This window comes from Methylocella sp., from assembly GCF_041905455.1.
In the GTDB taxonomy this organism is placed as follows: Bacteria; Pseudomonadota; Alphaproteobacteria; order Rhizobiales; family Beijerinckiaceae; genus Methylocapsa.
Map to the genome: position 1 here is coordinate 110,012 of NZ_JAYRLA010000009.1, position 57,671 is coordinate 167,682.

Genomic DNA, 57,671 nt, shown 5'->3' on the forward strand with positions numbered 1-57,671 from the left:
TGTTCAACGTCGAAGGCCGCGTTCTTTCGCCTCCGCCGCGCCGCGCCGCGGCCGGAGCGCGGCTTTGCGCGCTCGCGCTCGGCCTCCTGACCCTCGCCGCCTGCTCGTCCCAGACCTACTGGACCGGAGGCGGCAACGACGCGCCCGACGCCGTCGACAAGATTCGCGGCGTCGACCTGCAGCCGCGCTTCCCCAAGCAGACCGGGACCGTCAACACCGGCACCGGCGGCGACCGGCCGCAGCTCTATTACGGCAGCGCTTCGCCGGACGCCGGCGCGCCGGGCGGCGGCTCCGGCGGCGGCGGCGGCGGCGTGGGAGGCGCCGAGGGCGTCGACCTCAACTTCGACAACGCCCCGATCGCCTCGGTCGCCAAGGTCATTCTCGGCGACGTGCTCGGCGTCGGCTACGCCGTCGATCCCCGCGTGCAGGGCACGATCACCCTGTCCTCCGGCCGGCCGGTGCCGAAGTCGCAGCTCATCTTCGTGCTCGAAAGCGCGCTGCGCACCAGCAACTCCGTTCTGGTCAAGGATTCCGGGGGCTATCGCATCATCCCGATCGACGACGCCGTCGGCAACGGCGGCGTCGACCGCGCGCCCCATCTCGAGCCCGGCTACGGCGTGACCGTGGTTCCGCTGCGCCACGTCTCCGCGGGCAACGTCTCCAAGCTGCTCGAGGGCTTCGCCACGCGGCCCGGCGCGATCCGCGCCGATCCGGGCGGCAATCTGATGGTCGTCGTCGGCACCAGCGTCGAGCGCCAGACCGCGGCGGACACGATCCTGAGCTTCGACCAGGACTGGATGCGCGGCCAGTCGGTCGGCATCATTCCGGTGCGTAACACGACGCCCGAGCCGGTCGTCGCCGAGCTCGAGAAGATCCTCGATTCGGGCGAGGCCGGAATGAGCCAGAACATGGTGAAGTTCCAGGCGATCACCCGCTCCAACGCCATCCTCGTCGTGGCCAAGAAGCCCGAGCTGCTGCGCGCCGCGTCGGCCTGGATCTCCCGGCTCGACGGCTCCTCGGCGGCGAGCACGGGCGTCAAGGTCTATCGCGTGCGCTACGGCGACGCCCGCCAGATCGCCAAGCTACTCAGTGACCTGTTCACGGGCGGCGGCGGCGGGACCGACACGGCGGCGAACCAGCTGGCGCCGGGCGCTGGCGGAATGTCGGCGACCGACCGGCTGACCGGCGGCGGATCGGGATCGTCGATGGGGGCGAACTCCGGCTCCTCGTCCGGCTTCGGCTCGTCCTCCTCCTCGGGCCTTGGCTCTTCGTCCTCCGGCCTTGGCGCAAATTCCGGCTCGTCCTCATCCTCAGGTTTCGGCGGCCAGAGCCAGAGCCCGTTCGGAACGCTCGGAAACGCGGCGGGCGGCGGCGACGCGAACAAGGAGGGCGGGCTCGGCGGCACGAACGCCGCGCAGGCCGGCGGCGGCTCCGGCGGATCGCGCGGCCCCGTGCTGCTTCCGGGCGTGCGGATCATGGCCGACACGGTCAACAACTCCGTGGTGATCTACGCCAATCCGAGCAGCTATCGGGTGATCGAGAAGGCGCTCGAGCAGCTCGACCGGCCGAAGCTGCAGGTGGCGGTCGACCTCACCATCGCCGAGGTCACGCTCAACGACACGCTGAGCTACGGCGTGCAGTTCTTCCTCGGCTCGAGCAACCTCGGGCTCGGCGCGAACAACGGCTTCATCACCAACACGGCCTCGGGCGTGCCGCTGGCGCAGACCTCGGGGACCGGCGGCACGACGCCGGGATTCAACCTCACCATCGGCAACGCGCTGAGCCCGCGCGCCATCATCAACGCGCTGCACCAGTACACCGACGTCAAGGTGCTCTCGAACCCGTCGCTCGTCGTCGTCGACAACCAGGTCGCGACGCTGCAGGTCGGCGACGAAATCCCGATCCAGACCGGCTCGGCGACCGTGCTCTCGGCCAACAACGCCGTCGTGAACACGATCGACTACAAGAACACCGGCATCATCCTGCGCGTGCAGCCGCGCGTGAACTTCAACGGCAACGTGTCGCTCGACGTCGAGCAGGAGATCAGCAACCAGGCCGGCACCTCGACGCTCGGGCCGACCTTCTCGCAGCGCAAGGTCAAGAGCTCGATCCTCGTCGCGAGCGGCCAGACGGTGCTGCTCGCCGGCCTCATCAGCGACGGCGTCAACGGCACGCGCGCCGGCATTCCCGGCGCCGACCAGATTCCCGTGCTCGGCAACATCTTCACCAACAGCGCGAACCGTCTCGTCGGCCGCACCGAGCTCATCATCTTCATCCGGCCGCAGATCATCCGCGACGGCGTCGACGCCTCCTTCGTCGCCGAGGAGCTGCGCTCGAAGATGCGCGGCGACAAGGTCGGCGGCGTCTATCCGACCGGCGCGGTGCTGCCGACGCCGCCGCGGGCGTTGCAATGAGGCCGGCCGCCGCGACGCCTCTTCCGCCGACCGGCGCGGCGCGGGCGATCGCGCTCGCCGCCTGCGGCTGCGCCGTCGTCGCGGCGAGCCTCGCCGTCGCGCCCGGCGCTTCGGGCTGGTTCGCCGCCGCGCTCGGCCTTCTCGCGCTCGCCGTCGCCGACGTCGACGCACGCTCTTTCATCATTCCTGACGCGCTCAATCTCGCGCTCGCCGCGCTCGGCCTCGCCGCCGCCGCGACGACGCCCGAGGCGGGCTCCGCGATCGTTTCCGCCCTCGCGCGCGGCGGCGCGCTCTTCCTCGTCTTCTACGGCGTGCGGGCGGCCTATTTCCGCTGGCGCGGGCGCGAGGGGCTCGGCCTTGGCGACGTCAAGCTCGCGGGCGTCGCCGGCCTCTGGCTCGACTGGAGCTTCGCCCCGTTCGCCGTCGAGCTCGCCGCGCTCGCCGCGCTCCTTTCCTGCGCCATCCTGCATTTTTCCGGACGCCGCTCGTTCGAGGGCGGCGCGCGCCTGCCATTCGGCGCCTTCTTCGCGCCGGCGATCTGGGCGGTCTTTCTGGCGCAGGCGGCGATCGGAGGCCCATGAGCGTCGCAAGGATGCTTTTCTGCGCCCTCGTCGCGCTCGCCGTCTCGCTCGCCGGCGCGCCGGGCGTCTTCGCGCAGTCGCTTCAGGCGGGGATGAACGCGGCCGCGGCGCGCAACTACGTCAGGGCCGCGGAAATCTTCCTGCCGCTCGCCGCCGCGGGCGACGCGCGCGCGCAGGCCTATCTCGGCTTCATGTATCAGCGCGGACAGGGCGTGCCGCAGAATTACGTGGTGTCGGCGGCCTGGTACCGTTGCTCGGCCAATCAGGGCTTCGCCAACGCGCAGTATCAGCTCGGCCTCATGTACGACAAAGGGCAGGGCGTGCCGCAGGATTACATCATGGCCTATGTCTGGCTGAACCTCGCCGTGGCCGGAGCGGGGCCGGAGCGCGAGCAATGGGTCAGGGTGCGCGACGCCGTGCTGTCGAAGCTCACGCTCCTCGAGCGCCAGACGGCGCAGCTTCTCGCCTTCTCGCAGCCGCCGAGACAGCCCTGCCTGCCGATCCAGACGGGCCTTTGACTCGGGCTCGGCGTTTCGCGTAAGACGGATTCGCGCCAGAGGCGCGGAACGCCTCGCGGGTGTAGCTCAATGGTAGAGCAGCAGCCTTCCAAGCTGAATACGAGGGTTCGATTCCCTTCACCCGCTCCAGCGCTCTTCCCGTTGTAGCCGGGCCGGCCGCGTCGCGCCCCGCAGCCTTTCGCAACCCGGGTCGCGCCGGCTGGAGCAACCGCCATGAGCGAAAGCGAGATCGTCACCGAAATTCGCGGCGCCTGCGCGCTCGCCACGCTCAACCGGCCGAAGGCGCTCAACGCGCTGTCGCACGGCATGATCAAGGCGCTCGACGCGGCCCTGTCGCAGTGGGAGGCTGATCCCTCGATCGCCTGCGTCGCCCTGCGCGGCGCGACGGCGCGCGCCTTCTGCGCCGGCGCCGACATCCGCGCCCTCTACGAGCTTGGCCGCGCCGGCGCGGCCGCGTCGGGCCGGATCGCGCAGCTCGCCTATTTCCGCGACGAATATCGCCTCGACCGCAAGATCGCCCGCTTCTCCAAGCCCGTCGTCGCGCTCGTCGAAGGCGTCGTCATGGGCGGCGGCGCGGGGCTTGCGGTCAACGCGCGCCATTGCGTCGCCGGCGACGCCGTCGTCTTCGCCATGCCCGAGACGGGCATCGGCTTCTTTCCCGACGTCGGGGCGACGCGCTTCCTTTCGCGGCTGCCGGGCGCTCTCGGCCCCTATCTCGCCTTGACCGGGGCGCGCATCGCGACCGGCGACATGACGGCGTTGGGGCTCGCCGGCGCGCATGTGGCGAGCGCGCGCCATGAGGCGCTGATCGAGCGGCTCGGCGCGGGAGAGGCGCCGGCGGCGGCGATCGCGGCGGAGGCCGATCCGGCGCCGCCCTCTGCGCTCCTTGAAGAGCGGGCGGTGGTCGACCGCTGCTTTTCGGCGGGCTCGGTGGTCGAGATCGCCGACCGGCTCGCCGCCGATCCTTCGGATTTCGCGCGCGCCGCGCTTTCGACGCTCGAGTCGCGGTCGCCGACGAGCCTCGCCGTCGCCTTTCGCCAGATGCGCGCAGGGGCGGGCCTGTCGATCGAGGCGGCGCTCGCGCTCGAGTTCCGCATCGTTGCGCGCATCCTCGCCGGCCATGACTATTACGAGGGCGTGCGCGCGGTCATCGTCGACAAGGACCAGTCGCCCCATTGGCGCCCGGCGGAGCTCGACGGGCCGGGCGAAGCGGACGTCGAGGCCTATTTCGCTCCGCTCGACGAGGAGCTGACCTTTCCGGCGCCGGCGCCCGCGTGTTGAGCCGCTTCGCCGACGATCCTCGTCCCCGGGAGGCGCCCGCCGCCGCAGGCGACCCCATCCGCCTCGGCGCAATGGCCGACGACGGGCGCTCGCCGTGGGGATTCGCGCTCGTCGTCTTCATGCGCGCGCTCGCCGTTCTGTGGGTGTTTCAGGGCCTTGGCCGCTGGGTCGCCATCCTCGCCCCCGCGCAACCGCTCATCGACGGGATGGACGGCCCGCATGCGGCGGCGGCGGCGTCCTTCGCCGTGCTGGACCTCATCGCCGCCGTCGGCCTGTGGCTCGCCACGCCCTGGGGCGGCGTGATCTGGCTGTTCAGCGCCATCGCCCAGATCGCCGCGTCCTTTTATCTCCCCGACGTCTCCGCGCGATTCTGGCTGGTCGGCGACGTTGCGCTGATCGCGGCCTATTTTCTGCTCACCTGGCGCGCCGGCCGCCCGCGCGAGGCCGCCTCCGCCGGTAATTGAGCGGGATTCCTTTACAACCCCGGGCGCGCTGCGCACTCTTGCAGCCGTCGAGCCGGTGTTGAAGGCTCTCTGTCGCGTCAATGTCATCAAGACGCGGGAGACATGCGGCGAAAGCCACGCGGGAGACGGGCGCGCGGCGCGCGTTCGTCTTGGTTGGAAAGGATGCGCAGATGACCTCGGAAGCGGAAGGATCCTCGACGCAGGAACGGCGCGCGCGCGAGCCGGGCCGGCCGACGCGCGGCAGGTCGTCCCGCGCGCGCGAGGCGGACGTCGCGCCCGAGCCGACCGAGGCTTTCCGCCTGATCGAGCCGGAGGAGGGCGAAGCCGAGGTCGAGATCGTCGCGGAGCCCGATTTCGCGACCGCCGCCGCCCTCGCCGACGAGGCCGGCCCTGCGCCGCTGCCGGAGCGCGTCGTCGACGAGACGACGCACGACGCCCACATCCATCTGACGCCGCATCGGTTCGTCAATCGCGAACTTTCCTGGCTCGAGTTCAACTGGCGCGTGCTTCAGGAGGCCTCGAATCGCCACCATCCGCTGCTCGAGCAGCTGCGGTTCGTCGCGATCTCGGCGACCAACCTCGACGAATTCTTCATGGTCCGCGTCGCCGGCCTGCGCGGACAGGTGCGCGAGGGCGTCATGGCGCCGTCCGAGGACGGGCTCGTGCCGACGCAGCAGCTCGCGCGCATTCGCGAGCGCGTCAGCCTGCTGGCCGTGGAGCAGCAGCGCCGCTGGCGCGAGCTGCGCGGCGAACTCGCCGAGGCCGGCGTCGTCCTGACCGACCCGGGCGAGCTCGACGGGCCCGACAAGGCGTTTCTCGCGCAATACTTCCTCAACCATCTCTTCCCGGTGCTGACGCCGCTCGCCATCGACCCGGCTCATCCGTTCCCCTTCATCCCGAACTTCGGCCTCAGCGTCGCGCTCGAGCTCGTCGGGACGGACAAGAAGATCTCCAAGGCGCTGATCCGCCTGCCGGCGAAGATCCAGCGCTTCGTGCGCCTGCCGCCGCACGAATGCCGCCCCGGCCAGCGCTTCCTCGCGCTCGAGCATCTCATCGCCATGTTCACGGGAAAGCTCTTTCCGGGCTACGGCGTGCGCGGCGCCGGCCTGTTCCGCGTCGTGCGCGACAGCGACCTCGAGGTGGAGGAGGAGGCCGAGGACCTCGTCCTCCTGTTCGAGACGGCGCTCAAGCGCCGGCGCCTCGGCTCGGTGATCCGGCTCGAGTTCGACAGCCAGACGCCGGAGGAGCTGCGCGCTTTCGTCGAGGAGGAGCTCGACGTCGAGCCGGAGGAGGTGTCCGTCGTCGACGGCATGCTCGCCCTGTCCGACCTCTCCGAGATCGTCGGGCTCGACCGGCCGGAGCTGAAGTTCAAGCCCTACAATCCGCGTTTCCCGGAGCGTCTGCGCGACAACGGCGGCGACTGCTTCGCGGCGATCAAGCAGAAGGACCTCGTCGTCCACCACCCTTACGAATCCTTCGACGTGGTGGTGCAGTTCCTCAACCAGGCGGCCGCGGACCCGAACGTGGTGGCGATCAAGCAGACGCTCTACCGCACCTCCTCGGACAGTCCGATCGTGCGCGCGCTGATCGACGCCGCGGAAGCCGGCAAGTCGGTCACCGCCCTCGTCGAGCTCAAGGCGCGCTTCGACGAGGCGGCCAACATCCGCTGGGCGCGCGACCTCGAGCGCGCCGGCGTGCAGGTGGTGTTCGGCTTCATCGAGCTCAAGACCCACGCCAAGCTGTCGATGGTGGTGCGGCGCGAGGCCGGATCGCTCGCCACCTACTGCCACGTCGGGACCGGCAACTACCATCCGATCACCGCGAAAATCTACACCGACATCTCCTTCTTCACCGCCGACCCGGCGATCGGCCGCGACGTCTCGCGCATCTTCAACTACATCACCGGCTACGCCGAGCCCGAGGGGCTGGAGCTGATGTCGGTCTCCCCCATCTCGCTGAAGGCGCAGCTTCTGGAGCACATCGAGGAGGAGATCGCCTTCGCGAAAGAAGGAAAGCCGGCGGCGATCTGGGCCAAGTGCAATTCGCTCGTCCATCCCGAGATCATCGACGCATTCTACAAGGCGAGCCAGGCCGGCGTCTCGATCGACCTCGTCGTGCGCGGCATCTGCTGCCTGCGCCCCGGCGTGCCGGGCCTTTCCGACAACATCAGGGTGAAGTCGATCATCGGCCGCTTCCTCGAGCACGCGCGCATCTACGCCTTCGGCGCCGGCCACGGGCTGCCGCATGCCAAGGCCAGGGTCTACATATCCTCGGCCGACCTCATGCAGCGCAATCTCGACCGCCGGGTGGAGGCGCTCGCGCCGATCCTCAACCCGACGGTGCACGAGCAGGTGCTCGACCAGATCATGGTCGCCAACCTGATCGACAACCAGCAGAGCTACAGGGTCTTGCCTGACGGCTCCTCCTCGCGCATCCAGGCGCCGGCGGGCGTCGAGCCGTTCAACGCCCATTCCTACTTCATGACCAACCCGAGTCTGTCCGGCCGTGGAAAATCACTCAAGACCTCCAGCCCCAAGACTCTCTACAAGCGGCTGGAGGGACGCTGAACGAAGCGCGGGCGCGGCGCCGATCGCCATCGTCGACATCGGCTCGAACTCGGTTCGCCTCGTCGCCTACGAGGGCCTCGGCCGCGCCCCGCGCCAGATCTTCAACGAGAAATCGCTCTGCGCGCTCGGCCACGGCGTCGCGCTGACCGGGCTCCTGCCGGACGACGGCATGGCGAAAGCGCTCGCCGCGCTGCGCCGTTTCCGCGTCCTGTGCTCGATCCTCGGCGTCGGCCAGCTTCATGTTCTCGCCACCGCCGCGGCGCGCGACGCGAGGAACGGCGCGGCCTTCCTCGAAGCCGCCACGCAGGCGATCGGCCACGAGATCTCGCTGATCTCGGGCCAGCGCGAGGCGGAGCTCTCCGCCCATGGCGTCGTCTCCAGCTTCCACCGCCCGGACGGGGTCGTCGGCGACCTGGGGGGCGGCTCGCTGGAGCTCATCGACGTGAAGGGCGCTCAGCTCGCCACGGGCGTCAGCCTGCCGCTCGGCGGCCTTACATTGATCGACGCCTCGAAGCAGTCGCCGCGGGCGGCGGCCAAGATCGCGCGCGAGGCGCTGAGCGACTGCCGCGTCATGGATCGGCTCGCCGGGCGCACGTTCTACGCGGTGGGCGGCACGTGGCGCGCCATCGCCAAGCTGCATATGCGCCAGCGCAACTATCCGCTCGCCGTCATGCACGGCTACGCCATTCCGGCGCAGGACGCCGCCGACTTCGCCTCGGTGCTGACGCGGGTCGCCACCGAGACGCTGCTCGGGATCGAGGCGGTCAACGCGCAGCGCCGGCCGCTGCTGCCCTATGGCGCGGCGGTCATCGCCGAGATCATCCGGCGGGCGAAGCCGAAGGAGATCATGATCTCGAGCGCCGGCGTGCGGGAAGGGCTGCTCTATGAGATGCTCGACGCGCATGAGCGGCGCGTCGATCCGCTGCTCAGCGCCGCGGCGGACGCGAACCTTCTGTTCTCCCGCGCGCCGCGCCACGCCGAGGACCTCTGCGACTGGACCGACCAGTTCATGCGGACCTCGCATCTCGACGAGCTGCCGGAGGAGCGGCGGCTGCGTCACGCCGCCTGCCTGCTCGCCGACGTGAACTGGCGCGCCCATCCCGACTACCGGGCGGAGGAGAGCGTCAACCTCGTCGAGAACTCCTCGCTCACCGGCGTCGACCACGCCGGCCGCGCCTTCCTGGCGCTCACCATGGCCTATCGCTATCTCGGCCTCGACGACGACGAGGTGAGCCCGCAGATTCGCGCGCTCGCCTCGGCGCGAATGCTCGATCGCGCCCGCATCGTCGCCGCCGCGATGCGCCTCGCCTATGTCGCCTCGGGCGCGATGCCGGACGTCCTGCCGCGCGCGCCGCTTATATGTTCGAAGGAGAAGGTGGTGCTGACGCTGGGACGTGAACTCGCCGAGCTCGCCAGCGACCGGCTCTACAACCGCGTCAAGCAGCTCGCCCGGCTGATCGGGCGCGAGGCGGAGATCGCCGTCGCGCCGCTCTGACCGCGTCAGCTCGGCGCCCGCTCTCCGGGCTCCTCGGCGTCGCGCCATTCGAGCAGGGTCACGCGGCCGTTCTCGACGGTCAGGGCGAGGCGGCCGTGCTTGAGCTCCAGCGCCTTGAGGCCGAACAGCTCGCGCCGCCAGCCGCTGAGCGCTTGCGTCGGCGCCGAATCGTCGGCGGCGATCGCCTCGAGGTCCTCGACCGTGGCGATCATCTTGGCGGCGACGCCGTGGCCCTCGCTCACCTGCCGCAGCAGCACCTTGAGAAGCTCGACGGTCGCGCCGTTGCCGCCGTTCCTGCGGTCGCGGTCGAGCTTCGGCAGGCTCTTCTGATCTCGCGCGAGGCCGCGCTCGACCGCGGCGAGGATGTCGGCGCCGGCCCGCGAGCGCTCCATGCCGCGCGGGAACGCGCGCAGGTTGCCGAGCGCCTCGACGCCGCGCGGCGCGGCGAGCGCGACCTCGACGAGCACGTCGTCCTTGAGGACGCGCGAGCGCGGCACGTCGCGCGCCTGCGCCTCCGCCTCGCGCCAGGCGGCGACCTCCATCAGAACGGCGAGGTCGCGCGGCTTGCGCACCCGCCCGCGCAGCCGCTCCCAGGCGTTGTCGGGATGCTGCTCATAGGTCGCGGGCGAGGTGAGCAGCGCCATTTCGTCGTCGAGCCAGCCGAGCCGGCCGCTCTGGGCGAGCTTGCCGCGCAGGAACTGGTAGATGTCGCGCAGATGCGTCACGTCGGCGATGGCGTAGTCGATCTGCGCCGGCAGCAGCGGGCGGCGCGCCCAGTCGGTGAAGCGCGAGGATTTGTCGAGCGAGACGCGGCACACGGTCTGGGTCAGGTCGCCGTAGGAAACCTGGTCGCCGAAGCCGCACACCATGGCGGCGACCTGGGTGTCGAACAGGGGCGCGGGAATTAACTTCGCGAGATGCCAGATGATCTCGAGGTCCTGCCGCGCGGCGTGGAAGACCTTGACGACGTCAGGGTCGGCCATCAGCGCGAAGAAAGGCGCGAGGTCGAGCCCCTCGGCCATCACGTCGACCGCCGCCGCCTCCTCGGGAGAGGCGAGCTGGACGACGCAGAGCTTCGGCCAGAAGGTCGTCTCGCGCAGGAACTCGGTGTCGACGGTGACGTAGGGATGGGCGGAAAGGCGCAGGCACAGCTCGGCGAGCGCCTGCGTCGTCGTGATCACGTTCATGAAGTCCTCAATAGAGCAAACCGGCGCCGCGAGCTACCGACGCCGCGGCGCAAGGCGCCGAAACCTTGACTTGGACTGTCCGCCGTGCCCTTACCGGCCATCTTTCGACGGCCCGTCTCCCGAAAGCCGCATTCCCGAAGGCCAGAGTTCTGAAAGACCTGTCATGACGCACCGCTACCGCACCCACAGCTGCGGCGACCTCCGCCTTTCCGACGCCGGCTCGAGCGTGCGGCTTTCCGGCTGGTGCCACCGCATCCGCGACCATGGCGGCGTGCTGTTCATCGACCTGCGCGACCACTACGGCCTGACCCAATGCGTCGTCGATCCCGATTCTCCGGCCTTCTCCATGGCCGAGACGCTGCGCTCCGAATGGGTCGTGCGCGTCGACGGGGCCGTGCGCGCGCGCCCGGCCGGCACCGAGAACCCGGAGATGCCGACCGGCCTCGTCGAGCTCTACGTCGCCGAGATCGAGGTTCTGGGCCCCGCCGCCGAGCTGCCCTTGCCGGTGTTCGGCGACCAGAGCTACCCGGAAGAGACGCGCCTGCGCTACCGCTTCCTCGACCTGCGCCGCGAGAAGCTGCACAGGAACATCATGCTGCGCGGCCGCGTCGTCGATTCGCTGCGCGCGCGGATGAAGGCGGAAGGCTTCTTCGAGTTCCAGACGCCGATCCTGACCGCCTCGAGCCCGGAGGGCGCGCGCGACTTCCTCGTGCCCTCGCGGCTGCATCCCGGAAAATTCTATGCGCTGCCGCAGGCGCCGCAGCAGTTCAAGCAGCTGCTGATGACGGCGGGCTTCGACCGCTATTTCCAGATCGCGCCGTGCTTTCGCGACGAGGACCTGCGCGCCGACCGCAGCCTTGAATTCTACCAGCTCGACATCGAGATGAGCTTCGTCACGCAGGACGACGTCTTCGCCGTCGTCGAGCCGGTGCTGCGCGGCGTCTTCGAGGAGTTCGGCGAAGGCGCGCCGGTCACGCAGGAATTCCCGCGCATCCCCTACGCCGAGGCGATGCTGAAATACGGCTCGGACAAGCCCGACCTGCGCAATCCGCTCGTCATCGCCGACGTGAGCGAGGTCTTCGCGCGCGAGGACGTGAACTTCAACGCCTTCAAGAAGGCGGTGGCGCAGGGAGCCGTGGTGCGCGCCATTCCCGCGCCGGGCGCGTCGGCCCAGCCACGCAGCTTCTTCGACAAGCTCAACGACTGGGCGCGGTCGGAAGGCGCGGCGGGGCTCGGCTATGTCATCTTCGAGGGCGAAGGCGCCGAGCCCGTCGGCAAGGGGCCGATCGCCAAGTTCATTCCCGCCGAGGCGCAGAAGCTCATCGCCAGGGCCGCCGGCGTCGGCCCGGGCGACGCGGTGTTCTTCGCCTGCGACCGCGCCGACAGGGCGGCGAAGCTCGCAGGGCAGGCGCGCGTGCGCATCGGCAATGAGCTCGGGCTCTCGAAGACGAACGTCTTCGAGTTCTGCTGGATCGTCGACTTTCCGATGTATGAGTGGAACGAGGAGGAGAAGAAGATCGACTTCTCCCACAACCCGTTCTCGATGCCCAATTACGACTTTGACGCCTTCCTCGCGCTCGATCCCGCCGATGCCGAAAAGATTTTGTCGATCAACGCCTTCCAGTACGACGTCGTGTGCAATGGCTTCGAGCTGTCGTCGGGCGCGATCAGGAACCACCGTCCCGACGTGATGCGCAAGGCCTTCGCGCTCGCGGGCTATGACGAGAGCGTGCTGGAGCAGAAATTCTCCGGCCTCTACCGCGCCTTCCAGTACGGCGCGCCGCCGCACGGAGGCATCGCGCCGGGCGTCGACCGCATCGTTATGCTGCTCGCGGGGGAGGAGAACCTGCGCGAGATCGTCGCTTTCCCGATGAACCAGCGCGGCGAGGACCTTCTGCTCGGCGCGCCTTCGAGCGTCACGCCGAAGCAGCTGCGCGAGCTGTCGATCAGGGTCAATCTTCCGGAAAAATAGCGGGCGGCGCGGCCAGGCGGCCGGGCGTAAAATTCTCGGCGATCCGCCGCGACTTTGGCGCGCCGCTGGGCAAACATTGGGCGTTTTGCTTCCGGCCGCCCTTCCTACCGGGGTGGTCCGCGGATTGCTATAAAACCGCAAGCTTTGTCGGCGGCTTGAGCCTGCGCGGACGCGGGGGCGGCTTCGTCCGGCGGAACGCGGGTTCGCAGCATTGTCCATTTCCGCCGCCATCCACCATCTCACGCATTACAAGTACGATCGCCCCGTCTCGCTCGGCCCGCAGATCGTGCGCCTGCGCCCGGCGCCGCACTGCCGCACCAGGATCCTCAATTACAGCCTCAAGGTCTCGCCGCCCGACCATTTCGTGAACTGGCAGCAGGACCCGCACAACAACTGGCAGGCGCGCTTCGTCTTTCCCGAGAAGGTCCGCGAGTTCAAGGTCGAGGTCGACCTCACCGTCGACCTGTCGGTGGTCAATCCGTTCGACTTCTTCATCGAGCCCTACGCCGAGCATTTTCCGTTCGCCTATGAGCCCGAGCTCAAGGAGGATCTGTCGCCTTACCTCACGCCCGAGCCGCTCGGGCCGCGTCTTGCGGCCTACATGGACGGCCTGCCGCGCGAGCGGGTGCATATCGTCAACTTCCTCGTCGACCTCAACATCAATCTCTCCAGGGCGATCAACTATGTGATCCGCCTCGAACCCGGCGTGCAGACGCCGGAGGAGACGCTCGGCCTCGCCTCGGGCTCGTGCCGCGATTCGGCCTGGCTGCTCGTGCAGATCCTGCGCAACCTCGGCCTCGCCGCCCGCTTCGTGTCGGGCTACCTCATCCAGCTCAAGGCCGACGTCGAGCCCGTCGACGGGCCGAAAGGCGCGCAGGCCGACTTCACCGACCTGCACGCCTGGGCCGAGGTCTATCTGCCGGGCGCCGGCTGGATCGGCATGGACGCGACCTCCGGCATGTTCTGCGCGGAAGGGCATATCCCTGTCTCGGCGACCCCGCATTACGCCACCGCCGCGCCGATCTCCGGGGGCGTCGAGATGGGCGCCGAGGTCGAGTTCATCTACGACATGAATGTGACGCGCGTCGCCGAGAAGCCGCGCATCACCATGCCCTTCTCGGAGGAGGCCTGGGAGCGGCTCGACGCGCTCGGCGAGCAGGTCGATCAGGATCTGAAGCGCCAGGACGTGCGGCTCACCATGGGCGGCGAGCCGACCTTCGTCTCGATCGACGATTTCGAAGCCCCGGAGTGGAACACGGCCGCGGTCGGGCCGACCAAGCGCTCCTTCGCCGACGCGCTGATCCGGCGCATCCGCTCGCGCGTCGCCCCTGGCGGGCTGCTGCATTACGGGCAGGGCAAATGGTATCCCGGCGAGACGCTGCCGCGCTGGGGCTTCTCGCTCTACTGGCGCAAGGACGGCCAGCCGATCTGGCGCGACCCGCAGCTCATCGACGCCGTCGGCCGCACCACGGCGCCGGAGCAGGAGGAGGCGCCCGAAAAGGCGCATGTCGCCTTCACCGATCGGCAGCGCGAGACGGCGGAGAAGATCGCCAGGGGCGTCGCCGGCTTCCTCGGCGTCGGCGAGGAATGCGTGCTGCCGGCCTATGAGGACCCGGCCGTCTGGCTCGTCAAGGAAGGAAGCCTGCCGGACAACGTCGATCCGCTCGACCCGAAGATCGAGGACCCGGAGGAGCGCAACCGCATGATCCGCGCCTTCGCGCGCGGCCTCGCCAGGCCGACCGGCTATGTGCTGCCGGTGCAGCGCTGGAACTCGCCGGCGCTCTCGTCCGGCCGCGGCTGGCTCAGCGAGAAATGGCGCCTGCGCCGCGGCGAGCTTTTCCTCGTGCCGGGCGATTCGCCGGTCGGCTACCGTCTGCCGCTGGGCTCGCTGCCCTATGTCGCGCCGGCGAATTATCCTCATGTCACGCCGCAGGACCCGCTCGAGGAGCGCGCGCCGCTGCCCGACGCCGAGGTGATCCGCGACCGGCTGAAGCTTTACGAGCGGCGCGAGGCGCCGCCGACGCCGCGCCAGACGATCGTCGAGCAGACGCCGATCGAAGGCTCGGTGCGCACGGCCCTGAGCGTCGAGCCGCGCGACGGCGTGATCTGCGTGTTCATGCCGCCGGTCCACGCGCTCGAGGACTATCTCGACCTCGTCGCGGCGGTCGAATCGGCGGCCGAGGGGCTGAAGACGCCGGTCCATATCGAGGGCTATCCGCCGCCCTACGACCCACGCCTCGAAGTCGTCAAGGTGACGCCCGACCCCGGCGTCATCGAGGTCAACATCCAGCCCGCCGCCAGCTGGCGCGAGGCGGTCGAAACCACCAAGGGCCTCTATGAGGACGCGCGCCAGTGCCGCCTCGGCGCCGACAAGTTCATGACCGACGGGCGCCATGCCGGCACCGGCGGCGGCAACCACGTCGTCGTCGGCGGCGCGAGCCCGCAGAATTCGCCCTTCCTGCGCCGCCCGGACCTTTTGAAGAGCCTCGTCCTCTACTGGCAGCGCCACCCGAGCCTGTCCTACCTGTTCTCGGGCCTGTTCATCGGCCCGACGAGCCAGGCGCCGCGCGTCGACGAGGCGCGCCACGACGGGCTCTACGAGCTCGAGATCGCGCTCGCCAACACGCCGGGCCCCGACGGCGCGATCCCGCTGTGGCTGATCGACCGGCTCTACCGCAACCTGCTGATCGACGTCACCGGCAACACGCACCGCGCCGAGATCTGCATCGACAAGCTTTATTCGCCGGATGGGCCGACGGGTCGCCTCGGCCTCGTCGAATTCCGCGGCTTCGAGATGCCGCCGGACGCGCGCATGAGCCTCGCCCAGCAACTGCTGCTGCGCGCGTTGGTCGCCTGGTTCTGGCGCGAGCCGCAACAGGGCGCGCTCGTGCGCTGGGGGACGACGCTGCACGACCGCTTCATGCTGCCGCATCATGTCTGGGCCGATTTCCTCGGCGTGCTCGCCGACCTCAATCGCGCCGGCTACGCCTTCGATTCCGCATGGTACGAGGCGCAGTGGGAATTCCGCTTCCCCTTCTACGGCGAGATCGAGCACAAGGGGGTGAAGCTCGAGCTGCGGCAGGCGCTGGAGCCCTGGCACGTCATGGGCGAGACCGGCGCGATCGGCGGCACGGTGCGCTTCGTCGATTCCTCGATCGAGCGGCTGCAGGTCAAATGCGAGGGATTCGTCGAGGGGCGGCACGTCATCGCCTGCAACGGGCGGCGCATGCCGATGACGGCGACCGAGGTCGGCGGCGAGGCGGTCGCCGGCGTGCGCTTCAAGGCGTGGCAGGCGGCGATCGGCATGCACCCGACCGTGCCGGTCCATGCGCCGCTGACCTTCGACATCGTCGACGAATGGGCCGGGCGCTCGATCGGCGGCTGCGTCTACCACGTCGCCCATCCGGGCGGGCGCAATTACGAGACCTTCCCGGTCAACAGCTATGAGGCGGAGGCGCGCCGCCTCGCGCGCTTCGACGCCTTCGGCCATACGCCCGGGCCGATGCGCGCGCCGGCCAGGGAGCGCAACGCCGAGTTCCCGCTGACCCTAGACCTGCGCCGGCCGAGCTGGATCTGACGCCGCCCCGGCGCGCCTCGCGCGCGCCGGTTACGTCGACGCGCCGCCGCGCCAGCGGCGGATCGCGCCGAGGATCGCCTGCGCCGAGGGCAGGGCGAACATCGTCTCGACCGGCGTCATGATCTTGCGCCGCCAGTTCGGCCGCTCGCGGTCGGTGCCGGGCAGATTGACCGGCGCTGTCTCGAGCGTCAGGTCGTCGGTCTGCGCCAGCATCAGCGCGGCCTTCGAGCGCGCGACGAAGCCGTGGATGGCGGCGGCCTCGGCCGCGCCCAGCGCCGTATCGGGCGCCGTCGCTAGGGCGAGCTCGTGATCTTCCGCGAGCGCCGCGCCGAGCGCCCGCTTCTCGGCCTCGCGCTCGGCGCGGGCGCCTGCGTCATCGTCGAGGAGCCCGAGCGCCGCGGCCTCGTCGAGATCCGCGCCGCTCCACCAGCCAGCGAGCGGCGGCAGGTCGTGCGTCGCGACGCAAGCGGCGGAAAGGGCCGGATAGCAGGACGGCGCGATGAAGCCGCCGTCCCCGCGCCGCTCGAAGCGCATGACGCGATAGGAGAGAAAATTCGCGGCCGACAGCGCGTCGCGCAGGCCCTCGGGCACGGTGCCGAGGTCCTCGCCGACGACGGCCGCGCGCGCCCGCCCGCTCTCGATCGCGACCTGGCCGACGAGCGCCTCGAAGGGTTGGTTCAGATAGGCGCCGTCGCGCCCGTCCGCGCCGGAGGGCACGAGGAAGAGGCGGCGCAGCCCGAGCGCATGGTCGATACGCAGCACGCCGGCGTAGGCCATATTGGCGGCGATCAGCCGCCCATAGCTGCGGAAGCCGTCCTGCGCCAGCGCGCGCGGATCGAACGGCGGCAGGCCCCACACCTGGCCGCGCGGCCCGAGCGGATCGGGCGGCGCGCCGATCGAGACGCCCTGCATCAGCCGGCTCATCTCGGAGAAGGCTTCGGCCCCGTCCGGCGCGCAGCCGACCGCGAGGTCGCGATAGAAGCCGAGCCTCAGCCCCGCGGCCTCTCCCGCCTTCGCGGCCGCGGCGAACTGCCGATCGGCGAGGAATTGCAGGAATTTGGCGCGGTCGACCTCTTCCTCGTGGGCGCGCTCGAACGCCTCGAGCCCCGCCGCGTGCGGCGTCGCAAGCTCGGGCGGAAAGCTGCGCAGCGTCGCGCCATAAAAGCGCTCCAACGCCTGAAACAGCGCGAAGCGGCGCAGGCTCTCGCCGCCGACGACGAGGAAGCGTTCATACTCCAGCGCGAGAACGTCGTTGGGCGAGGCGAGGCGGCGCGCGCGGAACGCCGCGTGCGCGACGTCGAACAGCTTCTCCTTCAGCGCGCTGACCGCGCCATAGTCGACGAAGGGCGTCTGCGAGAGCGCGCGCGCCTGCGGCGCGGCCCGCTCGAGGGCGGCGCGCACGGAATGCGTCAAAAGCTCGGGCGGCAGATCGTAGAGGTCGACGGCGAGCGGTTCGAGGAAGCGGCGGTCGGAGGGATGGTACGGGCTCGCCCGCTCGGGATCGTGCGGGTAGAGCGCGTGCAGCGGGTTCATCCCGACGACGAGCGCGCCGGCGCGTCCGGCCTCCTGCGCGAGCAGCCGCAGGCTGGTGAAATCGCCGATCCCCTGGTCGCCGCTCCAGCCGCCGCCGTTTCCGTCCCGGCGCAGCCCGTAGACCTGCGCGGCGAGGCCGAAGACGCCGCCGGCTTCGAGCTCGGGCGGCAGGAAGGCGGAGCGCGGCGCGATGGAGAGATGGCCGACGAGGTCAGGGGCCGCGTCGCACAGGACTTCATGGCGCCCGATCGGGAGCTCGGGAAGCGGAATGTCGCGCACGAGCGCGCGCCGCCCGTCCGGAGCTATGGTCTCGCGCCGTTCGCCGAGATCGGGCGGAACGACGACCTGCGGCGTCGAGCCGTCCTCGCAGGCGATCGACAGGGCGAAGGGCCGCGCCGCGTCGGCGAGGGCGCCGCCAAGCCGCAACGTCTGCGCGTCGCCGCGCCGCAGCGTCGTCGCGACGGGAAGCGGGCGAAAGGCGCCTTCCTGCGACAGCTCGCCGAGACGGCCGAGCGCCTCGCCGGTGGAGCGCGCGCCGAGGCTGAGGCTTTCGAGCAGTGCGCGCTTCGTCTCCGCGGAGACCACGGTGCGGCGTCCGACGACGTCGTGCCAGTCGAGCGCGATTCCCGCCGCGGCGGCGAGACGGTCGAGGACGCGGTCGTCGACGCCGACGCTCCGCGCGGCGGCCTCGACGCTCTCGGTCAGGATGACGACGCTGCGCGGGGGCAGCGTCAGAACCTGGTCGCCCGGCGCGCCGCAGGCGTCGGGGTCGGCCGAATGCGCGCCGATCGTCCAGCCCCGCCCGACGCGCGGAAAGGGAAGCCGCATCTCGACCGGAGCGTGGGCGCGGTTGACGAGGACGGCGACGCGGCTGGCCGCGCGCGAAGAATCGCCCCGATCGTAGAAGACGGCCGTCAGCGCGTCGCCCGCCTCCTCGTCCCATTGCGCCGGCGTCAGCGGCTCGCCGGAGGGGCCGAGCCATTCGACGTCCGGCGCGCCCGAGGCGTCGATCGGGCGCCCCTGAAGCGGCGTCTCGGCGGTCAGCGCGCCCTCGCGCAGGCGCAGGCGCACGAGGCGGGCGGTGAAGTCGATCAGCTCCTCGTCGGCGCCCGTCCAGTCGACGTAGGCGAGCGCGTTGTCCTGCGCGTAGGCGTTGTTGTTGCCCTTCTGCGTGCGGCCGAGCTCGTCGCCCATGGTCAGCATCGGAACGCCCCGGCAGGCGAAAAGCGTCGCCAGCAGGGCGCGCGCGTCGCCCCTGCGCCGCGCCAGAACGGCGGCGTCCTCCGTCTCGCCGTCGACGCCGCAGCTCCAGGAGAAATTCTCGTCCGTCCCGTCGCGGTTGTTCTCGCCGTTCGCCTCGTTGCGCTTGTGCGAATAAGAGACGAGGTCGCGCAGCGTGAAGCCGTCGTGCGCGGCGACGTAGTTGACCGAGCGCGACAGCGGGCGCTGGCGCGGGGCGAAGATTTCCGCCGAGCCCGCGAGCCTTGCTGCGAGCGCGCCGAGCCGGCGCGGATCGCCGCGCCAGAAGCGGCGGATGTCGTCGCGGCTCCTGTCGTTCCATTCGCCCCAGGAGGCGGGAAATTCGCCGAGCTGGTAGCCGCCCCAGCCGATGTCCCAAGGCTCGGCGACATGGATGAGGTCGCGCAGCAGCGGGTCCTGCGTCGCCGCCGCCAGAAACGGGTGGGTCGGCGAAAAGCCGTCAGCGCCTCGCGCGAGGACGCTCGCGAGGTCGTAGCGGAAGCCGTCGAAGCCGCCGAGTTCGGCCGCCGTGCGCAGGCAGTCGAGGGCGAGGCGCAGCGGCTGCGGCCGCTCGAGCGCCAGCACGTTGCCGCATCCCGCCTGATTCTGGTAGAGCGCCGGCGCCTGCGGCTCGAGGCGGTAGTAGAGCGAATTGTCGAGGCCGCGCAGCGACAGGGTGGGGCCAAGGTGGTCGCTCTCGCCGCTGTGGTTCAGCACCACGTCGAGCAGAACGACGATTCCCTCGGCCTGAAGCGCCTCGACGGCGCGGCGCACCTCCGGCCAGCCGCCGGGGGCGAGGCGCGGGTCCGGCGCGAGCCAGGCGACCGGATTGTAGCCCCAGTAGTTGGAGAGGCCGAGCGGCGGCAGATGGCGCTCGTCGACGAAGGCGTGAATCGGCAGAAGCTCGACCGCGGTGACGCCGAGCCGCTTCAGATGGGCGAGCGCGGCCGGATGGGCGAGGCCGGCGAAGGTTCCACGCAGCTCGGCGGGAACCTCCGGGTGAAGCGCCGTGAAGCCGCGCACATGCATTTCGTAGATGACGAGGTCGCGCCACGCGACGGACCGGCGGCGCCGGGGGGCGGCGGCCGGCCTCGCGCGCGCGATCGCCTTCGGCATGAAGGGCGCGCTGTCGGCGCGATCCTCGGCCGCGCCATGGATGCGCGCGTCGAACAGCGCGGCGTTGAGCCTGAAAGGCCGGTCGAGCTCCAGCGCGAAAGGGTCGAGCAGCAGCTTGTCGAAATTGAAGCGCAGCCCCTTCTCGGGCTCGAACGGTCCTTGCGCGCGGAAGCCGTAGCGCGCGCCCTCGCCAAGTCCCGCGACATGGCCGTGGAACACGTCGCCGATGCGGCCGGGCAGGCGCAGGCGCTCGATCTCGTGGATCTCGTCGTCGAACAGGCAGACGAAGAGCGCCTCGGCCGCGCTCGAGACGACGGCGAAATTGACGCCGCCGTCGCGCGGAAACGCGCCGAGCGGCTCCGGCGAGCCGGGCGTGATCGAAAGGATCGCGGCCAAGCGGGCGGCTCAGGTGACGACGGACGGGGCCTTGCGGCCGGTGAAGCGGGCGATTCCGGCGAGCTCCTGCGACAGACGGGCGAGGTCGGCGAGCGCCTCCTGCGTCGTCATCTGCTGGCGCGCGGGATCGGGCTCGTAGCGCTCGATGTAGACGCGCAGCGTCGCGCCGGCGGTGCCGGTGCCCGACAGGCGGTAGACGATGCGTCCGCCGTCCTCGAAATGGACGCGGATTCCCTGCCGCGCCGAATCCGAGCCGTCGACCGGATCATGATAGGCGAAGTCGTCTGCGCCGGCGATCCGCAGCGCGCCGAAGGTCTCGCCCTTGAGGCCGGGCAGCGCGTCGCGCAGCGTCTGCATGAGCTCGTCGGCCCCCGCCGCCTCGACCTCCTCATAGTCATGACGGGCGTAATAATTGCGGCCGTGCTCGGCCCAGTGCTTCGTCACCACGGCGTCGACGCCTTCGCCGCGCGCGGCGAGGATGTTGAGCCACATCAGCACGGCCCACAGGCCGTCCTTCTCGCGCACATGGTCGGAGCCGGCGCCGGCGCTCTCCTCGCCGCAGATCGTCGCCATGCCGGCGTCGAGCAGGTTGCCGAAGAATTTCCAGCCCGTCGGCGTCTCGTAGAGCGCGACGCCGATCTTCTCCGCCACCTTGTCGGCGGCGCGGCTCGTCGGCATGGAGCGCGCGATTCCCTTGACGCCCGAGGCGTAGCCGGGCGCGAGATGGGCGTTGGCGGCGATGATCGCGAGACTGTCGGAGGGCGTCACGAAGCGTCCGCGGCCGATGACGAGGTTGCGGTCGCCGTCGCCGTCGGAGGCCGCGCACAGGTCCGGCCCGTCAGGCGACATGGCGAGGTCGAGCAGATGCTTCGCGTGGACGAGATTTGGGTCTGGATGGTGGCCGCCGAAGTCGGGCAGCGGCGTCGCGTTGAGCACCGATCCCGCCTGCGCGCCGAGCATGTCCTCGAAGATGCGCGAGGCGTAGGGGCCGGTGACCGCCGACATGGCGTCGAACTTCAGGCGGAAGCCTGACTTGAACAGCGCTCTTATGCGCTCGAAGTCGAACAGCTTTCGCATCAGCGCGGCGTAGTCGGCGACGGGGTCGATGATCTCGATGGTCTGCTCGCCGAGGCGCGTCGTCCCGAGCGCGTCGAGGTCGAAGTCCGGAGCCTTGAGGATGCGGTAGCTTGAAATTTCCTTCGTGCGCGCGAACACCGCCTCGGTCACCTTCTCGGGCGCCGGGCCGCCGTTGGCGACGTTGTATTTGACGCCGAAGTCGCCGTGCGGGCCGCCGGGATTATGGCTCGCGCTGAGGATGATTCCGCCGAAGGCGCCATATTGGCGGATGACGTTGGACGTCGCCGGCGTCGACAGGATTCCGCCCTGGCCGATCAGGACGCGGCCGAAGCCGTTGGCGAGCGCGATCTTGACGACGGTCTGGATGGCTTCGCGGTTGAAGAAGCGGCCGTCGCCGCCGACGACGAGCGTCGCGCCCTCGTAGCCTTCGAGGCAGTCGAAGATCGACTGCACGAAATTGGCGACGTAATGAGGCTGCTGGAAGACGGGCGTCTTCTTGCGCAGGCCGGAGGTTCCGGGCCTCTGCCCTTCGAAGGGAGCGGTTTCCACTGTTTCGACGATCATGTGCTTTGCGTCCGTATCTGGCCGCGCTCGCGCGCGAGGTCCCTGAACAGGCGAGCGTAGACGGCGGCGGGCCGGCGCCACGAGACGTCCGTCAACATGCCGTTCTGGATCGTGGCGTCCCACGCCTGCGGATCGTCCCACAGCCGCGCCGCGCGTTCGAGCGCCGAGGCCAGCATCTCGCGCGTCGTCGGCGAGAATTGCACGCCGGTCGCGACGCCCGCCGCGAGCGCCATCTCGTTGGCGTCGACGATGGTGTCGGCGAGGCCGCCGACGCGGGCGACGATCGGCAGCGCCCCATAGCGCAGCGCGCAGAGCTGGGTGAGGCCGCAGGGCTCGAAGCGGGAGGGAATGACGATGGCGTCGGCGCCGGCCTGGATGCGGTGCGCGGTCGCCTCGTCATAGCCGATGAGCGCGCCGACGCGGCCCGGGCGGGCCTCCGCGGCGGCGGCGAGACGCTGCTCGAGCGCCGGCTCCCCGGAGCCGAGCACGGCGAGCTGCGCGCCGAGGCGGTCGAGCAGGTCGAAGCTGTCGAACAGCAGGTCGAGCCCCTTCTGCCACGAGAGCCGGCTGACGACGCCGAGCAGCAGCGCGCCCGGGTCCGGCTCGAGGCCGAATTTCTCCTGCAGCGCCGCCTTGTTCGCGGGGCGCAGGCCGATCGAGTCGACATCGTAGGGCTGGACGATGAACGGGTCGTTCGCCGGGTCCCAGACGTCGGCGTCGACGCCGTTCAGAACGCCGCTGAGCACGTCGGCGCGCTGGCGCAGCAGGCCGTCGAGGCCCATGCCGTGCTCCGGCGTGCGGATTTCGGCGGCGTAGGTCGGCGAGACGGTGGTGATGCGGTCGGCGAGCGCCAGGGCGGCCTTGAGGAAGCCGATCATGCCGTAATATTCGACGCCCTCGATCGAGAAGGCCTGCGGCGGCAGGCCGAGGCCGGGCAGCAGCGCGGCCGGAAACTGTCCCTGGAAGGCGAGGTTGTGGACGGTGGCGACGACGCCCGGACGCCTGCGCCCGTCATAGCGCAGATAGGCCGCCGCCAGGCCCGACTGCCAGTCGTGCAGATGAACGACGTCCGGCGCGTAGCCGGCCGCTTCGCCGAAGGCGAGCTTTGCTCCGACCTGCGCCAGCGCGGCGAAGCGGAAAGGATTATCCTCGTAATCTCGCCCGTCGGGCCCGAGATAGGGATTGCCCGGCCGGTCGTAGAGATGCGGCGCGTCGAGCACGAAGAGATCGAGCCCGCCGGCCCGCCCGCGCAGCACGCGCGCCGGCGCGCCCATAAGGGGGGACGGAGCGAGGATCTCCTCGGCGCGCTCGAGCGCGCGCGTCACCGCCGGATAGCCGGGCAGCAGCGTCGTCGCCCTGACGCCCTCGCGCGCCAGCGCGCCGGGCAGCGCGCCCGCGACGTCGGCGAGGCCGCCCGTCTTGACGAGGGGGTACGCCTCCGAAACGATGGCGAGGGCTTCGACGTCGCTCATGCGCGCTCAGCGAATCCGGTCGATCATGGCCTGGGTGATCAGGCATACGCCTTTTTCGGTGCGCCTGAAACGCTGCGCGTCGAGCGCGTGGTCCTCGCCGACGACGAGGCCGCTCGGAATCTTGACGCCGCGATCGACGACGACGTCGCGCAGCCGCGTCGAGCGGCCGATCTCCACATAGGGCAGCACGACGGCGTTCTCGATGTCGCTGTAGGAGTTGACGCGCACGCCGGTGGAGAGCAGCGAGCGCTTGACGCAGGCGCCCGAGACGATGCATCCGCCCGAGACCACCGAAGAGATGGCGAGGCCGCGCCGCCCGTCCTCGTCGTGCACGAATTTGGCGGGCGGCGTCACGCCGCCTTCCGTCCAGATCGGCCAGTTGTTGTCGAACAGGTCAAGCTCCGGAACGATGTCGGTGAGGTCGATGCTCGCCTGCCAATAGGCGTCGACGGTGCCGACGTCGCGCCAGTAGGAGCCCTCTTCCTCGGTCGAGCGCACGCAGGAATCGGCGAAATGATGCGCGACAGCCAGCCCATTCCTGACGATGTAGGGAATGATGTCCTTGCCGAAGTCGCGCGACGAGCCGGGGTCGGCGGCGTCGCGCTCGAGAAGGGAGAACAGGAAGTTCGTCTCGAACACATAGATGCCCATCGAGGCCAGCGCGACGTCGGGCTTGCCTGGCATGGCCGGGGGGTCCTTCGGCTTCTCGATGAAGTCGAGGATCCGGTTGTTCTCGTCGACATGCATGACGCCGAAGCCGCTCGCCTCCTCGCGCGGCACCTCGAGGCACCCTACCGTGACGTCGGCGCCCTGATCGGCGTGCTGCTGCAGCATCACCTCGTAGTCCATCTTGTAGATATGGTCGCCGGCGAGGATGACCATGTATTTCGGCCCGCGGTCGCGGATGATGTCGATGTTCTGGAACACGGCGTCGGCGGTTCCTGCGTACCACTGATCCTCGGAGACGCGCTGGCTCGCCGGCATGATGTCGAAGAATTCGTTGCCGCTGGTCCTGAAGAAATTCCACGCGCGCGTGAGATGGCCGATCAGGCTGTGCGCCTTGTACTGCGTGGCGACGCCGACGCGGCGGATCCCCGAGTTCAGCGCGTTCGACAGGGCGAAGTCGATGATGCGCATCTTGCCGCCGAAATAGACCGCGGGCTTCGCCCTGCGGTCGGTCAGTTCGAGCAGGCGGCTGCCGCGTCCTCCTGCGAGCACGAAGGCCATGGCCTGTCGTCCGATGGGAGCGCTGGTTCTCATCTTCGGTCCTTTGAACGCTTTCCGCCGGGCGGCGCGAGGCCGCTCGCGGACGCTTCACGCGTCGGCCACGAGGAACAAGGTGGCGAGGGGGGGAAGGGTGAGGCGCACGGAGGCGGGCTGGCCGTGCGCAGGCTCGGCCGTCGCCTCGAGCGCGCCGCAGTTGCCCGCGCCCGAACCCCAGTAGCAGGAGGCGTCGGTGTTGAGAGCCTCGCGCCAGCGTCCGGCGGCGGGCATGCCGAGAATGTAGTCGTGGCGAGGCTCCGGCGTGAAATTGCTGACGACGACGACCGGCGGGTCGCCGTCCTCGCCGTAACGCGCGAAGGCGAAAACGGATTGCGCGGCGTCGTCGCCGACGATCCATGAGAAGCCGCCAGGCTCATTGTCGCGCCGGTGGAGCGCCGGCGTCTTCTTGAGAAGGCGGTTCAGGTCCCGCACGAGCGCGCGCACGCCCGCATGCGCGTCGGCGTCAAGCAGGAACCAGTCGAGCTCGCCTTCTTCGCTCCATTCGCGCCGCTGCGCGAACTCCTGGCCCATGAACAGGAGCTTCTTGCCGGGGTGGCCCCACATGAAGCCGTAGTAGGCGCGCAGGGTCGCGAACTTGCGCCAGTCGCCGCCCGACATCCTGGCGAGCAGCGAACCCTTGCCGTGTGTAACCTCGTCGTGGCTGAGCGGCAGCACGAAATTCTCGGAGAAGGCGTAGACGAGTCCGAAGGTCATCCGGTCGTGCGACCATTTCCGGTAGATCGGATCGAGCTCCATGTAGTCGAGCGTGTCGTGCATGAAGCCCATGTTCCACTTGAAGCCGAAGCCGAGGCCGCCGCTCGACGTCGGGGCTGTGACGCCCGCCCAGGCGGTGGATTCCTCGGCGAACGTCGCGACGCCCGGATGCTCCTCGTAGACGAGCTCGTTGAAGCGCTTGAGAAAGGCGACCGCGTCGCGGTTGTCGTTGCCGCCGTCCGCGTTCGGCGACCACTCGCCGGGCTGGCGCGAATAGTCGAGGTAGAGCATGGAGGCGACGGCGTCGACGCGCAGCCCGTCGATATGGTAGCGCTCAAGCCAGAACAGCGCGTTGGCGATGAGGAAGCAGGACACCTCGCGCCGGCCGTAGTCGTAGATCGCCGTGTTCCAGTCCGGGTGGAAGCCGCGCCGCGGGTCGGCGTGCTCGTAAAGCGGCTCGCCGTCGAACGTGGCGAGGCCGTGCGCGTCGACGGGAAAATGCGCCGGGACCCAGTCGAGGATCACGTAAAGGCCTTCGGCGTGGGCGCGGTCGACGAAGCGCGCGAAGGCGGCCGGATCGCCGAAGCGGCTCGTCGGCGCGAAGAGGCCGATCGGCTGATAGCCCCAGGAGGCGTCGAGCGGATGCTCGCAGACCGGCATCAGCTCGACATGGGTGAAGCCCATGTCCTTCGCGTAGGGGATGAGTTGGTCGGCGAGCTCGTCGTAGGTGAGGAAACGGCCGTTCTCGCCGCGCCGCCATGAGCCGAGATGGACCTCGAGCACGCTCATGGGCTCGCGCCAGTGCTCGCGCCGCGCGCGGGCGTCGAGGAACTCGGCGTCGGTCCAGGGAAAGTCGCGGATTTCGGCGACGATCGAGGCCGTGGAGGGCCGCAGCTCCGCCGCGAAGCCGACCGGGTCCGCCTTCAGCGGCAGCAGCCGTCCGTCGCGCGCGACGATTTCATATTTGTAGTTGGTCCCCGCGCCGACGCCGGGCGCGAAGATCTCCCACAGCCCGGAATCGACGCGCTTGCGCATCTGGTGCAGGCGCCCGTCCCAGCGGTTGAAGTCGCCGACCACCGACACGCGCTGCGCGTTGGGCGCCCAGACGGCGAAGCGCACGCCGGCGGCGCCCTCGACGCGCGTCACATGGGCGCCGAGCTTGTGGTGCAGCGCCCGGTGCGAGCCCTCGACGAGCAGATAGTCGTCGATCGGGCCGAGGACGGGCCCGAAGCGGTAGGGATCGACGTAGGTCCACGCGCCGCCCGGATTTTCCGCCTCGAGCTCATAGCGCAGGGGCGGCGCGGCGGTTTCGAGGAAGCCTTCGAAGAAGCCACCGCCGCGGTCAGCGAGGGGCAGGGCGCGCCCGTCCTCGAACACGGCGCGCAGCTTCGAGGCGTCGGGCGAGAAGGCGCGCACGACCACGCCGCCGCCGGCCGCGTGCAGGCCGAGCACGGCGAAAGGGTCGGGGTGGCGCGCGGCTCTGATCGCGTCGATCGAGTCGTCGTCAAGCCGCCAGGCGCAGAATTGCGCGCCCGGCGGCTCGGCGGCCGCGTCTGCTTCGCCAGCCGTCATGCGCGGCCGGGCGCGGTCGTCGGCACGTTCCATATCTCCACGGCGTATTCGCCGATGGTGCGGTCGGAGGAGAACCACCCCATGTTGGCGGTGTTGATGATCGTCGAACGTCGCCAGCCCTTCTTGTCGCGCCAACGCCTGAAGACGTCGCGCTGCTTCGCGTAGTAGCTGTCGAAATCGGCCGTCACGAGGAAGAAGTCGTGGTAGGTTAGGGCGTCGACGAGCGAGCGGTAGCGGTCCGGCTGCTCGGGCGAGAACACGCCCGAGCCGATCGCCTCCAGCGCGTCGGAGAGCCGCTGCGAGCGGGCGATCGCCTCCTGCCCGCTGATCGATTGGGCGCGCCTCGCCGCCACCTCGTCGGCGGCGAGGCCGAAGATGAAGATGTTGTCCGGCCCGACGTGCTCCAGAATCTCGACGTTGGCTCCGTCGAGCGTGCCGATGGTGAGCGCGCCGTTGAGGGCGAGCTTCATATTGCCGGTGCCTGAAGCCTCCATGCCGGCCGTCGAGATCTGCTCGGAGAGATCTGCCGCCGGGATGATGCGCTCGGCGAGGCTGACGTTGTAGTTAGGCAGGAACACGCATTTGAGCAGGCCGCGCACCGTCGGATCGGAGTTGACGACGCGGCCGACGTCGTTGGCGAGCTGGATGACGAGCTTGGCGGTGGCGTAGCTCGCCGCGGCCTTGCCGGCGAAAATCTTCACGCGCGGGATCCAGTCGCGATAGGGCTGCGTGCGAATCTCCTCGTAAATGGCGACGGTTTCAAGAATGTTCAAAATCTGCCGTTTGTATTCGTGGATGCGCTTGATCTGAACGTCGAACAGCGCGTCCGGGTTCAGCTTCACGCCGACGCGCTCCTGCACGAGGCGCGCGAGCGCGACCTTGTTCGCCCGCTTGACGGCCGCGTAGCGTTCCTGGAACGAGGCGTCGTCGGCGAGCGGCTCGATTTTCTTGAGCGCCGTCGCGTCGTCGAGCAGGCCGTCGCCGACGACCTCCATAAGCAGCGAGGTCAGCGCCGGATTGGCCTCCTTGAGCCAGCGCCGGAAGGTGACGCCGTTCGTCTTGTTGACGATCTTGCCCGGATCGGCGGCGTCGAGGTCGTGGAACACGGTCGTCTTCATGAGCTCGGAATGCAGCGCCGAAACGCCGTTGACCTTGTGGGAGCCAAGGAAGGCGAGATGGCCCATGCGCACGCGCCGCCCGTGCGCCTCGTCGATCAGCGACAGCGCGGCGAGCTTCTCGGCGACGCCGCCCCCGCTCTTCGCCATCCTGTCGAGATGGATCGCGTTGATGAGATAGATGATCTGCATGTGGCGCGGCAGCAGCCGCTCCATCAGCGGCGCCGGCCAGGTCTCGAGCGCCTCCGGCAGAAGCGTGTGGTTGGTGTAGCTGAAAGTGTTCCTGGTGATCGTCCAGGCCTCGTCCCACGGGACGTCGTGGCGGTCGACGAGCACATGCATCAGCTCGGCGACGCCGATCGCCGGATGGGTGTCGTTGAGCTGGATCGAGGCCTTGTCGGCGAGGGTGCGGATGTCCCCGAACAGGGAAAGGTGCCGGCGCACGAGGTCCTGGATCGAGGCGGAGGCGAAGAAATACTCCTGCCGCAGGCGAAGCTCCTGGCCGGCCGGGCTGGTGTCGCCCGGGTAGAGCACCTTGGAGATCGATTCGGCGCGCACCCGGTCCATCAGCGCGCCGACATGGTCGCCGCTGTTGAACATGTCGAGGCGCAGCGGATCGGGCGCGCGCGCCGCCCACAGGCGCAGCGTGTTGATATGCGCGCCGCGCCAGCCGGCGATCGGCGTGTCGTAGGCGATCGCCTGCACCGTTTCGGCCGGCATCCACACCTGCTTGGGCTCGCCGTCAGGGCTGGCCTGCGCCTCGATGTGGCCGCCGAAGCCGACGCCGTAGACGATTTCCGGCCGCTGGAACTCCCACGGGTCGCCGAGCGAAAGCCAGTCCTCGGGATATTCGAGCTGCTTTCCGTCCTTGATGCGCTGGCGGAACAGGCCGTGGTCGTAGCGGATGCCGTAGCCGTAGGCGGCGATCGAGAGGGTCGCCATGCTCTCCATGAAGCAGGCGGCGAGGCGGCCGAGGCCGCCGTTGCCGAGCGCCGCGTCGGGCTCGACCTCGCGCAGGTCGTCGAGGTCGACGCCGAGCTCGGCGAGGGCCGCGCGCGTCTCGTCGATCAGCTGCATGTTGGTCAGCGCGTCGATGAGCAGGCGGCCGATCAGAAACTCGAGGCTGAGATAATAGACGCGCTTGACGCCGGAGGCCTTGGCGCGGACGATCGAGGAGAACCAGCTGTCGACGACCTTGTCGCGGACGCTGAGCGCAGTGGCGATGAACCAGTCGTGCTTGCTGGCGGACGCGACGTTCTTGCCGACGGCGTAGCGCAGCTTGGCGAGGATGAGGTCGCGGATTTCGGCGACCTTGGGCGATTGCGGCGCGTCGCTCGGGGAAGGGGCGGTCGCAGGGGACGTGTCGGCTGCGGATTCCATCGTGACGGCGCTCTTTCTGGTTCTGCGGCGCGTTCGCCGCGGCGGACGCTCCCGACGAGCAAGGCGCAGGCCAAGCAGGGGACGCAACCGCCTCGCCGCCGCGAATCGGGCCGCGCCCCGCCAAAGTCTAGCGCGTTCCTCGCGCGCGTGAACCGCCGCGCGGCGCGAGCGCCGCCGCAGGCGCTCCCGGAAGACGAGAGGCGGGCCGAGTCAAGGAACGGCGCTCGCGGCGAGCCGCAATCTGCGGCGCCCTGCCTCAACTTGCGCCTTGCGGCCGTCAACGCGGCCCGCGCGCCGAAAAATCCTCGAAGCTCGCGAGGCCGACGACATGCGCGACGCCGGGCGTTTCGCCGAGAAAGGGGAGGAGCAGCCGCTCGAAGAAGAAGGACCGGTCCGGCCCGAGGTCGAAATAGGCGTAGTCGTAGGCGGGACGCGCCGAGGCGACGCAGCGGCGATAGGCGCCGTCCTGCGCGTCGAGCATCGCCTGCGCCGAAGAGGACGAGCCACGGCCCGGCGAAGCCGCGCCGAACCGTTGGCGCAGCGCCTCGCCGATCGCGATGAGGCGCACGGCCGGCGGCTTCTCGGAAACGTCGACGTCCGCGAGAATGAGATGGTCCTTCGGCTCGATCTCGCCGAGCGGCATGTCGGCGAGGCGGGGCGGCCGCCCCTCGCGCGAAAGCCCCGTCCACAGGTTCTGCAGCCGCTCGAGCGAGGGCGAACGCATGCGCTCGGGCCGCGGCGCGTCGCGCCCGGAGGGGTCGACGATTTGCGAGGAGGGCGCCGCGAGGCGCCAGCGCACGCCTTCCGGGCGATAGTCGAGGCTCGCCTCTCCGCGCAGCGCCTGGCCGGCGACGCGCTGGATGACCGTCGAGCCGAAGCCGACACGCTGCGGCGGCGCCACGGGTGGGCCGCCGCGCTCGCTCCAGGTCAGGACGAACAGCGGCTCGCCGCCCGCCTTTCCCTCCGCGTCCGCCGGCGGCTCTATCCGCCAGGCGATCGAGACGACGCCCGTCTGGTTGGAGAGCGCGCCATATTTGGCGGCGTTGGTCGACAGCTCGTGCAGCGCCATGCCGATCATCTGCGCCGCGTCGGGCTTGAGCCGCGCGCGGAGGCCGGAAAGCGCGATCCGGCGCTGCGCCGGGTCCCAGTGATGGCCGAGCTGCGAGAAGATCAGGTCGACCATCGACACGCTCATCGCGTTGGCGCGCGCGAGCAGGTCGTGGGAGAGGGCGAGCGCGCGCAGCCGCTCGGTGAACCGCGCGACGAAATCGTCCTTGGAGGCGCTGGACTTCGCCGACTGGCGGGCGATCGACTCGATTACGGTGAGGAGGTTCTTGGCGCGATGGGAGAGCTCGCGCAGCAGTATCGAGGACTGCTCCGAGCGCGCATGCGCCGCGGAGACGTCGCGCATCGCGCCGACGCGGGCGGTCCGCGCCCCCTCGCGCAGGTCGCGCCCCTCGGCGGCGATCCAGCGCAGCGTTCCGTCCCGCGCGTCGCGCGCCCGGAATTCGACGCTGAACGGCGCAGGGTCCGCCGCGCCGGAGCGAAGGGCCGTCGAGGCGGCCGGCAGGTCCTCGTCGCACACCTGCGCCAGCAATTCCGCCAGCGGAACCGCCTCGTCCGGCTCGCGTCCCCACAGAGCGGCGGCGAGCGGATCCAGCGCGCAGCTTCGGCCGCCGGACTCGATCCTGAACACGCCGATCGAGGCGGCCTCGAGCGCTGCGCGCGCAAGGCCTGCGTCCTGGCCGAACGGTGCGCCGGCCGCGGGCAGGGCTCGCGCTTTGGTGCTCATGACGCCGCCTCGATGGCTGGTCTCGCCGCTCGTCGCCGGGCGCGCCGGCGCCCCCGGTTTGTTCTGGGTCCTTTGTGCCACAGCCCGCGCGCGCGCGCCAGCGTCCTCGCGATCTGGCCCGAACGTGAACGCCGTCCGGTCAGGCTGCGCTTGACGCCGTCGGGCCTGCTCGGCGATCCTTGGCCAAACATTCCTGGGCGACGGAAGAAATGTCGCATCGACGCGCTCTATTGCGTCCGGGCGAGCCGCCCGCGGGGATGAAGCATGGTGTCGCCGATGTACGACGAGGCCCAGCGCGGCCAGGAAAGCGTTCTTGACGACGGGTCGGCCGGCGCGCCCGTCGGGCCGGCGTCCCGCTGGGCGAGGTCGAAGCGGCGGCTCTCCTCCGTCGACCTCCTCGCCGTCCATTTCTTCTCACGGGCCGGCCGCTGGCGGCTCGGCCGCGCTTCGGCCGTGCTCATCAGCAGGCTCGGAAACGGCTGGATCTATCCGATCCTCGCCCTGATGCTCGTCGCCCATCTTGGCGCCAAGGCGCCGCGCGTCATCCTCGCGGCCGGCGTCAACGCGGGGCTGCTGCACCTCCTCTATCCGCGCCTCAAGCGGCTGATCGCGCGGCCGCGCCCCTTCCGCAGCGACGCGCGCGTCGCCTCGCTTTCGGGCGTGCTCGACGAGCATTCGTTTCCGAGCGGACACGCCATGACGTTGACGGGCGTGCTCGTGCCGATCGTCATGGTCTGGCCCGATTGCCTGTCCGCCGCCGTCGGCCTGCTTTTCCTGATGGGCTGGGCGCGCATGGCCACCGGCCACCACTATCCGAGCGACGTCTGCGCCGGCGCCGGCATAGGCTTCGTCATCTCCTACCCGATCTCCGTCTGGGCGCTAGGCGTCTGAGGCTCGGCGCCCGCCGCCGAAAGAATCTCGAGCCGCGCCTTTTTGCCGCGCTGGCCCTTGGGCGCCGCCTTCGACGCGAAGCGGGCGATGAGCAGGCGCAGCCCTTCGTCTCCGACGAGCGCGCACGCCTGCCGCGGTTCGACCCAGACGACGTCGCGCTGGCGCGATTCCGGCCAAAACCTGAGCTGCGTCTTGACCTGCAGGAGAAAGACCTTGACGAGGCACACGACGTCCGGCGCGCCTTCGAGGGTCTTGCGAAACCGGAACGACCCGAACGGCTTCTCGAGCGTCTGGCCGCGCACGCCGGCTTCCTCGAACGCTTCTTGAGCCGCCGCCCTCGCCGCCGTCATGCCCTTGATGGGAGCGCCCTTGGGAATGATCCAGCGCCGCGTGCGCCGGGTCGTGATCAGCAGAATCTGCAGCTTGCCGTCCTCGCCGACACGCCAGGGCAGGGCCGCATACTGCACGTTCGCGGGAGCCGACCCCTTTTCTGATTTCGATTTGGCCAATACGCGTCATCCTCCCGGCGCGGTCTGAGCCAAGGCGCCTGGTCCTCTTCGCGCTCTCGGCGCGGCGCTCTTAAAATATAGATGCCGACATAGCGCGCATGCACAAAAAACAACCATGTGACTGACGCGAAACTATGCGCGGGGCGTCCGGCCGCCGCCGCAATGAGCTGGCCGCGACGACCTCGCCGCAAGCGGCGTCATGAAAAGCCGCGCCTCCTCAGCCTCACCACGGCGAGGTCGAGCGCGGCGAGAAACGCCGAGCGGTCCTTGCGCGAGAAGGGTTTGGGCCCGCGCGTCTGCTCGCCCGCCTCGCGCAGCTCGGCCATCAGGTCGCGCGTCGCGAGGGCGAGCCCGACGTTGGCGGACGTGAACGCCTTTCCCGTCGGCGAGATCGCCTCGCCGCCCGCCGCGACGCAGCGCGCGGCGAGCGGCACGTCCGCCGTGATCGTCACCGTTCCGGGCGCGGCGCGCGCGGCGATGAAGTCGTCGGCCGCGTCCGCGTCCGCCGCGACGACCGCGCGCTCGACGAAAGCCGCGCGCGGAACCAGAATCGGCCGATTGGCGACCACCACGACCCTGACGGCGCGCCGCTCGGCGACGCGGTAGACCTCCTCCTTCACCGGGCAGGCGTCGGCGTCGACGAAAATCGTGATCGGCGAGGCTTGCGCGTCGAGGCGCGTCATATGACTGTTCCCGGGTCAGCGTTCGAGGAGCGGTCTTGATCGACAGCGGGGCATGAGCGAGGCCGGAACGCCGGCGCGTCCCGAATGGTGGCGCTCGGCGACGATCTATCAGGTTTATCCGCGCTCCTTCCAGGATAGCGACGGCGACGGCGTCGGCGACCTCAAGGGGGTGCGGCGGCGTCTGCCCTATCTCGCCTGGCTCGGCGTCGAGGCGGTCTGGATTTCGCCCTTCTATCCCTCGCCGATGCATGATTTCGGCTACGACGTCGCCGAATATTGCGACGTCGATCCGCTGTTCGGAACGCTCGCCGACTTCGACGCGCTTCTCGCGCAGGCGCACGCCCTCGGCCTTAGGGTCATTCTCGACTTCGTGCCGAACCACACCTCGATCGAGCATCCGTGGTTCAAGGCGGGGCGCCGCCGCGACCCTGACAAGGCCGACTGGCACATCTGGCGCGACCCCGCGCCCGGCGGCGGGCCGCCCAATAACTGGCTCAGCCATTTCGGCGGCCCGGCCTGGACCCTCGATCCGGTCCGGGGCCAGTATTACCATCACGCTTTCCTGCCCGAGCAGCCGGACCTCGACTGGCGCAATCCGGCCGTGCGGGAGGCCATGCTCGACGTGCTGCGCTTCTGGCTCAGGCGCGGCGTCGACGGCTTCCGCGTCGACGTGATCTCGCAGATCGTCAAGGACGAGGCGCTGCGCGACGATCCGCCCAATCCGTCGTGGACCGAGGGCCGGCCGCAGTTCGAGCGGCTGCTGCGGATTCACTCCGGCGACCGGCCGGAAGTCCATGATCTCGTCGCGCAAATGCGCGCCGTGCTCGAGGAATTCGGCGAACGGGTGCTGATCGGCGAAATTTACCTGCCGCTCGAACGTCTCGTCGCCTACTACGGCGAGGGCTTGCGCGGCGCGCATCTGCCGTTCAACTTCCAGCTCATCGAGACGCCGTGGTCGGCCGAAGCCGTCGGCGCCGCCGTCGAGGCCTATGAGGCGCTGCTGCCGCCGGGCGCCTGGCCGAACTGGGTGCTGAGCAACCACGACCGGCCGCGCATCGGCGCGCGGGCGGGAGAGGCTCAGGCGCGCGTCGCCGCCATGCTGCTGCTCACCCTGCGCGGCACGCCGACGCTCTATTATGGCGACGAACTCGGGATCGGCCATGTCGACATCCCGCCCGAGCGCGTCAGGGACCCGTGGGGGCTGCGCGAGCCTGGCCTCGCCGTCGGACGAGATCCCGTGCGCACGCCGATGCAGTGGGACGACGGCCCGAACGCCGGCTTCGCCACGGGCGAGCCGTGGCTTCCGCTGACGCCCGACTGGCGCGCGCGCAACGTCGAGGCGCAGGCGCGCGACCCGGCCTCGCCGCTGTCCCTGACGCGGGCGCTGCTCGCGTACAGGCGCGCGCATCGCAGCCTCGTGTTCGGCTACTGGCGGCGTCTGCCGGCCGGGCCGGGGCTCCTCGCCTACGCGCGCGAGGACGGCTCCGAGCGGCGCCGCGTCGTCCTGAATTTCACGCATGCGCCGGCGCGCTGGAGGCTCGACGCGGCGCCCGCGCGGATCGCGCTTTCCACTTTCTGCGATCGCGAGGGCGAAGCTGTCGGCGACGAGCTCGCCCTGCGCCCGGACGAGGGCGTCATCCTCGCGGAGTGAGCGCCGGATGGGGCAGGGGCCGCCCGTCCAGAAAGGCGAGGATCGCGGCGACCGCGTCGCCGTAGAAGATGCGATAGACGCTGTCGGCCACATAGCCGACATGCGGCGTCGCCAGAACGTTCGGCAGCGTTCGGAACGGGTGGCCCGACGGCAGCGGCTCCTCGTCGAAGACGTCGAGCGCCGCGCCGGAGATCATGCCTTCGCGCAGCGCCGCGACCAGCGCCGCCTCCTCGACGATCGGCCCGCGCGAGGCGTTGACGAGCAGCGCCGAAGGCTTCATGCGCGCGAGTTCGGCGGCGCCGATCAGGCCGCGCGTGCGCGCGCTCAGCACGAGATGGATGGTGAGGACGTCGGCGCGCGCCAGCAGCTCGTCCTTGCCGACGAGGCGCGCGCCTACGGCCTGCGCGCGCTCGCTCGTCAGGTTCTGGCTCCAGGCGAGAACCTCCATGCCGAAGGCGCGGCCGAGGCGGGCGACCTCGCCTCCGATGGCGCCGAGGCCGAGCACGCCGAGCGTCGCGCCCTTCAGCGTGCGGCCGAGCGCGCCCTGCCATGCGCCGGCGCGCAGGCGCGCGTTCTCCGAGGCGATATGGCGCGCCCCGGCGAGGATAAGGCCCCATGTGAGCTCGATCGTCGAGGTCGAGGAATAGCCGGTCGGCGCGACGACGATCCCGCGCTCCGCCGTCGCCTTGAGGTCGATCGAGGCGTTGCGGCGCCCAGTGCTGACGATCAGCCGCAGGCGGGGCAGGCGCTCGACGAGCGCGCGCGGAAGCGGCGTGCGCTCGCGCATGACGCAGACGATGTCGAAGGGCGCGAGCCGCGCCGCGAGCGCGTCGGCGTCGGCGAGATGGTCGTGAAAGACGGCCACCTCGGCGCGGCGCTCGACGGCGCTCCAGTCCGCCATCTTCAGCGCGACGGACTGGTAGTCGTCGAGTATGGCGATCCGCGGCCGCGCCGCGGCGTCCTCGTCCGCGCTCATCGCGGTCCCCCTCCGCCCCCGCCAAAGCCGCCGCCGCCTCCGCCGAAGCCTCCTCCGCCAAAGCCGCCTCCGCCGAAGCCGCCCGGCGGCGGAGCGCCCGGCTGCCCCGATGCCGGCCCATGGAAGCCGCCGCCCGTCGGGGGGGCGCCGGAAGGTCCGGGCGCTCCCGAGGGCGCCGCGCCCCGGTTCGGGTCGAAACCGCCCGGCGGGCCGCCGCCGAAGCCGCCGGCCGGGCCGCGCGACCCTGAACCGCCTGCGGGCCCGCCTCCGGAAGGCCCGCCGCCCGCAGGCCCGCCTCCGCCGCGCGGCGCGCCGCCGGGAGCCCCGCCGGGGCCGCCGCTCTCGCGCACCGAGTCGACCCGCCAGCCCTGCGCGCCGCGCGTCGCGGTCACGATCGCGCGCGTCGGCTGGCCGAGCGGAAGCCCGGCGAGCGCGCCATCGAGCGGCACGCCGGAGCCGGCGACGAGCCCGGAGGAGGTGCGCTCGACATAGGCCTCCATCGAGAGAGCGCGCACGCCTGGGCCGAACAGCGCGGTTTCGTCCTGCGCCTGCGACACGGCGAAGGCGCCGTCGCGCTCCGTCCCGCGCACGAGGACGCGGCGCCCGACGAGCGTCGGATCAATTCCCGAAAGCCTCATGCCGCCGATGGCGAGCGCGCCGTCGGAGAGGACGCCGACCGGGCCGACGATCTGCTGAACGCCCGGCGCGCGCTTCTCGACGAGGCTCGCGGCGATCGCGCCGTCTGGCCGGCGCAGCCCGCTCACCGCGACGAAATCCCCGGCGCGCCACTTTCCGCCCTTGCCGGCGGGAAGCGCCACGCGCTGGCCGAGCACGGCGAGGGCGCCGCCCTGCGCCTTCTCGATCGGCCCGACCACCTCGCTCGTCACGTCGATGCGGCGCGTCGTCAGCGCCTTGCCGGCGTCGAGCGCGACCGTGCGCACGACCTGCCCGACGCGCAGGTCCGCGGCGCTCGCCGGCGCATCGTCGATCCGCACCTCGGCGTCCTGCGGGTAGGAGATGCGCATGCCGTTGACGATGATGCTGCCGAAGCCGCGGATGGTGCCGACGACGCCGGTGCCGCCGATGCCGCGGTCGCTGAGGTCGCCGCCGGGCGCGGAGCCGCCCTGGCCCTGTGAGCGGGGATCGGCGGCGACGCGGACGGACAGCGCGCCGAAGCCCGCCGCGCCGAGAAGGGCGGAGAAAAGCCGCCTGCGGGTGAGGCCGCGCCTGTCTTTCACGAGTCTTCGCCTCCGGCGTTCCGCCGCTCCCGGCGCGGCTTGGCGGCCTCTTTCGGCTTGGCGGGCCCGTCCGCGGCGGCCGCGTCCTCACGGTAGACATATACGCCCATGATCCAGCGCGAGCCGCCGCCGGGGTCGCTCTCGCAGGAAAGATGCGCCTCGCGATTGGCCTCTTGCAGCGCCCGCAGGGCGATTTCGCGGCTCTTCGACTCGAGCTCCACGGAAATTTCGCGCGACAGGCCGCCATAGTGAACCGCCCGCTCGAGGAAGCGCGGCCCGTCGAGCACGTTGGCGACGGCCGCCGCCGCGTGATCGTGCAGGTTGCGGCCGAGATAATAGAGCTGCTCGTCGGCGCCCTGCGGCGGCACGAAAGCGTCCTGCAGCAGCGCGACGCGGCCCTCGGCGTCGATCGCCGCGATTTTCCGGTCGAGCCATTCGTCGAGCACGGCGCGCGGACGCACGTCGCGCGTGACCGAAGCGACGAGATCGTCGAAGGACGCGCGTCCGCCCGGCTCGGCGGCGCGGGCGAGGGCGCGCGGGCGCCCGTCCGCGTCGAGATATTCGGGCGCGGCGAGCCAGCGGGCGATGATCGCGCTCGTCCGCGACACGGCCGCCGGCGCCGCTCCGACCGGCGCGCCCGCGCCGCGCAGGCGGCTCACCTCCTTGCGGTGCACGCCCGTCAGCAGGCTGACGCGGCTGTCCGTCTGCTCCTTGTCCGGCAACGCGAAGTCATGCTCGGCGACGTTCACGTACAGCTCCCGAAGAAGCTCCGCCACGCTCGGAAACGTGAGTCCGGAGCGGATGAACAGACGCACGAGCGGACGCAGCAGCCGCGCGACGGGCGTGTGCAGGCGCTCGGGATTGGGCGCGGCGGGCGGCGTCTCATTCATTGACGCAGCTATGACGACAAATCCTGTGTGACACAATCCCACGGACAGTTGACGTGGGAAAAAATCCCACATAAAAGAAAGGCCGTGGCTTAAATCGCACAGCCCAAGGAGCCTCCAATGCCGCCCATCGCTCTCCCGAACGCACGTCGCCCCGCTCCTGCGTCGCATCGCGGCGCTCTCGTCCGCGCGCTCGTCTTCATCGCCTTCAGCGCCGGCCTCGCCGCGCCGATGGCCCTTGGCGGACGCGACGCGGACGACGGCGCGCGGCTGCGCGGCTATCCGCGTCTCGACCTGTCCGCGCAGGCGTCTCCCTTCGGCGCGGCCGCGCCGCTCGGACGCGCGGCGTTCGCCGCGCCGGCGAAGGCCTGCTCGGCCGACCTCTAATCCCTGTCCTCCCTGACCTCAGCGACGACGGCCGCCCGCGCGCCGCGCACGGCTGCGTTCCCGAAAGGCGAATCCATGTCCGCGTCCCGTCTTCTCAGCTCGGCCGCCGCGTTCTCCCTCTCGCCGGCGCATCTCCTGCGCGCCCTGTTCAGGGACGCCGAATCGCCGCTGCGCCGCCGCACGGCCGCCGCGCGGGAGGCGTCGCGGGCGCGCCCCGACGCGGCGCCGTCAGCCGAACCGTCAACGGACGAGGCTGCGCCGCGCGTCGTGATCGACCTCTCCGACGTGCTCTGCCATGCGATCTGGCATGGCGCCTGCGCCGGCATTCCGCGCGTGCAGCTCGAGATCGCTTCCGCCCTGTTGCGCTCCAATCCCAGAGCGAAGGCGTTCGGCCGGCGCAATGGCGTGTGGACCGATCTTGGGCCGCTGATCCGCGCCGCGAAAGGCGACGCGGACCGGACGTTCGCCCTGCTGAAAGAGCAGTTCGCCGACGTGCGCTGGTCCTTCGACGGCGCCAGGCTGCTGTGGCGGCGCCGGCGCGGCGCGCTGCGCCTCGAGCGCAGCCGGCAGGCGCCGGAAATTCGGCCGCAGGACTGCCTGTTCGTCGGCGGCGCCTTCTGGATCGACCGCGACGTCGTCAAGCTCTGCCAGGACGCGGCCGGCGCCGGCGCCTATCTCGTCGTGCTGTTTCACGACGTCATTCCGCTCGCCCTGCCGTCCTTCACCGGCCATGATTTCCGGCGCGAATATGAGGATGTGCTGAGCCTGCCGGCGCATTTCGTCGTCACCACCGAGCTCAACCGCTGCGAGCTGAAGCGCGCGCGCCGCCGCATCGACGGCTTCGGGGCGCGCGTCGCTTCGAGCGTCGTCCCGCTCGCCGACGAATTCCCCGGCGCGGCCCGCAACGCGCCGGCCGGCGCGCCGCCCGCGCGGCTCGCCGACCTCGCCGGCGGCGATTTCGCGCTGTGCGTCGGGACCATCGAGATCCGCAAGAACCACAACGCCCTGCTCAACGTCTGGGAGGAGCTCGCGCAGGAGCGGCGCGGCGCGCCGCCGACTCTGGTCGTCGCCGGACGCCGGGGCTGGAAGGCCGATGCGACGCTGCGCCGCCTCGACGCGCTCGAACCCGGCGGACCGATCCGCTTCGTCGAGGCGCCGAGCGACGAGGAGCTGCGCTGGCTCTACGCCTCCTGCCAGTTCACCGTCTTCCCGAGCCTGTTCGAGGGCTGGGGCTTGCCCGTCGGCGAGAGCTTCTGGTTCGGCAAGCCCTGCGCGGCGTCGAACTCCGCCTCGCTCGAGGCCGTGGCCCGCGACCTCGTCGAGCCGTTCTCGCCGCATCACGAAGACGACATGAAGCGCGCCGTGACGCGCCTCTTCGACGAGGGCGCGCGCGCCGCGGCCAGGGCGCGCGTCGCCGCCGCGCCGCTGCGCCGCTGGGCGCAGTTCGCCGCCGACGTCGAGCGCGTGATCGCCGAGCGGCGCCCGCCGAGCGAGCCGATCCTGCGGCCCGGGCGCGGCTGAACCCCGGAACTTTTCCAGCCTCGCCACGGTTGCTTCCGCCGCCGATATGCTGCGGCGCAAGCGATGCGAGGGTTAATGACGGCGGCTGAAAATGACGTTCTGACGACGGCGTGCGCTCCGTTCTCGACGCCGAGGTGGCGCGGCTCGCCCTCGTCGAGGCGCCCGACGACGCCTCGTTGATAGACGTCGACACGCAGGAGGAGCTCGCCCGCCCGCAGGCGCTCGCGCTTTAGCCCTCGCTAGCTCCTGCGCTCGTTCGCCTCCTCGACCGCCGCCGAATGATATTTGCGCCTGATGTCCTCGAGATCGACCGCAGGCTTAGGGTACGCCATCTTGAGGCCCTCCAGCGCCGCGACCGCGATCTCGGCGATCGCAAGGTCGCGAAACCATTTGCGGTTCGCCGGAATCACATGCCATGGCGCCTCCGGGCGGCTCGTCGCGGCGAGCGCCTCCTCATAGGCGCGCTGGTAATCCGCCCAGTAAAGGCGCTCCGCATAGTCCGATTCGGCGATCTTCCAGTTGCGCTCGGGGTCCGTGAGCCGCTTGCCGAAGCGCGCGAGCTGCTCCTCCTTGCTGATGTGCAGGAAGAATTTGACGATCCTGACGGCGTTCTGCGCGAGCAGCCGCTCGAAATCGACGATCTGCTCGAGCCGGAGCGCGGCGTCCTTGTCGTCGAGGTCGCCGTGGGCGCGATTGACGAGGAAGTCCTCATAATGCGAGCGGTTGAAGATCGCGATCGAGCCGAGCTCGGGCGCCCGCATATGGACGCGCCAAAGGAAGTCGTGGCGCCGCTCGACGGGCGTCGGCTCCTTGAAGCTCGTGACGATCACGCCCTGCGGATTGAACGCGTTGAAGGCGCCGCGGATCGCGCCGTCCTTGCCCGCCGCGTCCATGCCCTGAAGAACGACGAGAAGCGCGTGCTCGCGCTGCGCATAGAGCACGGTCTGCAAATGGGCGAGCCGCTTCGACGCCGCCTCCAGACGCGCCTTGGCGGCCTCCTTGTCGGCGACGCCTGGCGCCGCGTCGGGATCGAGGTCCTTCAGCTTCACCTTCGCGCCGGGCTCGACCCTGAGCGGCGCGTCATAGCAGGGTTCGCTCACCTTCGCGCCTCCGCCAGATGGAGTCGCGAGAGTTCAGCCTCCGGGCGCTCCGGTCAACCGTCTTGCGCCGGCGCGGCCTTTGACGCAGGCCGGCGGGCCGCGTTAACTGGAGAAAACGCGCGGATCAACGCTCGGGAGGGAGGCGACATGGCTGCTGGCGGCCTCACGCGGCGGACGCTGCTCGAAGCGGGCTTCTGCCTGTGCTGCCTCCCCTCGCTCGCCCGTTCGTCCTTCGCCGCGACGGCGCCGATGGAGACGCTTGAGGTGACGCAGGGCGTGCATGTGCGCGTCGGCGCGACAGCCGACGCGACCGAGCAGAATCAGGACGCCATCGCCAATCTCGGCTTCGTCATGGGACGGGACGGCGTGCTGGTGGCGGATCCCGGCGGCAGCCTCGCCGACGGCCTCGCCCTGCGCGCGGCGATCCGGGCGAAGACGGACAAGCCGATCAAATATGTCTGCATGAGCCACATCCACCCCGACCATATCTTCGGGGCGGCGGCCTTCGTCGAGGACAAGCCCGTCTTCGTCGGCCATCGCAACCTGCCCGAGGCGATGCGCCAGCGCGGCGACTATTATCGCGAAAGGCTCGCCGAGATCGTCGGCGAGGAGAACGCCGGGACCGTGGTCCAGCCGACCCTCGTGGTGGAGAAGGGCGTGGAGCTCGACCTCGGCGACCGCATCGTCGACGCGCAGGCGCACGCGACCGCGCACACGACCTGCGACCTCACGCTCGTCGACCGCTCGACGGGCGCGCTGTTCACCGGCGACCTGGTCTTCGTCGATCGTGTCCCCTCGCTCGACGGCTCGCTGCCGGGCTGGCTCAAGGAGCTCGAAGGGCTGAAGCGCATCAAGGCGGCGCTCGCCGTTCCCGGACACGGCCCCGCGTCGATCGCATGGCCTGCGGGCGCCGCCGACATCGAGCGCTACCTGACGACGATGAAACGCGACGTCGAAAAGGCGATCGCCGACGGAACGCCGATCGAAGCCGCGTCCGAGACGGCCGCGCAGGAAGAGCGCGGCCGCTGGAAGCTGTTCGACGACTACAACGGCCGCAACGCCATAGCCGCCTACAAGGAGCTCGAATGGGGCTGAGGCTCCGGCGCGGCCTTCGCGCGCAGCCGCGCCTGGCGTCGCCGGCGTGCGCGCTTCGCTTCAGCGCTTAACGCCTCGCCCGAAGCATGCGCCCGCGCCGCCGCCTCCTGCGCCGGGGATGCGGCCTCGTGCGTCGGGCGCGCCGTCAGGCCGCTTCCGGCGTCACGCCGCGAAGTTTTTTTTTAGCCTCGTCGTCGGCGCGCAGGTTGACGCAGAGCGTAGTCGGCACCTCGACCTCGACCTCGAGCGTCGAGACGGGGTCGCCCGTCTGCATGTGCACCTTGATGGATTCGGCCTCGACCGGGAAATGCTTCGCGATCACCGCGAGGATTTCCTCGCGCAGCGTCGAGATGAGGTCCGAGTTGCCGACCGCGCCGCGCTCATGCGCGAGCAGGAGCTTCAGCCGGTCCTTGGCGACGGGCGCCGTGGTCGGCTTCTTGAAGAAGCTGATGAAATTCATGCCGCCCTCCGTCCAAAGATCCGGCCGAAGAGGCCGCCCTTCTTCTCGCTCGGCGGCGTCACCACCGTGAGCTTCTCGCCGTTGAGCCGGCGGGCCGCCTCGAAATAGGCGCGCGCCGGCGCGCTCGGCTGGGCGGCGAGGGTGACCGGCGCGCCGACGTTCGAGGCGCGCAGGACCTCCTCGCTCTCCGGGATGATGCCGATGAGCGGGATCGACAGGATCTCGAGCACGTCGTCGACCTTCAGCATCTCGCCGCGCTCGGCGCGCGCCTGGTCGTAGCGGGTGATCAGGAGATGCTTCTCCAGCCGGTCGCCACGCTCGGCGGCGACCGTCTTCGAGTCGAGCAGGCCGATGATCCTGTCCGAATCGCGCACCGACGAGACTTCCGGGTTCGTCACCACCACCGCGACGTCGGCGTGGCGCATGGCGAGCGTCGCGCCGCGCTCGATGCCGGCCGGGCTGTCGCAGATGATCCAGTCGAATTTCTCGCGCAGCTCGCCGACCACCTTGGCGACGCCCTCGTCGGTGAGCGCGTCCTTGTCGCGGGTCTGCGAGGCGGCGAGCAGGGAGAGCGTGTCGAGCCGCTTGTCGCGGATCAGCGCCTGCGCCAGCTTGGCGTCGCCCTGCGCGACGTTGATGAAGTCGTAGACGACGCGCCGCTCCGCGCCCATGACGAGGTCGAGGTTGCGCAGCCCGACGTCGAAATCGACGAGAGCGACTTTCTTGCCGCTCTTCGCCAGCGCGACGCCGAGAGCCGCCGTCGAGGTCGTCTTGCCGACGCCTCCCTTACCCGAAGTGACGACCAATACCTTGGCCATATGCGCTCTCTCCCCTCCATGGCCGCGCCGGTGGAAGCCCCCCGGCGCCATGCGTTCCGCGCGCCGCGACGCGGCGCTAATCCTGCGTTGAAATCAGAAGCTGGTCGCCTTCGAGCCGCACCTGCGCCGGCTTGCCGCGCGGCGCGGCGTCCATGTCGTCGGCGGTGAGGTAGAGGCCGTCGATGGCGAGAAGCTCCGCTTCGAGCTTGCGGCAGAAGATGCGCGCGCCCGCCTGGTTCGCCCCGGCGATGGCCCGACCGCGCAGCGCGCCATAGACATGGATGGAGCCGCCGGCGACGATCTCGGCGCCCGAGGCGACCGAGCCGACGACGATCACGTCGCCTTCGAGGTGCTCGACATACTGGCCCGAGCGCAGCGGCTCCTCGATGAGCAGGGCGTTGGGACGCTGCGGCGCGGCCGGCTCGGAGATCGGCGGAACCACAGGCTCGATCGCCCGTGTGATCGGCTCGACATTGGCTGGCAGAACTTGGGCGGGCTGCGGCGCGCGCGGCGTCTCGTTGACATAGCGCCCGCCCGAGGTGAACGGCGGCGGCATGCCGAACTCGCGCCATTGCGGGTCGCCGTGCTCGATGCCCATGACCTGGATGTCGCGTTCGAACAGCGCCTTGACGAGGTCGAGGGCCTCCTGCTTGTCGAGCGTGACGGCGTGCAGGTCGAGCACGATCGGGCGCCCGACGAAGAAACGCGGCGAGCGCTCGGCCCAGGCGTCGAGCTCGGCGAGCCAGTCCTCGAGCGGCGCCTGCGGCGCCAGCGCCATGGCGTGGAAGGAGCGGCTGTGGAAGCGGATCGAGTGGCGAGGACGGGCTGCGGCGGTCACGTTGGCCCCTTTAAGAATCTATTATTTAAAGTTAAGGCAACCTTGGTTAACGCCGCGTTAAACCTCGGCGTCGCGAAAGCGGGCGGCCGCGTCGCGGCCTGGCGGCTCGCCGCGATGAAAACTTCAATTTTACGCCAGGCGGCGCAAATCTAGGGGGAGGCGCCCGCGCCGGGCGCCGCCTTGAGGGCTGCGCATGGACCTTGGCGCGACCGTGACGACCGCGAGGCCGGACGATCTCGAGGAGATTTTCGTCCTGCTGCGCTCGGGCCGCGACGAGAAGCTTCTGCGGCGGCCGGACGCCGACTATGTGGAGGCGATCGGGGCCGGCCTCTTCTGCCTGGCGCATATGGGCGAGCGGCTCGTCGCCGTCGCCGGCGCCTTCGTTCTTTCCGCCGAGCCTCCCGCGATCGTCGAGATGGGCAGCTGCTACGTCGCACCATGCGCGCGCGGTTTCGGCCTGCAGAAGCTGTTCGTGCGCGCGAGGGTGGCCTCGGTCGCGGCGCTCGTTGACCCGAACGCGCGGATCATGACCGCCGTCTCGCCGCAGAACCTTAACTCGCGGGCGTCCGTGCTCAAGGCCGGCTTCGCGCCGCTCGAAGGCGACGCGCGCCTCCTGACCGAGCTGTGCGCCTACTGTCCCACGCGGCCTGACGCCTGCTCGAATCGGCTCTGCTGCTGCGACTTCTTCTATATCCCGCGCGAGAAGCAGCTCGGCGAGATCGCGGCGCTGCTCGAAGAGCCCGTCGTGACGGTCGCGCGCGGCAACGGCGAGCGCCTGCGCGTCTCGATCGAGGTCGACGCGCTCAAGGGCGCGGCGCGCGAGCGGCTCGAGCGCCTCGTCCCGCGTTTTTCCTCTCCCTCGCCGCAAAAGGCCGCAGTCTGAGGGGGAACGCATGACCTTCGAGGTGAACTTCGACGGGCTGGTCGGGCCGACGCATCAATTCAGCGGCCTTTCGGAGGGCAATCTGGCTTCGCTCGCAAGCCGCGGGCGCGTCTCCGACCCGCGCGCCGCCGCCCTGCAGGGCCTCTCCAAGATGCGGCGCCTGATGCGGCTCGGCCTGAAGCAGGCCGTGCTGCCGCCCCACGAGCGGCCCGACGTCGAGACGCTGCGCCGGCTCGGCTTTCCGGGCTCGGACGCCGCCGTCGTCGAGGCGGCCGCGCGCGCCGATCCGCTGCTTCTCGCCAACGCATCGTCGGCGTCGAGCATGTGGACGGCCAACGCGGCCACGGTCTCGCCGAGCGCCGATTGCGCGGACGGGCGGGTCCATCTGACGCCCGCCAATCTCGCGGCGAAGCTCCATCGCTCGATCGAGGCCGGCTTCACGACGCGCGCGCTGCGCACGATCTTCGCCGACGCCGGGCGCTTCGTCGTGCATGATCCCGTCCCCGCCGGCGGCGCGATGGGCGACGAGGGCGCGGCCAACCACATGCGGCTCGCGCCCGGCCATGACGCGCCGGGGGTGGAAGTCTTCGTCTATGGCCGCTCGGCCTTCGAGAGCGGGGAGGGCGGGCGCCGCTTCGCCCCGCGCCAGGCGAAGGAGGCGTCGCAGGCCGTCGCGCGGCTGCACGGGCTCGATCCCTCCCGCGCGCTGTTCCTTCGTCAGGCGCGCGCCGCCGTCGACGCCGGCGCCTTCCATAACGACGTCGTCGCGGTGGCCAACGGGCGGCTCCTGCTCGCGCATGAGCTCGCCTTCGAGGACGGAGCCGCCGCCTTCGAGGCGATCGCGCGCGCTTGCCCGTTCGAGATCGGCTTCGCGATCGCGCGCGAGACGCAGGTCCCGCTTGCGGAAGCGGTGGCGAGCTACCTGTTCAACAGCCAGCTCGTCGCCCGTCCCGGCGCAGGCGGGGCGATGAGCCTGATCCTGCCCGAGAACGTGAAGGGCTGCGCGGCCTCGCTCGCCTTCGCCGAAGACCTCGCCGCCTCGGGCGGGCCGATCGACGAGCTCGTCTTCGTCGACCTGCGCGAGAGCATGTGGAACGGCGGCGGCCCGGCCTGCCTGCGCCTTCGCGTCCCGCTCACGGCCGGCGAGCTGCGCGCGCTCGGCGGACGCGTCGTGCTCGACGAGGCGCTGCTTCAGCGGCTGGAGGAGTGGGTGAGGCGGCGCTACCGCGACCGGCTTTCCGCCGCCGATCTTGGCGATCCATTGCTGCTCGAGGAAAGCCGCGCCGCCCTCGACGAGCTCACGGCCCTGCTCGACCTTGGCTCGATCTATCCCTTCCAGCGGGGATGAGCCGAAGCCGCGGCGCCCAATTCTTCGGCGCGCTGACCAAGGGCGCGGCGGCCAGAAGCGCCGCTTCGCGCGGAAACTCAGAATTCGACCTCGAGCTCCTCGACGTCGGCCGGCTCGGCCTTGGCCGCGTGGATCCATTCCTGAAGCTCGGGCATGGCCATGATCGTGTCGCAATAGGCCAAGGACCTCGGGTCGAGCGGAACGTGATAGGTGCGAAGGCGCGTCACGACCGGCGCGTACATGGCGTCGGCGAGCGAGCGTTCGCCGAGGAGATAGGGGCCGCCGTAAAGGTCGAGATGCTCGCGCCAGATCGTCGTGATGCGGTCGATGTCGGCCTGCGCCCGCGCCCACACCTTGAAGTTCGGGAAATCGCCCTTGAGGTTCATCGGCAGGGCGGAGCGCATCGGCGCGAAGCCCGAATGCATCTCGCCGCTGATCGAGCGGCAGCGGGCGCGTTTCTCGCGGTCCGCCGGCAGCAGGCCGGCGGCGGGCATGACCTCGTGCAGATACTCGCCGATCGACAGCGTGTCCCAGATCTTCAGCCCCTCGTGCTCGAGATTGGGCACGAGAAAGGACGAGGAGAGAAGAAGCAGCTCGGCCCGGGTCGCCGGGTCGTCGCTGGAGACCGTCCGCTCGCTGAAGAGCAGGCCGGAGAATTTCGTCGTCAGCCAGCCGCGCAGCGACCATGAGGAATAGTTCTTGCTGCTGATGGTCAGTATGGCCTCGCTCAAACTTCACCTCGTTCCGTCAGCCCGTCCCGCCGCCTCGTCCCTTCGCGGCGCCCTGAGCTTCCACATTTTCGAGCATTTTGCGTGCCGCGAAAATTCCTGACCCTCACGCCGGGCGAGCGTCCCAGACCGGATCCCGCCAGATGATCTATGAAGCCTATCGCGCGCAGGCCGACATGCTCGGCGTCTGGCGTCAGCTCGCCGCCTCGATCAGCGCCGCGCTCCGCCGGCCCGCGCCCTTCGTCGGCGAGCTCTGCTCGTCGCGCAGGATGGGCGGCGTCCTCGAGGCCTTCGCCTCGCTCGCCGTGACGCACGAACGCCCGCCGTTCGCGATCACCGAGGTTTTCGACGGGAGCCAGCTCGTCCCCGTGAGCGAGGAGGTCGTCGCCTCGACGCCGTTCGCCGACCTCCTGCGCTTCAGGAAGGAGACGTCGGCGCAGCAGCGCAAGGCGCTGATCGTCGCGCCGATGTCCGGCCATTTCGCCACGCTGCTCAAGGCGACGGTCAAGACGATGCTGCAGCATCACGACGTCTATGTCACCGACTGGCGCAACGTGCGCGACATTCCCATGGCGGCCGGCGCCTTCGGCTTCGACGACTATGTCGAGCACGTGATCAAGTTCCTGCGCGTCCTCGGGCCGGCCGCCCACGCCGTCGCCGTCTGCCAGCCCTGCGTCGGCGTGCTGACCGCGGTCTCGCTGATGGCCGAGGACGACGATCCCATGCAGCCGGCGAGTATGACGCTGATGGCCGGGCCGATCGATACACGGGCGAGCCCTACGAAGGTCAACGAGCTCGCCCTGTCGAAGCCGATCGAATGGTTCGAGCGCAACCTCATCGCCCGCGTGCCGTCGGCGCACGCAGGGACGGGGCGAAGGGTCTACCCGGGCTTCATGCAGCTCGCCGCCTTCGTCGGCATGAACCCCGACCGGCACATGCGCTCGTTCAGGGACATGGCCAAGGCGATCGCCGAGAACGACGAGCCGAAGGCGAAGCTCATCAAGGATTTTTACGACGAATATTTCGCCGTCATGGACCTGCCGGCGGAATTCTACCTGCCCACCGTGCGCATGGTGTTCCAGGAGCATCTGCTGCCGCGCGGCGAACTCACGGTGCGCGGGCGCCTGGTGCGCCCCAAGGCCATCCGCCGCACGGCGCTGCTCACCGTCGAGGGGGAGCGCGACGACATCTGCGGCCTCGGCCAGACCCTGGCCGCCCAGGATCTGTGCTCAAGCCTTCGTCAGCACATGAAGTCGCATCACGTGCAGACCGGCGTCGGCCACTACGGAACCTTCAGCGGGCGGCGCTGGAGCAACGAGATCTATCCGAGGCTGCGCGACGTAATCGAGATGACGAGCTGAGGCGCGGGCGGGCGCTTCAAAGCCGGTCGATCGCGGCGAAGAATACGTTCGACGCCCTGATCGCGAAGCGCTCGACCGTCCGGAAGGCCATCGCTGCCGCGATGGCCGCGGCGAGCGTAGCCAGCATGATCGCATAGGCCGTTGGACGCGTGACGACGCCGTCCGAAAACGCCGCGATGACGAGAAACGACTGAAGCGAGACGATGATCGGGAAGTGCACGAGATAGATCGGGAACGAAAGCTCGCCGATGAAATGCGAGAGCCTGTTGTCGAATAGCCTCTGCAGCCAGCCTGAGCTATAGACCGCGAAGAGGAAGATCGCCGCCGCGAGCGTGATGCGGTGCGCCACCGCCCCCTGCGGCACGGGCAGGATCGGATAGAGCGACACGCCGAGCGCGACGTCGAAGACGATGAACAGAGCGGCCCAGTTCGCCGCCCTGTGCGCGGCGATCCGCTCGAACACGCCCTTCGCCCGCATCTCGCCGAAGATCATGCCGATCGTGAAGCCGAGCAGGAACGGGTTGTAGATCGCCATGAACGGCGCGGTCAACGCGTAGACGGCGGCGCGCTGGCGCGTCGTGCGGGTGAGAAAGAGCGTGGCGAAGACGAACATCGAGCCGAGCATCTCGGCGCTCATCGTCCACAGGAACGGATTATATTTGAATTCCGGCGTCGGATCGAAATAGACGCCGAACAACGTGTAGGAGAGAAAGGTTCTGACGCTCGCCTCGAAGTTGAGCATCCCCCCGAGCCAGTCCTCGCGCTTGAGGATCGGCGTCGCCTCATGCGAGAAGATCAGCCCGCCTTTCATCAGCAGGAAGACGGCGAGGCAGGAGACGAAGATCGGGATCGTCAACCGGACATAGCGCTTGATCGCGAGCTTGCGCACGATCCCGAGGTCGCCGCGCATGAAATAGCCGTGCGCCAGAACTTCGCCCGAGAGCACGAAGAATACGGCGACGGCGAAGGCGCCGTTGAAGACGAAATTCGTCCACGGCGCGTTAAGCTCGGGAAGCGCATGCCCGAACATTTCATGGCAGACGTGGAAGAACAGCACCTGCACCGCGGCCCAGCCGCGGATCGCGTCGAGCATATGGAGCCGCAGCTTGGGCGCGAGCTTGGGAGGGGAGGCCGCCGGAGTCGACGACGAAGAAGCCGCGTTTCGCCGCCGCGCGTCCACGATGGTCTCCATCGGGTCTCCTTCAGATGTGACGTGGGGGCAAGCTCAGGGACGCCTGGCGGAGGTGGCGGCGCGCGTCAAATCTGCACCGAAGACGTCGTCACGTGGGCGGACGGGCGCGCCCGCTGCAGACGGCTCCGACGCCGTGTTCCGCCAAACATGATCGCATAGATCGCAAGCAGCACGACGAAGATTACCGGCAGTCCGCGCAGGATGATATTCAGGAAGCCATCCGAGGTGCCCTCCGCGAATTCGGTCTGCAGCGTGGCGATGAGGAAAATGGCGACCGGCGTCGCCCTTCGCAGGCTGCAAAAGCGGGCGATCGCCAGCAGGGCGAGCAGCAGGAAGATCATCGGATAGAGGACAAGGCCGAGCGGTCCCCAGGCGACATATCCTTCGGACGGCATTCCGAACACCATATAGGTCGTCTTGGGATATGTAAGCATCCCGACACGCCAGCCGAGCCAGTCGCCCGTGCTCACCGCCTCCTTCTGGAAGCCCAGGAAACCGGGCATGACCTGTGAAACGCTTTTCTCGACGACGGGATAGCCGATCCATTCGCGCGTGCGCATCCCGTTGATCACGGCGTCGACCAAGGCCACGAAGGAGAGCCGGTTGCCGATGTTCGAGCGGTCGCCAAAATAATCATAGTCGGCGTCGTCGGGATCTTCCAATGTCTTCTGCAACGTCACATTGTCGACGAGCACCTTGCGGAAAGTCGAATCCACGACCATCCGCCCCATGGTCGACATGGCGACGTCCGCGAACGCGGCGGGCGGAAGCTCTTTCTGCGATCGCAGATATAGCGTGAGCGGGCTCAGGAAGCTTGAGAAGAAGACTACGAAAATGAGGCCGGCGACGATCAGTTTCGCCGAGATCGCGCGGTAGACGAAACCGACGAGCGCCACGGCGATGATGCAGTCCAACAGAAAACCACGCTGATTCATCATAACGACGATGAGGAACAGCATGCCAAGCATGCAGGCGAGCATCGGCGAGATCAGGGACTTGCCGTTGGAAAGCTGGACGGCCCGCATCGCCTCGGCGCTTAGCGAGAGAACAGCCATACCTGAAATGGCCGCCGCCGCCACAAAGAGCGGGCCCGCGTTGCCTCCGCCCCCGTCGGACTTGCTTTTCGATCCGATGATGAGCAGGGCGACGAGGCCGATCGAAAAGGTCGCCATCGCGAGCCTGCGCAGGCTCGCGGGATCGGTCGGAAAGGGAAGAAAGTCGCGCTTAGGGTCGAATTTGCGCGCGATCAGCACGACGAGCGTCGTAACCGTGACCAGCAGCGCCGTCGCCGCATAGGAATCAGCGGCGTTGAAAAGGTGCGTGTCGAGCGGCTGCCAATATAGTGTCTTTAGAATCATTCCTACCAATAGATAGCGTACGCTGAAGATAAGGGCGAAAAAGGAATAGGGCTCGCCGCCATAGAGATGGAGGGGGATGAACGAGACGAGCACGCCGGCGACGCCGAGCGCGACAACGAGCGGCGACGCGCCGATGCAAAGCTGCGCCGCGCCAAGCGCCAGAAGTCCGGCGAGGGGAATGAGGATGGAGACGCGGGAGTTCTTGAGATTACCGGGATCAAGCGCGATAGCCATTGCCGACGGTCTCCAGCGTCACGTCGAAAGCGCGGCTCAGGCGTTCGGCGTTTCAGGCGGCCGCGCGGGCGACGCCCGAAATGAAAAAGGCGTTTAAAGGATGTGTAAAACTCATGCCGCCCTAAAATGCAAATATTATGACGAAGGCGCGCCGCAGGCTGCGCCTTGAGTCGTGGCCGCGTCAAATTTACGCGGTCGATTGCGCGATAACTCGGTCCTCGTCCGCGGCCGCGCCCCTCTTGAGCCGCAGCGCAATATATAGCCTGGCGACCCCGCGCAATTCTGCGGCGTCGAGCGCGACCGGAGCCGCAATATTGCTCATCCTCATGACGCCATTTTAAAATATATGCGCATAAGCGCGCCAATGCGCGCCGCGCTGCGTATAATCGCACGCCATTGCTTCAAGATGTGATTAGCTATAAAAATCTGGCCCAAGCAGCCGCCTGACGCACGCGCGCGCTCGACGAGGAAATCACGGCTACGCATGATCATTCTTCACATCATACCGACCGTGAACCCGGAATATGGCGGTCCCGTCGAGGGGATCTTCACCTCCGCGCCCGCCTTTCGCGAACAGGGCTGCGAGCGCGAGATCGTGACCCTCGACTTGCCGACCGACCCTTGGGTGGCCGCGGCGCCGGTTCCCGTGCATGCGATGGGCAATCCGGACCCAGCCTATCACGCCTGGAAGACGCGCATTCCGCTCATGCGGTACGGCTACAGCCCGAGGCTCGTTCCCTGGATCAAGGAGAACGCGCCGCGCTATGACGCCGTCGTCGTCAACGGCCTGTGGAATTTCGCGTCCTTCGCCGCGCGCAAGGCGCTCGCCGGCTCCGGCGTGCGCTATTTCGTCTACGCCCATGGGATGCTCGACCCCTATTTCAACCGGGTCGACCCGCTGAAGGGCGCCTTCAAGCAGCTTCTCTGGTGGGGAAGCGAGGGGCGGCTCATCAATAACGCCACGTCGGTGATGTTCACGACCGAAGAGGAGAAGGAGCTCGCCCGGACCTCGTTCTGGCCGTTCCGCGCGCGCTCGCTCGTCGTCCCTTACGGCATCGTCGACGTCGAGGGCGATCCGGCCGCGCAAACCGCGGCGTTCCGCGCGCTCGCGCCGGAGGTCGCCGACAAGCGTTTCCTTCTGTTCCTGAGCCGCATCCATCCCAAGAAGGGGGTCGACCTCCTTATCGACGCTTTCGCCGCCGCCGCCGGCGACCCGGACCTCAACCTGGTCGTCGCCGGCCCTGACTCCGTCGGATCCATCGCCAAGCTCAAGAAGAAGGCGGCCGCCCTCGGCGTCGCCGACCGGGTGTTCTGGCCCGGCATGCTCAAGGGCGACGTCAAATGGGGCGCCTTCCGCTCCTGCGAAGGCTTCATATTGCCGTCGCATCAGGAGAATTTCGGCATCGTCGTCGCCGAGGCGCTCGCCTGCGGCAAGCCCGTGCTCACCACCAACAAGGTCAACACCTGGCGTGAGGTCGAGTCCGGCCGCGCCGGCTTCGTGGAGAACGACGACGTCGGCGGCGTCACGCGGCTCATCGAACGCTTCATCGCCCTCACGCCTGCGCAGAAGGCCGAGATGGGGACGCGGGCGCGGGCGATCTATCTTGAGAAGTTCGACATGGGATCGATGACCCCCGAACTCATCGAAATTTTCAGGGCCCCGCAAGCCGCATGAAGATCCTCGACGCGAAATCAGCCAGATCGCACGAGGGCGGTCCGACCTATTCGCTCGGCAACCGCGCCTTTCGCGCGACCTGGATCGTCGTCTGGAAGACCTGCGCCTCCTGGACGCCGCCCGCCATGCACAAATGGCGGCGCTTCCTGCTGCGCCTGTTCGGCGCGCAGATCGGGCCGGGCGCCGCGATCTACGGCAACGTCAAGGTCTGGTATCCGCCCCATCTCGTGGTCGGCCGCCAGGCGATCATCGGACCCGGCGCCACCATTTACAACGTCGAGACGATTACGCTGGAGGATTTCGCCATCGTTTCGCAGGGCGCCAATCTCTGCTCCGCGAGCCACGACGTCGAGGATATATATTTCCAGACCTTCGCCAGACCGATCACCGTCGGCCGGCGCGCTTGGGTCGCGGCGGAAGCCTTCGTCGGTCCCGGCGTCTCGCTGGGCGAGGGCGCGATTCTCGGCGCGCGGGGCTGCGCTTTCCGCGATCTTCCGCCCTGGACCATCCATGGCGGCAATCCGGCGCGGCTGCTCAAGCATCGCAGCCTGCGTTTCGACGACGACCTGCCGCGCGCGGCGGAATAGTTCTTCCGCGGCGCGGCGGAGGCGGAACGGATTTCTCCCTTTCGCCTTGATAGTCCGACCTTCATTTCGTTTGAAGGTGACGGCGATGAGAACTGTGCAGTGCCGCCCGCTCGGCCGACGCGTTTCCGCGCTCGGCTTCGGCTGCGCCAAACTCGGCTCGAAGCTCTCCGAAGCTCACGCCAGACGGATGCTCGAGGCGGCGTTCGAGCGCGGCGTGGTCTGGTACGATATCGGCCCCAGGGACGGCGATGGCGAGGCGGCGGCGATCCTCGGCCGTTTCGCCGCCGCGCGCCGATCCGAAATCGTGATCGCCGCCCGAATCGGCCGGCCCTGGCCGAAGCCGACTCCCTTCCGCCGGCTCGCCTCGGCGCTCAAGCGCGGCGTCTTCAGCGTCATTCCCGAGCTGCAGGGCGCGACCGCCCGCTTTGCGGCGCGAGGCGAGCCATTGCGGCCCGAAGGGATCGAATCCGGCGCGGCCGAAACCCTGCGGCGCCTGCGGACGGACTATGTCGATGTGCTCCTGCTCGAAAATCCTGCACCGCAGGAATGCGCCGATCCCGCGCTTCTCGAAGCGCTCGCACGGGTCGTCTCGAGCGGGGCCGTGAAGAGTCTCGGCGTCGTCGGCGCGCCGGAGGCCATCGAGGCGGCGCGGGCGAGCGGGTTGTTCAGCGTGCTGCAGGTCCGCAGCGATCCGTTCCAGCCGGCGCTCGCGCGCGTGCGCGCGGCGCTCCCTGCGCGGGAGGACGAGTTCCTCGTCCTGACCGGGCCGTTGGGCGCCGCCTGCGAGCGGCTTTCCCGGCTGCTTGTGGGGGATGGTGGTCGACTCGCTTCGCTCGCCTCGCAGCTGGCCTACGGCCCGTTCTTCATGCCGGAGGAGATTCTTCTCGATTACGCGTTCGGCGACAATCCGGCAGGCGTCGTCGTCGCCGTGACGTCGCAGCTCGCCCATCTCGACCGGAATTGCGCCCGGGCGGCGCGCGCTCCGCGCGCCGACACGGTCGAATTCGTCGACAAGACGGTGCTTACGTCGCAGGCCGCGCTGGCCATGGCCCCGCGGCGCGGCTGAAGCTCGAGCGCGCCTGCTCTGCGTCGCCCGAGGCGTGCTGATGGAGCACGCCCGACGTCCGCTCGTCAATGAAAAGGCTCCAGCTCGCGATGGCCCCGACGCCAAAGGGCGCGATCGCCTCTTGAGCGTGGAGGTAAGGATCGCCTTCAGCTTGGCGCAGGCGACTCAATGAACGTCCGCCGAGGATCGCCTGACGCGACATTGATGACATTTGGCGAAGCGGGCATCGTCGCTTCGTTGAAGCGCAGGACGACCGCCCTGATGGCTCCAAGGCCGCTGACGGATGCCTATATAATTTGATGATTTATCTTAGAGTTTGATGGTGGGCGCACAAGGGCTCGAACCTTGGACCCGCTGATTAAGAGCTTGAAAAATGGCGTTTTCGCCTGTTGACATGGGCTCATACTGATTTTGATACACGTGATTTATCAATAATTTCGAGTGCTACTCAGTCAGACGGGCATAGGTTCATTTGGGCCTCTTCTGTTGACATTCTGTTGACACGGCGCGAGCGATTTCTGTCAGAGAGCAGCCCGCCGCCGACGCTGCGCGACGCAGCATATTTAGACAGTAGGGGCCGAAAGCCGTCCAAGCCGTCCAGGCCGTCTAAAATCTTTACAGGACAATCGGTTATGGGTTTTCCGCCCTCGTCCATGGTCGTCCATGAGCCGTCCAGATCGGGCTCCGCGTGCCGAAGCTGACGAAGCGCCTCATCGACGCGCAGGCGACGCCGGAGAAAGCCCTGCTTCTCTGGGACAGCGAGCTGCGCGGCTTCGCGCTGCGGATCCAGCCGTCTGGGGTCAAGACCTATTTCGTGAACTATCGGACCGCCGCCGGGCGCATGCGCCGGCTTTCGCTTGGCCGCCACGGCGCGTTGACCGTCGACGAGGCCCGCGCCAGGGCGCGCAAGATCTTGGTCGACGTCGCCGCCGGCGCCGATCCCGTCGCCGAGAAAGAGACGCGTCGCGCGGCGCCGACGCTTTCGGAGTTCCTCGACCGGCATGTGACGGAGCATGTCGAGGCGCATAACGCGCCGCGCACGCAGGTCGAGGCGAAGGACGTCTTCGATCGGCTGGTGCGGCCGCGCCTCGGCGCGCTGAAGCTCGAAAGCGTGACGCGCCAGGACGTCGCCAGGCTGCACTTCGAGCTGCGCAGCACGCCGACGCAGGCGAACCGCATGCTGTCCTTCCTGTCGAAGGCCTTCGCCAACGCCGAGCTCTGGGGCCTGCGGCCGGAGGGCGCGAATCCCTGTCGCAAGATCAAGCGCTATCCCGAGCATGCGCGCGAGCGCTTCCTGAGCGCGCAGGAGCTGGCGCGGCTCGGCGCGGCGCTCGAGGAAGCGGAGACGGACGGCCTGCCATGGGAGCTCGATCCGGAGAAGCCGGCGAGCAAACACACGGCGAAGGAGGAGAACCGTCGCACTTTTCTCGCCCCCGAGGCCCTCGCCGTGATTCGCGTGCTGCTGTTCACGGGCGCGCGCCGCGGCGAGATCGTCTCGCTCGCCTGGGAGCATGTGAAGTTCGACATCGGCGTCGTCGATCTGCCGGAGAAAAAGGGCGGAACGCGCAAGGCGCATCCGGTCAGCGTCGCGGCGCTCGAGCTTCTCGCGGCGCAGCCGCGAGTCGACGGTTCGCCGTGGGTGTTTCCGCGGCGCGCCGATCCGGCCCGGCACATATCCGCGGAGGTCGTCGAAACGGCGTGGCAGCGCGTCCGCAGCCGCGCGGGCCTGAACGACGTGCATCTTCACGATCTGCGCCACACCGTCGGCACCTATGCGGCCCAGTCCGGCGCCAACGCTTTCGCGATCCGCGACCTTCTGCGTCATAAAACCATGGCGATGACCGGCCGCTACGCCAATTTTGACGCCAGCCCCGTGCGGGCGGTCTCGGACGTGATCGGCGAGCGGATCGCCGCGGGCCTCGCGGGCGGGGCGAAAAAGCCCAAGGACTGAGGCGGTGGTCGAGCGCGGCGCGGCGGCGTTTGTCGGCGGCGATGTTTCTCATCGCCCTGCGCCTCGAGCCGCTGCGTTGCGCTTGGCCGAGTCGACCGAAGCTGCTTCGTCGGCGGTTCATAACTTTCAGCCCTTGTCAAGGAGAGCTCCCGCGCCGGTTTTGGCGCGTGAGCTCTCGTGGATAGTCGCGTCGAGCTCCTTCACTCTCAATCGGTGTGTTCGCACTTTTTGGGAGGCTCATGACGTGACTTCGATTTCTACGGGCTCCGCCGCGCTGGCGGAACGAAAGCGGCTGGAGGCGATCCTGACGGGGCCGGCGGCGCGGGGCCGCACGACGTTCGCGCACTATCTCGCGTTCCAGACGAATCTCGAGGCGGGGGAGGCGCTCGCCCTGCTCGCGGTCACGCCGAAGGAGGCGGCCGCGCCCGCGTCGCGGAGTCGCTCCAACGCGGCGGTCGGCCAGATGTCGCAATCGGAGCGCGCGAAACAGCTTGAGGCTGCGGTCGAGGACTGCAACCGGCGATGGAATCCGGCCTCCGGGCGGTTCAATTAAGGAGCGCGCAATGGCCTGGATCAAGAAAGCGACCGCCTCCTCGCCCGAGCGCGAGGCGCTGCGCGCAGCGCAGGGCGAGCTCGTCGCTGCGGAGAAGGGGCGCGAGGACGCCCGGCAGGCGCGCCAGCGCGGCGAGGCGCGCGAAGCGCTGCTCGTCGCCGAACTTGCTGCGTCGGTCGCCAAAGACGAAGACGCGACGCGCGCGCTCGCCGCGTCGTTTGGCGCGGAGGAACAGGCTGCGCCGTCGGCGTCGCCGGCCAGCGCGACGCCGGCGCTGCAGGTCGACCTCGAGCGCACGCGCGCCGCCGTGGCGATCCTGCGCGGCGACGAGGAGGCGGCGGAGGCGCGCCTGGCGCAGGCCGGAGACGCGCTCGTCGAAGCCGTCGACGCCG

44 protein-coding genes and 1 tRNA gene (2 of these 45 running past the window's edge) are annotated in these 57,671 nt (G+C 69.5%); 25 read left to right on the forward strand and 20 right to left on the reverse strand.

Annotated features, from left to right (window positions below):
* From gspD to ppx, 8 genes are all read left to right on the forward strand, one after another.
* Positions 1-2,414, forward strand: partial view of a type II secretion system secretin GspD gene (gene gspD, locus ACE3OG_RS09705; RefSeq protein WP_374308033.1) — the 3' portion only. It extends 1 nt beyond the left edge of the window; 2,414 of the gene's 2,415 nt are visible here — the last part of the coding sequence; only part of the start codon is in view: it crosses the left edge, with 2 bases visible at positions 1-2; the stop codon is at positions 2,412-2,414.
* Positions 2,411-2,995: a prepilin peptidase gene (locus tag ACE3OG_RS09710; protein WP_374308035.1), complete on the forward strand. Its 585-nt coding sequence runs from the start codon at positions 2,411-2,413 to the stop codon at positions 2,993-2,995. The genes gspD and ACE3OG_RS09710 overlap by 4 nt, the downstream gene beginning before the upstream one ends.
* A complete protein-coding gene (locus tag ACE3OG_RS09715; RefSeq protein WP_374308037.1) occupies positions 2,992-3,513 on the forward strand; it encodes a tetratricopeptide repeat protein in 522 nt (173 codons plus the stop codon). Before ACE3OG_RS09710 ends, ACE3OG_RS09715 begins: the two co-directional genes overlap by 4 nt.
* Before the next feature lie 55 nt (positions 3,514-3,568).
* Positions 3,569-3,642: transfer RNA gene (locus tag ACE3OG_RS09720), tRNA-Gly, on the forward strand.
* 84 nt (positions 3,643-3,726) lie between these two features.
* Positions 3,727-4,794, forward strand: a complete 1,068-nt coding sequence (locus ACE3OG_RS09725) for an enoyl-CoA hydratase/isomerase family protein (protein WP_374308040.1) — start codon at positions 3,727-3,729, stop codon at positions 4,792-4,794.
* Positions 4,791-5,258 carry a DUF6163 family protein gene (locus tag ACE3OG_RS09730; RefSeq protein ID WP_374308042.1) on the forward strand — a complete coding sequence of 156 codons (468 nt, stop codon included), beginning with the start codon at positions 4,791-4,793 and terminating at the stop codon, positions 5,256-5,258. The genes ACE3OG_RS09725 and ACE3OG_RS09730 overlap by 4 nt, the downstream gene beginning before the upstream one ends.
* 170 nt (positions 5,259-5,428) lie before the next feature.
* Positions 5,429-7,825: an RNA degradosome polyphosphate kinase gene (locus ACE3OG_RS09735; protein WP_374308044.1), complete on the forward strand. Its 2,397-nt coding sequence runs from the start codon at positions 5,429-5,431 to the stop codon at positions 7,823-7,825.
* The gene (ppx, locus tag ACE3OG_RS09740; protein WP_374308046.1) at positions 7,764-9,320 is read left to right on the forward strand and encodes an exopolyphosphatase; all 1,557 of its coding nucleotides are present in this window, start codon (positions 7,764-7,766) and stop codon (positions 9,318-9,320) included. Before ACE3OG_RS09735 ends, ppx begins: the two co-directional genes overlap by 62 nt.
* Positions 9,321-9,325: 5 nt before the next feature.
* Here the strand turns inward: ppx and rnd are convergent, their stop codons facing one another.
* The gene (gene rnd / locus ACE3OG_RS09745; protein ID WP_374308048.1) at positions 9,326-10,507 is read right to left on the reverse strand and encodes a ribonuclease D; all 1,182 of its coding nucleotides are present in this window, start codon (positions 10,505-10,507) and stop codon (positions 9,326-9,328) included.
* 163 nt (positions 10,508-10,670) lie between these two features.
* Here rnd and aspS point away from each other — a divergent pair, with 163 nt between their 5' ends.
* Positions 10,671-12,479, forward strand: a complete 1,809-nt coding sequence (gene aspS, locus ACE3OG_RS09750) for an aspartate--tRNA ligase (RefSeq protein WP_374308049.1) — start codon at positions 10,671-10,673, stop codon at positions 12,477-12,479.
* Positions 12,480-12,690: 211 nt separating this feature from the next.
* Positions 12,691-16,056: a DUF2126 domain-containing protein gene (locus tag ACE3OG_RS09755; protein ID WP_374308051.1), complete on the forward strand. Its 3,366-nt coding sequence runs from the start codon at positions 12,691-12,693 to the stop codon at positions 16,054-16,056.
* A 30-nt stretch (positions 16,057-16,086) separates the two neighbouring features.
* On the opposite strand, the gene glgX is transcribed toward ACE3OG_RS09755, so the two are convergent.
* The 7 genes from glgX to ACE3OG_RS09790 form a co-directional block, all read right to left on the reverse strand.
* Positions 16,087-20,340, reverse strand: a complete 4,254-nt coding sequence (glgX, locus tag ACE3OG_RS09760; RefSeq protein WP_374308053.1) for a glycogen debranching protein GlgX — start codon at positions 20,338-20,340, stop codon at positions 16,087-16,089.
* Positions 20,341-20,349: 9 nt separating this feature from the next.
* The gene (locus tag ACE3OG_RS09765; RefSeq protein WP_374308138.1) at positions 20,350-21,978 is read right to left on the reverse strand and encodes an alpha-D-glucose phosphate-specific phosphoglucomutase; all 1,629 of its coding nucleotides are present in this window, start codon (positions 21,976-21,978) and stop codon (positions 20,350-20,352) included.
* Positions 21,978-23,453: a glycogen synthase GlgA gene (glgA, locus tag ACE3OG_RS09770; RefSeq protein WP_374308055.1), complete on the reverse strand. Its 1,476-nt coding sequence runs from the start codon at positions 23,451-23,453 to the stop codon at positions 21,978-21,980. The genes ACE3OG_RS09765 and glgA overlap by 1 nt, the downstream gene beginning before the upstream one ends.
* A gap of 6 nt (positions 23,454-23,459) precedes the next feature.
* On the reverse strand, positions 23,460-24,713 hold the full coding sequence (gene glgC / locus ACE3OG_RS09775) for a glucose-1-phosphate adenylyltransferase (protein ID WP_374308057.1): 1,254 nt from the start codon (positions 24,711-24,713) through the stop codon (positions 23,460-23,462).
* A gap of 54 nt (positions 24,714-24,767) precedes the next feature.
* Positions 24,768-27,002: a 1,4-alpha-glucan branching protein GlgB gene (glgB, locus tag ACE3OG_RS09780; RefSeq protein ID WP_374308058.1), complete on the reverse strand. Its 2,235-nt coding sequence runs from the start codon at positions 27,000-27,002 to the stop codon at positions 24,768-24,770.
* Positions 26,999-29,497 (reverse strand): glycogen/starch/alpha-glucan phosphorylase, encoded by a 2,499-nt coding sequence (locus tag ACE3OG_RS09785; protein ID WP_374308060.1) that lies wholly within the window; start codon positions 29,495-29,497, stop codon positions 26,999-27,001. Before ACE3OG_RS09785 ends, glgB begins: the two co-directional genes overlap by 4 nt.
* 277 nt (positions 29,498-29,774) lie before the next feature.
* A complete protein-coding gene (locus tag ACE3OG_RS09790; protein ID WP_374308062.1) occupies positions 29,775-31,289 on the reverse strand; it encodes a sensor histidine kinase in 1,515 nt (504 codons plus the stop codon).
* Between the two features lie 264 nt (positions 31,290-31,553).
* Here ACE3OG_RS09790 and ACE3OG_RS09795 point away from each other — a divergent pair, with 264 nt between their 5' ends.
* On the forward strand, positions 31,554-32,180 hold the full coding sequence (locus ACE3OG_RS09795; protein WP_374308064.1) for a phosphatase PAP2 family protein: 627 nt from the start codon (positions 31,554-31,556) through the stop codon (positions 32,178-32,180).
* On the opposite strand, the gene ACE3OG_RS09800 is transcribed toward ACE3OG_RS09795, so the two are convergent.
* Together ACE3OG_RS09800 and ACE3OG_RS09805 are read right to left on the reverse strand one after the other, a co-directional pair.
* Positions 32,147-32,689, reverse strand: coding sequence for an NUDIX hydrolase (locus ACE3OG_RS09800; protein ID WP_374308066.1), 543 nt, complete (start codon positions 32,687-32,689; stop codon positions 32,147-32,149). The two genes, ACE3OG_RS09795 and ACE3OG_RS09800, sit on opposite strands and share 34 nt — an antisense overlap.
* Positions 32,690-32,886: 197 nt before the next feature.
* Positions 32,887-33,372, reverse strand: coding sequence for a YaiI/YqxD family protein (locus tag ACE3OG_RS09805; RefSeq protein ID WP_374308068.1), 486 nt, complete (start codon positions 33,370-33,372; stop codon positions 32,887-32,889).
* A gap of 52 nt (positions 33,373-33,424) precedes the next feature.
* Here ACE3OG_RS09805 and ACE3OG_RS09810 point away from each other — a divergent pair, with 52 nt between their 5' ends.
* Positions 33,425-35,023, forward strand: a complete 1,599-nt coding sequence (locus ACE3OG_RS09810; protein WP_374308070.1) for an alpha-amylase family glycosyl hydrolase — start codon at positions 33,425-33,427, stop codon at positions 35,021-35,023.
* Here ACE3OG_RS09810 and ACE3OG_RS09815 read toward each other — a convergent pair.
* Genes ACE3OG_RS09815 through ACE3OG_RS09825 form a run of 3 tightly spaced genes read right to left on the reverse strand, consistent with a single transcriptional unit; the run spans position 35,007 to position 38,127 of the window.
* On the reverse strand, positions 35,007-35,999 hold the full coding sequence (locus ACE3OG_RS09815; protein WP_374308071.1) for a D-2-hydroxyacid dehydrogenase family protein: 993 nt from the start codon (positions 35,997-35,999) through the stop codon (positions 35,007-35,009). The two genes, ACE3OG_RS09810 and ACE3OG_RS09815, sit on opposite strands and share 17 nt — an antisense overlap.
* Positions 35,996-37,237, reverse strand: a complete 1,242-nt coding sequence (locus ACE3OG_RS09820; protein ID WP_374308073.1) for a DUF5666 domain-containing protein — start codon at positions 37,235-37,237, stop codon at positions 35,996-35,998. Before ACE3OG_RS09820 ends, ACE3OG_RS09815 begins: the two co-directional genes overlap by 4 nt.
* Positions 37,234-38,127 (reverse strand): DUF6502 family protein, encoded by an 894-nt coding sequence (locus ACE3OG_RS09825; protein ID WP_374308075.1) that lies wholly within the window; start codon positions 38,125-38,127, stop codon positions 37,234-37,236. The genes ACE3OG_RS09820 and ACE3OG_RS09825 overlap by 4 nt, the downstream gene beginning before the upstream one ends.
* Before the next feature lie 117 nt (positions 38,128-38,244).
* Between ACE3OG_RS09825 and ACE3OG_RS09830 the strand changes: the two genes are divergently transcribed.
* The 3 genes from ACE3OG_RS09830 to ACE3OG_RS09840 all read left to right on the forward strand — a co-directional run bounded on the left by ACE3OG_RS09830 (position 38,245) and on the right by ACE3OG_RS09840 (position 40,265).
* Entirely contained in the window at positions 38,245-38,511 is a 267-nt protein-coding gene (locus tag ACE3OG_RS09830; protein WP_374308077.1) for a hypothetical protein, read from the forward strand.
* Positions 38,512-38,586: 75 nt separating this feature from the next.
* Positions 38,587-40,032: a glycosyltransferase gene (locus ACE3OG_RS09835; RefSeq protein ID WP_374308079.1), complete on the forward strand. Its 1,446-nt coding sequence runs from the start codon at positions 38,587-38,589 to the stop codon at positions 40,030-40,032.
* A 110-nt stretch (positions 40,033-40,142) separates the two neighbouring features.
* A complete protein-coding gene (locus ACE3OG_RS09840; protein WP_374308081.1) occupies positions 40,143-40,265 on the forward strand; it encodes a hypothetical protein in 123 nt (40 codons plus the stop codon).
* 6 nt (positions 40,266-40,271) lie between these two features.
* On the opposite strand, the gene ACE3OG_RS09845 is transcribed toward ACE3OG_RS09840, so the two are convergent.
* The gene (locus tag ACE3OG_RS09845) at positions 40,272-41,132 is read right to left on the reverse strand and encodes a PPK2 family polyphosphate kinase (RefSeq protein ID WP_374308083.1); all 861 of its coding nucleotides are present in this window, start codon (positions 41,130-41,132) and stop codon (positions 40,272-40,274) included.
* Between the two features lie 147 nt (positions 41,133-41,279).
* On the opposite strand from ACE3OG_RS09845, the gene ACE3OG_RS09850 reads away from it, so the two are divergent.
* Positions 41,280-42,227, forward strand: a complete 948-nt coding sequence (locus tag ACE3OG_RS09850) for a quinoprotein relay system zinc metallohydrolase 2 (protein ID WP_374308084.1) — start codon at positions 41,280-41,282, stop codon at positions 42,225-42,227.
* A gap of 145 nt (positions 42,228-42,372) precedes the next feature.
* Here the strand turns inward: ACE3OG_RS09850 and minE are convergent, their stop codons facing one another.
* The 3 genes from minE to minC form a co-directional block, all read right to left on the reverse strand.
* Positions 42,373-42,687 carry a cell division topological specificity factor MinE gene (minE, locus tag ACE3OG_RS09855; RefSeq protein ID WP_374308086.1) on the reverse strand — a complete coding sequence of 105 codons (315 nt, stop codon included), beginning with the start codon at positions 42,685-42,687 and terminating at the stop codon, positions 42,373-42,375.
* On the reverse strand, positions 42,684-43,505 hold the full coding sequence (gene minD / locus ACE3OG_RS09860; protein ID WP_374308088.1) for a septum site-determining protein MinD: 822 nt from the start codon (positions 43,503-43,505) through the stop codon (positions 42,684-42,686). The genes minE and minD overlap by 4 nt, the downstream gene beginning before the upstream one ends.
* Before the next feature lie 76 nt (positions 43,506-43,581).
* Complete coding sequence (gene minC, locus ACE3OG_RS09865) at positions 43,582-44,343, reverse strand: septum site-determining protein MinC (protein ID WP_374308090.1); 762 nt, start codon at positions 44,341-44,343, stop codon at positions 43,582-43,584.
* A 193-nt stretch (positions 44,344-44,536) separates the two neighbouring features.
* Here minC and ACE3OG_RS09870 point away from each other — a divergent pair, with 193 nt between their 5' ends.
* Together ACE3OG_RS09870 and astB are read left to right on the forward strand one after the other, a co-directional pair.
* Complete coding sequence (locus tag ACE3OG_RS09870; RefSeq protein ID WP_374308092.1) at positions 44,537-45,226, forward strand: hypothetical protein; 690 nt, start codon at positions 44,537-44,539, stop codon at positions 45,224-45,226.
* Between the two features lie 10 nt (positions 45,227-45,236).
* The gene (astB, locus tag ACE3OG_RS09875) at positions 45,237-46,574 is read left to right on the forward strand and encodes an N-succinylarginine dihydrolase (protein WP_374308094.1); all 1,338 of its coding nucleotides are present in this window, start codon (positions 45,237-45,239) and stop codon (positions 46,572-46,574) included.
* A gap of 77 nt (positions 46,575-46,651) precedes the next feature.
* Here astB and ACE3OG_RS09880 read toward each other — a convergent pair whose 3' ends face one another.
* Entirely contained in the window at positions 46,652-47,305 is a 654-nt protein-coding gene (locus ACE3OG_RS09880; protein ID WP_374308096.1) for a glutathione S-transferase, read from the reverse strand.
* Between the two features lie 140 nt (positions 47,306-47,445).
* On the opposite strand from ACE3OG_RS09880, the gene ACE3OG_RS09885 reads away from it, so the two are divergent.
* Positions 47,446-48,663: a polyhydroxyalkanoate depolymerase gene (locus ACE3OG_RS09885; RefSeq protein WP_374308098.1), complete on the forward strand. Its 1,218-nt coding sequence runs from the start codon at positions 47,446-47,448 to the stop codon at positions 48,661-48,663.
* A 16-nt stretch (positions 48,664-48,679) separates the two neighbouring features.
* Here ACE3OG_RS09885 and ACE3OG_RS09890 read toward each other — a convergent pair whose 3' ends face one another.
* Both ACE3OG_RS09890 and ACE3OG_RS09895 read right to left on the reverse strand, forming a co-directional pair.
* Entirely contained in the window at positions 48,680-49,855 is a 1,176-nt protein-coding gene (locus ACE3OG_RS09890) for an acyltransferase family protein (protein WP_374308099.1), read from the reverse strand.
* 65 nt (positions 49,856-49,920) lie between these two features.
* Positions 49,921-51,447, reverse strand: coding sequence for a hypothetical protein (locus tag ACE3OG_RS09895; protein ID WP_374308101.1), 1,527 nt, complete (start codon positions 51,445-51,447; stop codon positions 49,921-49,923).
* Positions 51,448-51,931: 484 nt separating this feature from the next.
* Here ACE3OG_RS09895 and ACE3OG_RS09900 point away from each other — a divergent pair, with 484 nt between their 5' ends.
* The 6 genes from ACE3OG_RS09900 to ACE3OG_RS09925 all read left to right on the forward strand — a co-directional run.
* Complete coding sequence (locus tag ACE3OG_RS09900) at positions 51,932-53,122, forward strand: glycosyltransferase (protein ID WP_374308103.1); 1,191 nt, start codon at positions 51,932-51,934, stop codon at positions 53,120-53,122.
* The gene (locus ACE3OG_RS09905) at positions 53,119-53,709 is read left to right on the forward strand and encodes a putative colanic acid biosynthesis acetyltransferase (protein WP_374308105.1); all 591 of its coding nucleotides are present in this window, start codon (positions 53,119-53,121) and stop codon (positions 53,707-53,709) included. The genes ACE3OG_RS09900 and ACE3OG_RS09905 overlap by 4 nt, the downstream gene beginning before the upstream one ends.
* 85 nt (positions 53,710-53,794) lie before the next feature.
* On the forward strand, positions 53,795-54,775 hold the full coding sequence (locus tag ACE3OG_RS09910) for an aldo/keto reductase (RefSeq protein ID WP_374308107.1): 981 nt from the start codon (positions 53,795-53,797) through the stop codon (positions 54,773-54,775).
* Positions 54,776-55,463: 688 nt separating this feature from the next.
* Complete coding sequence (locus ACE3OG_RS09915) at positions 55,464-56,726, forward strand: tyrosine-type recombinase/integrase (RefSeq protein WP_374308108.1); 1,263 nt, start codon at positions 55,464-55,466, stop codon at positions 56,724-56,726.
* 244 nt (positions 56,727-56,970) lie between these two features.
* Positions 56,971-57,279, forward strand: coding sequence for a hypothetical protein (locus tag ACE3OG_RS09920; RefSeq protein WP_374308110.1), 309 nt, complete (start codon positions 56,971-56,973; stop codon positions 57,277-57,279).
* 10 nt (positions 57,280-57,289) lie between these two features.
* On the forward strand, positions 57,290-57,671 hold the 5' portion of the coding sequence (locus ACE3OG_RS09925) for a hypothetical protein (protein ID WP_374308112.1). 458 nt of this gene lie beyond the right edge of the window; 382 of the gene's 840 nt are visible here — the first part of the coding sequence; it begins with the start codon at positions 57,290-57,292; its stop codon lies beyond the right edge, outside the window.

Coding starts and splice junctions, on each gene's coding strand:
- ACE3OG_RS09710 (WP_374308035.1), top strand. CDS start 2,411: ATGAGGCCGGCCGCCGCGACGCCTCTTCCGCCGACCGGCGCGGCGCGG.
- ACE3OG_RS09715 (WP_374308037.1), top strand. CDS start 2,992: ATGAGCGTCGCAAGGATGCTTTTCTGCGCCCTCGTCGCGCTCGCCGTC.
- ACE3OG_RS09725 (WP_374308040.1), top strand. CDS start 3,727: ATGAGCGAAAGCGAGATCGTCACCGAAATTCGCGGCGCCTGCGCGCTC.
- ACE3OG_RS09735 (WP_374308044.1), top strand. CDS start 5,429: ATGACCTCGGAAGCGGAAGGATCCTCGACGCAGGAACGGCGCGCGCGC.
- rnd (WP_374308048.1), bottom strand. CDS start 10,507: ATGAACGTGATCACGACGACGCAGGCGCTCGCCGAGCTGTGCCTGCGC.
- aspS (WP_374308049.1), top strand. CDS start 10,671: ATGACGCACCGCTACCGCACCCACAGCTGCGGCGACCTCCGCCTTTCC.
- glgA (WP_374308055.1), bottom strand. CDS start 23,453: ATGAGCGACGTCGAAGCCCTCGCCATCGTTTCGGAGGCGTACCCCCTC.
- glgC (WP_374308057.1), bottom strand. CDS start 24,713: ATGAGAACCAGCGCTCCCATCGGACGACAGGCCATGGCCTTCGTGCTC.
- glgB (WP_374308058.1), bottom strand. CDS start 27,002: ATGACGGCTGGCGAAGCAGACGCGGCCGCCGAGCCGCCGGGCGCGCAA.
- ACE3OG_RS09785 (WP_374308060.1), bottom strand. CDS start 29,497: ATGGAATCCGCAGCCGACACGTCCCCTGCGACCGCCCCTTCCCCGAGC.
- ACE3OG_RS09790 (WP_374308062.1), bottom strand. CDS start 31,289: ATGAGCACCAAAGCGCGAGCCCTGCCCGCGGCCGGCGCACCGTTCGGC.
- ACE3OG_RS09795 (WP_374308064.1), top strand. CDS start 31,554: ATGGTGTCGCCGATGTACGACGAGGCCCAGCGCGGCCAGGAAAGCGTT.
- ACE3OG_RS09805 (WP_374308068.1), bottom strand. CDS start 33,372: ATGACGCGCCTCGACGCGCAAGCCTCGCCGATCACGATTTTCGTCGAC.
- ACE3OG_RS09810 (WP_374308070.1), top strand. CDS start 33,425: ATGAGCGAGGCCGGAACGCCGGCGCGTCCCGAATGGTGGCGCTCGGCG.
- ACE3OG_RS09815 (WP_374308071.1), bottom strand. CDS start 35,999: ATGAGCGCGGACGAGGACGCCGCGGCGCGGCCGCGGATCGCCATACTC.
- ACE3OG_RS09825 (WP_374308075.1), bottom strand. CDS start 38,127: ATGAATGAGACGCCGCCCGCCGCGCCCAATCCCGAGCGCCTGCACACG.
- ACE3OG_RS09830 (WP_374308077.1), top strand. CDS start 38,245: ATGCCGCCCATCGCTCTCCCGAACGCACGTCGCCCCGCTCCTGCGTCG.
- ACE3OG_RS09835 (WP_374308079.1), top strand. CDS start 38,587: ATGTCCGCGTCCCGTCTTCTCAGCTCGGCCGCCGCGTTCTCCCTCTCG.
- ACE3OG_RS09850 (WP_374308084.1), top strand. CDS start 41,280: ATGGCTGCTGGCGGCCTCACGCGGCGGACGCTGCTCGAAGCGGGCTTC.
- minE (WP_374308086.1), bottom strand. CDS start 42,687: ATGAATTTCATCAGCTTCTTCAAGAAGCCGACCACGGCGCCCGTCGCC.
- minD (WP_374308088.1), bottom strand. CDS start 43,505: ATGGCCAAGGTATTGGTCGTCACTTCGGGTAAGGGAGGCGTCGGCAAG.
- ACE3OG_RS09870 (WP_374308092.1), top strand. CDS start 44,537: ATGGACCTTGGCGCGACCGTGACGACCGCGAGGCCGGACGATCTCGAG.
- astB (WP_374308094.1), top strand. CDS start 45,237: ATGACCTTCGAGGTGAACTTCGACGGGCTGGTCGGGCCGACGCATCAA.
- ACE3OG_RS09885 (WP_374308098.1), top strand. CDS start 47,446: ATGATCTATGAAGCCTATCGCGCGCAGGCCGACATGCTCGGCGTCTGG.
- ACE3OG_RS09890 (WP_374308099.1), bottom strand. CDS start 49,855: ATGGAGACCATCGTGGACGCGCGGCGGCGAAACGCGGCTTCTTCGTCG.
- ACE3OG_RS09895 (WP_374308101.1), bottom strand. CDS start 51,447: ATGGCTATCGCGCTTGATCCCGGTAATCTCAAGAACTCCCGCGTCTCC.
- ACE3OG_RS09900 (WP_374308103.1), top strand. CDS start 51,932: ATGATCATTCTTCACATCATACCGACCGTGAACCCGGAATATGGCGGT.
- ACE3OG_RS09905 (WP_374308105.1), top strand. CDS start 53,119: ATGAAGATCCTCGACGCGAAATCAGCCAGATCGCACGAGGGCGGTCCG.
- ACE3OG_RS09910 (WP_374308107.1), top strand. CDS start 53,795: ATGAGAACTGTGCAGTGCCGCCCGCTCGGCCGACGCGTTTCCGCGCTC.